The organism is Streptomyces sp. NPDC033174, from assembly GCF_055577795.1.
In genome coordinates this window covers 1,517-59,187 of record NZ_JBVIPQ010000009.1, presented here as the reverse complement: position 1 = coordinate 59,187, position 57,671 = coordinate 1,517, and the positions used below count along the sequence as shown (strand labels likewise).

Sequence of the window (57,671 nt, the reverse complement as noted above, 5' to 3'; positions counted from 1 at the left end):
ACGCCGCCGGGATGTCGCCGAGCACCAGCGCGGCGACGCCGGCCCGCAGCAGGCGGGTGGGGTCGTCGTCGCGGCGCGCACGGTCGAGCACCCGCCGCAGGGGCTGCGCGGCCTCGGCCAGGTGTCCGTCGAGCGCGGTGCGCAGTCCCGTTCTGTAGTCGCGCCTCGGATCGTGCGGGGGCGAGGGGGGCAGGGCCCGGGAATCCGACCGTACGGACGTCAGCCGGGCCAGGGCGTACGGGTCGGCCGGCGGCGCTGCGTCGGCAACGGCGGGGTCCTGGGGCGGAGCCGGGAGCGGGGCCTCGGCAAGGGCGGCAAGGCAGGCGCCGGCGTCGCCTGCGGCCCACGCCGCGTCCATCGCCTCCATTCTGGCTTCCAGGGCCGCTTCCGCGTCGGACGGGCCGAGCCGCTCCGCGGCCATGAGCAGCGCCTGGTAGGCGTCGCCGACCGGCCCGTCCCGGAGGGCGAGGCTGCCCCGGACGAGTTCCGTGCGGCCGTGCACCCTCTCGGGGGAGGTCCCCTCCCGGGTGGCCGCCAGCAGCCGGCGCGCCCTGTGGGGGTGTCCTGCCAGGCAGGCGTACTCCGCCGCGGCGGTCAGGCGTGCGGTACGGACATCCTCGTGGGCCGTGAGTTCGGCGGCCCTGGAGAGGGCGGCCGAGCGTTCCATCCCGGACGTCGGCGTGCCGGGAGCGGCCGCCGCGACGAGGTCGGCTGCGAGAGGGGTGTCGGGGCCCTGCGCGGCCAGGGCGAGGTGGAGCAGGTGGCGCAGACGATACCGGTCGGCGTCGATGACCGAGGCGAGCAGGGCGTGGGCGGCCCGGCGCTGTGATGACGGCGCGCCGGTGTAGACGGTCCGCCGGAGCAGGGAGCTGCCGAACGTGACGCGGTCGCCGTGGTGGTGCACCAGTCTCGCCGTCTCGGCGGGGTCCAGTGCGGCCGGGTCCAGTCCGGCCTCGCGGGCGGCGCGCAGGACCAGGGAGGCGTCCGCGCCGGCCGCGTCGGGGTCGGGTTCGTGCGCGGCCGCCGCCAGGAGCAGCAGCTGTCGCGCGGGCTCCGGCAGCGGGGCGAGGCGGCTGCCGAAAGTGGCCCACAGGGCGCCGTCCACGAGTGGGCGGGGGAGCGGGCGGTGGCCGCCGAGCTCATCCGGCGTCAGGCGCTGGGCGAGGGCCGCCAGGACGGCGGGGTTCCCTTCGGCCTCGGACAGCAACTCCGACCGTACGGAAGGGTCCACGCCCGCACCGGCAAGGTCGTGGAGCAGGGCGGTCGCCGCGCGGTCGTCGAGGGGGCCGAAGCGGACCACGGGCAGCCCCGTGAATTCGGGCTCGTCCGCCCGGTGCTCCGCCGTCGAGAGCAGGAGTCCGACCGGGCGCTCCGGGTCGGGGTGTCGCGCGGCCGAACCGAGGACGGCCCGCGAGGGCGCGTCCCACAGGTGCACGTCGTCCACGCAGACGAGCAACGGCCCTCCCCCGGGGACGTACTGCCGCAGCAGCTCGGGCAGGTCGGCCGCCGACAGGCCCGCTCCGAACGCGGATGGTGGCGACGCCGCGCCCCTCCCCTCGGCCGCCGCACACAGCAGCGCGTGCATGCCGCCGTAGGGGCGGGGGTTGCCGGGGAGAGGCCGGGGGCGCAGGACGGGCCCGAGGGTGAACTCGCGGGTGGCCCAAGCCAGAAGAGCGCTCCGGCCCAGTCCTGGCTCCGCCGCGAGCAGCAGTGCCCCGCCGCGCTGGGACCGGAGCCGGTCCGACAGCGCTTCCACAGCTGCCATTTCCGTCGTCCGGCCGTATATCCGGTGAGGACTTCCCACGGTCGTCTGTCCGGTCACGCCGGTGAGGTTACTGCGGTGTAAACAGTGGCGGAACCCTGGCCGCAGCCGGTGGAGGGCCCGAAGAGTGCTGCCTCCACCGGCCCGGGCGGTTCAGGAGGTGTGGGGGCAGTTCCCCCTGTATTCCTCGATGGTCAGGCTCGGGCGGGGCAGCGGGCAGAGGAACTGTTCGTAGCGGGTGTCGTTGTCGATGAATCGCTTCAGCCACGCAACGCTGTACTTGGCGATGGTGGTGTCCGAGGTGTTCGGAGTGAAGTGCGTGGCGTTGTTGAGTTCCAGGTACGCCTTGTCGAGCGATCCCGGAAGGCTCTCGTAGAAGGGCTCCGAGTGGGAGGCGACCGGTGCGATCGTGTCGCCGTCGGCGCCGACGACCAGGGTCGGCGTCTGGATCTCGGGCCAGGACTTGTCGAGGTTCCAGCCGGTGAGCGCGACGGCCGCCTGCAGCGAAGGCCGGGACTTGGCGGCCTCCAGCGTGCCGCCACCGCCCATGGAGTGGCCCATCACGCCCAGTCGGCCGCTGTCGATCCTGGTACGGACGGCACTGCGCTGCGTCAAGTAATCGAGCGCGGAAAGTAGTTGGCGCCCTCTGCTGTCGGGCTGATCGAGGGTGGTGAGCGTGTCGATGGTCAGGACGACGAAGCCCTGGGAGGCCAGTCGCGGGCCGAGCCAGGCGATGGACGACTGGGTGGCGGTGTAGCCGGGTGAGATCGCCACGGCGCCGAAGGTGCCGTCAGCGGTGGACGTCGGATAGTAGATGGTGCCGCCGCCGAAGCCCGTGACGCTCAGGGAGGAGACGCTGGTCTGCGACACCGCGTACGGGCCGCGGGCGGCCTCGATGCTCGACGTGGTCGGCGAGGGACCCCGCTCGTACGGGTTGGCGGCGGCCTGTGCTCCGGATGCCGTGAAGGTGGCGAGTCCGCCGATGGTCAGAAGTGCCGCCAGTGCGGCCACGAGCGAACGGAACCGCGTCCTCCCGGCACCGGTGCGGTCGGCGGATCGGCCCTTCGTACCGGCGTCGCGGCCGGGGTTGGCCCGGTGGTCGTTCTCGGTGTGTAACTGCTGCTGCACGACGAGTCGTCCTCTCGGTCGTGGCGGAGCCCGCCCGGCGGGCAGCCGGTACCGGGCTCCGCGCCGAGGTCCGAACTGCCTGCCGGTGGCTGCCGCCGCTTTCGCTGGCCGGACCACTGTCACGGCGTACCCGGGAGGCGCACATCGGTGGAATCACCGGTCTCGCCGACGGGTGCGGTCAGCCGCCCGACAGGCGGTACGCGGCCGGTGCCAGGGCCAGCCCGATCAGGTCCCGGGGGAGGGAGAGGAGTTCCGACCTCGAGTGCTCCAGTCGGCGCAGGCGGTCGAAGACCGTGTTGCGGTGTCAGTACAGGCGCCTCGTCGCGCGGCCCACCGAGCCTCTGCCGCCGGTCGGGCGTCGAGGGTCTCCAGCAGCTTCGCCGGGTCCGCCGGGTCCAGGCTCAGGCCCAGGTGCAGCAGGGGGCCGAGCACCGTCCGGACCAGTTCCGCCGGGAGTTCGGGCCGGCACACCCGCAGCGCCGTCGGCAGCCGGTCGGCCAGCTGAACCAGTACCCGCTGCGCCAGCAGCTCGGGGGCCGGGTGCGACGTTGGCGTTGGCGTTGGCGTTGGCGTTGGCGTTGGCCAAAGCGTAGGACCTCGGCTTGAACGCTGCGGTCGTACGCCGGGCGGCCGGACGTACCCCGCTGCCGCCCCGGCCGCTGCGACCGCGTCCTTGGCGATCCGACGGAGTGCGTCTCAGCCAATGCTGGCCGCGCCACCGACGGCAGGCGGAATGTTGTAGCGGAGGCGGAAGAAGTTCTTCGGGTCGGCGGGTGGCCTTGATCTCGCCCAGCCGCTTGAGCACCTCGGGTGTGCAGGTGCACGGACCTGGTCTCGACCGGCGCTCTCGCCATGTCCCACGAGTTCAGGCTCCTGCGGGTATTCCACGGCCGGCGCCTCGAAGAGATCCCCCGCCATACAGCCTGGCGACGGGGGAGAGGCCCCTTTCCAGCCGGGTCGCAATGCCGAAGGATCCGCTTTTTGTCTATGACGTCATCCGCGTGGTCGGCACGAGCCACGGGCGCCGCCTGTCCGAAAGTCGACAGCCGAGCAGGTCCAGCGGGTGTACATGGCGGACAGCCATGCCCAGACCTCACCGTCGGGGGTTCGGACCTCCTCGGTGACCTCGCGGCCTGGGAGCTGCGGCGCCACGGCACGAGAGTGAGGTCCCCGGTGAGCGAGGCGGCCCTCGGCAGACCCGTTGGCGAGGCGTCGATGACGGACATGGGTGAAGCGGGTACGGAAACGCTCTCGCCCCCCGCGCCACGCTGTGGACCCGGACACCGCGAGACGGCTCACCCGGGCTCATCCACGAGAGCCCAGAAAAAAGTCGGGCGGCGATGTCGAGAACCCGCGTCCGGCTCCGTCCCCGGGGTGAACGCGACCACAATGGGTCGCACGAGCAACGAGGAGAACCACGATGGCCAAGTATCTGCTGCTGAAGCACTACCGCGGCGCCCCGGCTTCGGTCAACGACGTGCCGATGGACCAGTGGAGCCCGGAGGAGATCTCGGCGCATGTGCAGTACATGAACGACTTCGCGGCCCGGCTGGAGAAGACTGGCGAATTCGTCGACGGTCAGGCGCTCGCTCCCGAGGGGGCGTGGGTCCGCCACGACGGTGAGGGGCGCCCGCCGGTCACCGACGGACCGTTCGCGGAGACCAAGGACCTCATCGCCGGCTGGATGATCATCGACGTCGACAGCTACGAGCGCGCCGTCGAGCTGGCCGGGGAGCTGTCGGCCGCCCCCGGGGCGGGCGGCAAGCCCATCCACGAGTGGCTGGAGGTGCGCCCGTTCCTGACCGCGCCGCCCACCATCACGGAGTGACGTCACCGATGGACGAGGCCCTGCTCAGAAGCCTCACGCCGAGCGTGCTCACCGTCCTCGTCCGCCGCGGAGCCGATTTCGCGGCGGCCGAGGACGCCGTGCAGGATGCTCTGGTCGAGGCGCTCCGGGTCTGGCCGGCCGACGCTTCCCCAGGCTCTCGGCCGCGCTCGAACGGGGGAGACCCCATCCGGGACGCCAAGGGCTGGCTGGTCACCGTGGCCTGGCGCAAGTTCCTCGACGCGACGCGCGCCGACGCCGCCCGCCGCCGGCGCGAGGACCGCGTCGAGGGGGAGCCGGCGCCCGGGCCCGCGCCCGCGGTGGACGACACGCTTCAGCTCTACTTCCTGTGCGCCCACCCGTCGCTGACCCCGGCATCGGCGGTCGCGCTCACACTGCGCGCCGTCGGCGGGCTGACCACCCGCCAGATCGCCGAGGCCTACCTGGTGCCCGAGGCGACCATGGCGCAGCGCATCAGCCGGGCCAAACGCACCGTCTCCGGTGTGCGGTTCGACCGGCCCGGCGACGTCGCCACCGTGCTGCGCGTCCTCTACCTCGTCTTCAACGAGGGCTACTCCGGTGACGTCGACCTCGCCGCCGAGGCCATCCGGCTCACCCGGCAGCTCGCGGCCCGCATCGACCACCCCGAGGTGGCCGGGCTGCTCGCCCTCATGCTGCTCCACCACGCCCGGCGTGCCGCCCGGACCGCGTCCGACGGCAGCCTGGTGCCGCTCGCCGAGCAGGACCGCGGCCGGTGGGACACCGCGTTGATCGCCGAGGGCGTCGGGATCCTGCAGGCGGCCCTCGCCCGCGACCGGCTGGGCGAGTTCCAGGCCCAGGCCGCCATCGCGGCACTCCACGCCGACGCGCCCAACGCCGAGGAGACCGACTGGGTTCAGATCGTCGAGTGGTACGACGAGCTCACGCGCCTGACCGACAGTCCGGTCGTCCGGCTCAACCGCGCGGTCGCCGTCGGGGAGGCCGACGGACCGCGCGCCGGCCTGGCGTCGCTCGCTGCGCTGGACGCCTCACTGCCCCGCCACGCCGCGGTGGCGGCGTACCTCCACGAGCGCGACGGTGACCTGGCGAGGGCGGCACTGCTGTACGCGGAGGCGGCCCACAAGGCCACCAACCTCGCCGAGCGCGACCACCTGACTCGCCAGGCCGCCCGGCTCAACGCCCGCCGATGTCGCTGACGGATCGCGTTCGTATCTCCCGCGGCACTGGGCCCCCCGTGGCCAGAGCGGTCGCCTCACAGCGAGTGGGCGGGTCAGGACCAGCTGCACAATGCTTTGCCGACGGGGCCAGTTCGGCTGGGACGGCGGTACCGGCACCACCGCCGACGCCGACCCGGACAACCAGCTCACCGGAGTCCTGCTCACCCAGGTCGGGATGTCCACCCCGGATTCGCCTCGGCTCATCCACGACTTCTGGTCCGCGCTCTACAGGCCATTGAGGCCTGACAACGGCTGCCGGAGACGTTCGCCACGGCAGCGGACGGCGGCAAGGACTGCCCCACCGTCACAATCGCCACCCGTTCGGCCAGGAGGCGGTACAGCCCGGGATCGACCTCCCGCTCACAGCGCAGATGAAGGATCGGCGAACCGGCCCCCACGGCAAGGTCCTGCTGCTTGTCCACGGCGACGCCTCCCGCCCACCGCACTAGAACAGGAATCAAACATGCATCGTCTTCCGTGATGCCTACGGCTGATGGAAGACGCGGTGCTCTGTGCCATGATGCGGACGCGTCCCAGGGGAGTGGGCGCGGTCTGCTGATGGCCAGGGGAGTGGGGATGGGCGCGGGTACGGAGCCGGACGGCTCGTCCAGGTCCGACGAGGAGTGGGAGCGGTTTCTGCGCGAGTCGGTGGCCGGTGCCGCCGACGCGCCCAAGGAGCCGTCGGCGCGGGCCCGCGACGTGGCAAAGCGGCTGCGCGCGGAGCCCGGCCGCGGCCCGGAGGGCTGGCGCAGCTACACGCCCGCGCGGCCCAAGCGGCGCACGGCCTGGTACGTGGTCGGGCTGCTGGCCTCGCTGGTGCTGCTGGTGGTGGCGCTCGCGCCGGGGCGGATCGTAGACCTGTTCGCCGGCGCTGACTCCCCGCCATCGGCGGCCGAGACCGCCCGCCCGACCCAGGCACCCCCGCCGGAGGCGGCCCAACGCCCCACCAGGGACGAGCCGTTCCGCGGTTCGCCGGCGGCGAGCTGGGCGAGCGGAGCGGCGGGGATCACCGTGCCGAAGGCCGGGGCGGTCGGCTGGATGAGCACGGCCCAGGTCGAACGGGCCCTCGCCCGCAGCCGGGACTTCCTCGTCGCGTCCGGCCTGGACCGCCGGGTGCTGCGGGGCGAGCGCCCCGAGAAGACGATTGCACTGATCAACCCGCACCAGAAGGACGTTCAAGACCTTCTGAAAACCGCTTTCCGAACCCCGAGCGAGAACAACGACCCCCTCCTGCTCTTCAGCCGCTTCCAGCCCTCCCGCACCCGCCTGGTCGGCGACGTCGTGAAGACCCGGGGCCGTCTCACCTACCGGGAGGGCGAGCGCGGCGCGCTGCAGGTGACCGCCGACGTCACCTTCGTCTACCCGGTCACCCGCGCGGAAGCGGGCGGCGACGACGACGAGATCGTGCGGACGATCGTCCGGCGCGAGCTGGTCCTGAGCTGGGACGACCCTGACAAGGTGATCACCGAGCCGGGCACGTTCTCGATCGTCTCGTACAAGTACGACATGACCAACGGCGGCTGCGGCGCCCCCACGGGCTATTTCACCCCGCCCTTCGGCACGGACCGCCGGGCGGACGAGGCCGGCACGGCGGTCGACCCGTACGACCGCAGCGCGCCGGTCGGGCGGGGCGGGACCTCCGGGGACGAGTGCGGGAGGGCGACGCGGTCCTAGCGGGCGTTACTCGGTGGCGGCCACCCCAGCCCCGAGGGCGACGAACATCCAGCGCGGGCTCTCGGGCCATGGAGCGCGGTCGCGGCCCTGACAGGTCGAGCGGGTCACGCCGGTGTTGGTGGCGGCGTTGAGGAACTGCGCGGGGCTGACGCCCGGACCGAGGAGCCCCGGCCGTTCGCGGCCGGGGCTCGGCCGTCCTACGGAGCCGGGCTGATGGCGCCGTTGGTGTTCATGTCGAAGACGCCCTGGGATTTGCCGTCGACCTTCAGGTGCTTGAGCCAGTGTTTCGAGAGGTGGTGCATGTTCTTGTGCTGCATCTCCCACGGCACCGAGTGTCCGGCGCAGGCCAGCTTGACCATCAGCTTGTGGGTCCCCGCGATGGCGTTGTACAGCGCGGGGACCGAGAAGTTGAGTTCCGGATTCAGGTTTGGCGGCGACGTGTTCGCCTGCGTGTCGTACTCCCCGTACACGATCAGCACGGGCACGCTGCCGCCCAGGACGCCGCCCTGCGCCGCGGTGGCCTCGTTCCAGCCCCACCGGGCGAAGTTCCTGATCCGATTGAGCCCCTCCGCCGGCCCCCAGGTGCTGCCGACCGGGTCGCTTTTCATGATCGCGTCCCACACCTCGCCGCGCATCTCGGGTGCGCGCTGGCCCTCGCAGTGCACCTCTTTGCCCCACCCCATCCAGAATCCTGATTCTGTGCCCAGGAACGTCGGGAAGCCGCCCAGCGGCAGTGAGCTGGGGGCATTCGACGTGGCCTTGGGCGGGAAGATCGGCGCCAGCAGGAACAGGCTCGACACCTTGCCTGGGTTCTTGACCGCGTACGGCCCCATCGTGAAGGCGGCCGCGGACCAGCCGATGAAGGCGACCTTCTTCACCTTGGTCTCGCGGATGATGTAGTCCACGACGGCGTTCAGCTCGTCGCGGTCGCTGTTCGAGTTGGTCAGCTGATGCGGATAGTTCGGCGGGCCCGGCGTGAAGTTCGGAGGTCTCGGCGTCAGGAGGCCCTGCTCGGTGGGGTTGACGTTGCGCGGGTCGTCCATCTTCGGCCGCGGTGACAGGCCCGAGCCTTGGAGGTCCATCATGAAGACGTCGTAGCCGGCCTTCGCCAGCGCTTCCGCCCAGCTGTACGACTTGTACTGGAGATCGAAGCCCGGAAGCACCGGAACGCTCCGGCCGTGGAGCATCAGGACGGCCGTGCGCTCGTCGAGGTGCCCCTCGGACGTGCCGTCGCGCTCCCGTACGAAGAGTTCGACATGCTGGCCCGCGCTCGCGGGGACGGTGGAGGTGTGGGGTACCGCGTGGTCGGTCAGGGTGACAGGCATGAGGGTCCGTTCTGTGTGCTCGCCCGGGGCGCCGTGCCCTGGCCATGTCAGGCTCGACGCGCGGGGCCGCCCTCGCCACAGCTGGAGGGCCGGCGGTGTGACGTACACCGCTCCGCCCGAAGGACTTGGGTGTTCGGGCGGCCCCCCTCGCCTCCGGGCCGGCGCGGGCTCAGGCCGCGGCGCTGCCCGCCGTCGCCATTACGTATGGGCCAGTCGCGCCGTCGGTGACGGCCGAGCCGGGGGACACCCCGCCACATGGAGGACGGCAGGGCGTTGTGGGGCTTCATCGAACGGCTGAGGAACGGCGCAGATGGCCCGCACGCCAGGTCCGGCGCACCGCGCGTGGGAGGCCGCGTTTCGAGTGCTGCGGCTGCGGCTGCGGGAGCGGTGCGTTCATCGCGGACAGTGAGGAGTACTGGAACGAGGAGTTCTGGGAGGACGACGAGCCCGGTGCTGCCGGTTGTCCGTGCGGCAGCGAGGAGTTCGAGGCTGCGGTCGCGTTCTCACTCACCGACGGCGGAACCGTCCGCTGGGCGACCGTGGGCATGCGGTGTATCAAGGACGGATTCTGCGGGGTCCATGCCGACTGGAAGTTCGACCCCCGCCCCACGGATCACCTGCTGACCATGGTCCGGGTCTGCGGAGCGACGGCCCGGACAGGCTGGTTCGTAGAAGGCTCCAGACGCCGCAGTCGTGGCCGGTGTACCACCACATCGCCCAGCTTCGCTCGGACATGACGGGCCGCCGGCTCCGGGCCGGCGGCCCATCTGCCCCGCGGGTGTCAGGCAGTCGGCTTGACCTTCTGCCAGACCAGCCAGCCCAGCGCCTCGTGACCGGCCGTGTTGGGGTGGAAGGAGTCCACGAGGGCCCGTGGCTTGATGCCGTTGACCCACTCGGGGTCGCCGCACACCTCGTGGCCCACGAACGAGGCCGTGGGGTTGACGAACTCGAAGCCCGCCCGGTCCGCCTCCCGCTTCAGCGTGGCGTTCAGCGTCGCGGCCGCCTCCGTCATCTTCTGATGGGTGGAGCGGTACATGAGGCCGTCCCAGAGGCAGGTCGGGGTCGAGTCGGGGGAGACGATCCTCGGGTAGCCGACCACGACCACCTTGGCGTTCTCGGCCTTGTCCTTGATCTTCGAGTAGAGCGCGCGCAGCCGGCCGGGCAGGGCGAGCTGGTACTGCACGTTGATCAGTTCGATCCTCATGTTGCACTCGGCGACGCTTCCGAAGACGCCCTCCACGCACTGCTGCAAGACGCCGGCGTATCCGAAGTCGTTCGCGCCGACCTGGACGGTGACGAGGTCGGTGGCCTTCGACAGCGTGCCCAACTGCCGGTTCTTGACGGCAGCTACCGTCGCGCCGCAGTAGGCCTTGAAGTCGAGGTCCGCCTTGAGCGCGGAGGCGATCCGGTTCGGGTACGCGGCGGCGTGGTTGGCGATCCGCCGCTTGGCGGCCTTGTCCGCCCAGCACCCGTCGGTCGAGTCCGTCGTCCGGCCGGCGCCGATCCCGCCGGCGACGGAGTCGCCCAGGGCGACGTACTTGAGCGCCGTGGGATCTCCGGCGGCGGAGGCCGGCGCGGTCATGCCCGCGAGCAGGCCCGCTGCGAGCACCGCTCCGGAGAGCCGGATCACGGAATTTCGGTGGGTGGTCCGCATGACGGGTTCCTCCAACGTCGTGGTGACAGAACGCCGTCAGAGTGCGATCCGGAGTTTGAACGAAGGCTTGGATGTTTCTTGAATCCCCGTTCTCTCCTGCGAAAACTGGTGCGCCGGGGAGCGGGAGGGGTCGTCATGGCAGAGGTGGAGTGCCGCGTACTGGGAGAGGTCGAAGTCCTCGTCCGCGGACGCCCGGTGGACCTGGGGCACGCGCGGCAGCGGCATGTGCTGGCCGTGCTGCTCGTCGAGGTCAACCAGCCCCTGTCCGTGGCGAAGCTGGTCGAGCGGGTGTGGGGCGAACGGGCGCCGCGCAGTGCCGTGAGCACGCTCTACAGCTATGTTTCCCGGCTGCGCGGAACACTGGCCGCGGCCGGGTTACGGCTGGTGCGCCACGCCGGTGGATACACGGCGCAGGCGCAGGCGGACGTCGTCGATCTGCACCGGTTCCGTTCCCTGGTGGCCCGCGCCCGTGGCGCGCGGGACCAGGAGGCGGGCGAACTGCTGCGGGAGGCGCTCGCGCTGTTCCCCGAGGGGGACGCGTTCCCGGCGCCGGACACCCCCTGGTTCACGCACCTGCGGGAGGTCCTGGCCACCGAACGGCATGCGGCCGAACTGGACTTGGGTGACGTACTCCTGCGCCAGGGCAGGGAGTCGGAGCTGCTGCCGCGCCTGGTTCCGGCCGTCGCGGCGCAGCCCTACGACGAACGGCTCGCCGGGCAGCTGATGCTGGCGCTGCACCGACAGGGACGCACCGTGCAGGCCCTGGAGCACTACCGGACCCTCCGGCGCAGCCTCGACGAGGAACTCGGCCTCACCCCCGGCGCGGCCGTCCAGCGGCTTCACCAGGAACTGCTCGGTGCGGAGACCGGTGCCGCCGAGGCGCCTGCCCCGCCCCTCACGCGCGACACCGCCGCGCCGGTCGCCGTTCCCCGGCAACTGCCCCTCGCGCCCGCGGGTTTCGTCGGCCGACAGCGGGAACGGGAGCGGCTTGCGCAGGGGGTCGGCCGGATCATCGTCGTCACCGGACCCGGGGGCGTCGGCAAGAGCTGGCTGGCGGCCCGCTGGGCCTACGAGGAGGCGGCCCGCTTTCCCGACGGTCAGCTCTACGTCGACCTGCGCGGCTACGACGCGGGCGCCGAGCCGTTGCCCGCGCCCACCGCTTTGCGCGGCTTCCTCGAAGCGCTCGGTGTTCCGGCCGACGCCGTGCCGGAGGACCCGGCCGCGCGGGAGGGCCTGTACCGCAGCCTGCTCGCGGACCGGCGCGTCCTGGTGGTCCTCGACGACGCGCACGACACCCGCCAGGTGCTCCCGCTTCTCCCCGGCACGCCCACCTGCACGGTCCTGATCACCAGCCGGAACCGGCTCTCCTCCCTGGCCGTCGGGCACGGCGCGGTCACCGTCTCGCCCGCCGTCTTCGACGACGGCCAGGCTCGCGAGCTGCTCGCCGACCGGCTGGGCGCCGAGCGGACCGGCGCCGAACCGGAGGCCGTCGCCTCGGTCGTGGAGTACTGCGCCGGACTGCCGCTGGCCCTGGGCCTGCTGGCCGCCCGCGCTGCCGCCAACCCCGGCTTCCCGCTCGCCGCGCTCGCCGGCGAGCTCGCGGACGCCACCGGCCGGCTCGATGCCCTGGACACCGGCGACCCGGCGGTGAGCCTGAACCTGCGGGCGGTGTTCGCGATGTCGCGCCGGGCGCTCGGCGCGCCGGCCCGCCGCCTCTTCGACCTCCTCGGTCTGGTCCCCGGCCCGGACGCCGGCCTGGAGGCGGTCGTGAGCCTGGCCGGCGTCCCGCGCGGCCGGGCGCGGGCGCTCCTCGCCGAGCTGGAGTCCGCGCACCTCGTCCACCAGCATCTGCCGGGACGGTACGTGCTGCACGACCTCGTCCGGCTGTACGCGCGCGAGCGCGCCGCCCGGGACGAGGCGGGGGAGCGGGCCGACGCGACGGCCCGGTTCGTCGACTTCCACGTGCACACCGCATTCGCGGCGAACGAGCTCCTGGACGGCGTCCACACCCCCTTCAAACCGGAGCGGGGCGACCCGCCGGCGCCGGGGTGCGCGCCGTGGACACCGGCGGACTTCACCGACGCGCACGACTGGTTCGCGAAGGAGCACGCCTGCCTCGTCGCGGCGCAGGAGCTGGCGCTCTCGGCCGGACTGCACGTCCAGGCCGTCCATCTGGCCTGGGCCCTGATCTCGTACCAGCTCGGCGCCCACCACCTCCCGGAGTACGCCCGAGTCTGGCAGACCGCCCTCATCGCGGCCGAGCGGCAGCCCGCCGCCGTTCCGCGCATCCTCGCCCACTGGCGGCTGGGCCACTTCCACGCGCTGAGCGGCCGTCACTCGGAGGGCCTGCACCACCTGCACCGGGCGCTCGATCTGGCGGAGGAGGCCGAGGACACGGCGGCGCGGGCGCACGTCCACCGGACGCTCGCCAGGATCTGGGAGCTGCACGGGGACGACCGGCGGGCCCTCGACCACGCCACCGGCGCACTGCGGCTGTACGAGGAGCTGGCGAACCCCTTCTGGCTGGCCAACCAGCTCAACGCGGTCGGCTGGATGCACGCCCGGCTCGGCGCGTACGAACAGGGGCGGGCGTACTGCGAGCAGGCCTACGCCCTGCACATCAAGCACGGCAGGCCGGGTGACGAGGCGTCGACCCTGGACAGCCTCGGCTACATCGCCCACCGGACCGGCGACCACGCCACCGCGCTGGCCCACTACCGGCAGGCGCTCGTCCAGCTCCGGGCGATCAGTGACGGCGCCAACGAGGCGGACACCCTCGCCCACATCGCCGAGACGCTCACCGCTCTCGGCCGGCCGGACGAGGCCCGTGCCGCCTGGACCGAGGCCCTCGACCTGTACCGGGCCCAGAAGCGGGCCGCGGACGGCGACCGCGCCGAGGGGGCGCTCGCCGCCCTCGCGCTCGGACAGCTCACAGCCAGCCGGAGCGCTGGGCCTGCAGGGCCATCTGGAAGCGGTTCGCGGCGCCGAGGCGGGCCATCAGGATCTGCAGGCGGCGGAACAGGGTGCGGCGGCTGATGCCCAGTTCGCGGGCGATCACATCGTCGCCCGCGCCGCCGGCGAGGAGCTGCAGCAGGCGGCGGTCGGCGGGCGGCAGGCCGGACGGGCGGGCGGTGCGGCCGTGGAAGGGCAGGGCGCTCTGCCAGGTCTGCTCGAACAGGGCCACCAGCGCGGAGAGCAGGCCGCACGGCTGCACGACCAGCATGGTGTTGTGCACGTCGGCCTCCTTGATCGACAACGACACCAGCGCGTACGCCTCGTCGATGATCACGAGCTTCACCGGCACCGACGGCAGCACCCGGGCCTGTTCGCCGGCCTCGATGGCGGGTTCGATGGCGTCCTTCAGGCGGCCCGGGTGCTCCAGCGACTCCCGCGAGTACACGACACGCTGCGTCACCCCGCGCGCGAGCGTGGCCAGCGCGTCGTCGATGGCGCCGACCAGGGGGAAGTACGGCGGCGACTCGAGCTGGCGGATCTGCTCGCGGGCGCTGGCCCACGCCTGGCGCATCCGCGGGCCGATCGCGTCGCCGGTGACGACCTCGACGAGGTTGTCGTTGTACGCGGCGAGCCGCTGGCGCCGGAACGACTCGAACGCGCCGCCGACGGTGATGCGGGACTCCTCCAGCTCGGCCGCCCGGTGCCGGGCGAGGATCTCCAGGCCCGCGGCGGGCGGCACCGGGGCCACCACGTCCCCGTCCTCGTCGGCGGCGCTGGCGAGGCCGGCGTCGACCAGAGCGCCGTACGCCGCGGCGAGCTCCGCCCCGCCCAGGCCGGCCGCGGCGCCGACCGCGGCCAGCGGGGTGGGCGCCAGCTCCAGCAGGGCGAGGTAGACCCGGCATGCGGCGTGATCGATGCCGAGAAGCCGCAGGGCCTCGCCGAGTCGTGCATTCGTCATAGGCCGCATTATTGACGACTTCCGCCCCCTGTCGTGGCCGATCTGTGCCACTGGCACTCCTCGGCCCCGACGGTCCCCGCGCGGCGATACCGTCCGGGAGCCGCCGCGCTTACCGGCGGCGAGGACCTCACCGGAAGAAGGAGCACGACGTGGCGAAGGGTCGCAAGAACGGCCTCTACTCGGGGATCTCCGAGGAACTGTCCGCTCTGATGCGGACGGGATGGGCGGACACCGAGCGGCACGACCTCCCGCTCGCCGAGCAGGCTCCGTACGCTGCCCGCCGCCGCGCGGCGCTCTCCGCGCGCTTCCCCGGCGAGCGCCTGGTCGTCCCCTCGGGAAACCTCAAGGTCCGCTCGAACGACGACACCTACCCGTTCCGGCCCTACTCCGGCTACGTGCACATGACCGGAGATCAGGCCCGGGACGGCGCGCTCGTCCTCGAACCGCGCGCGGACGGCGGCCACGACGCCTACTGCTACCAACTGCCGCGCGACAGCAGGGACGACGACGAGTTCTGGACGGGCCCGCACGCGGAGCTGTGGACGGGCCGGCGCCGCTCCCTCGCCGAGTCGGAGCGCGTGCTCGGGCTGCCCTGCCGCGACGTCCGCACGGCCGCCGCCGACCTGGCCGCCGGCTCCGGCGCGCCCACCCGGATCGTCCGCGGGGTCGACCCGGCCCTCGAGGCCGTCGTCACCAGCGACGAGGCGCGCGACGCCGAACTGGAGGACGCGCTCAGCGAGCTGCGACTCGTCAAGGACGTCTGGGAGCTGGCCGAGCTCCGCAAGGCCGTCGACTCCACCGTGCGCGGATTCACCGACGTCGTCGGCGAGCTCTCCCGAGCGGTCGCGTCTTCCGAGCGGTGGATCGAGGGCACGTTCTTCCGACGGGCGCGCCTGGAGGGCAACTCCGTCGGCTACGGCTCGATCTGCGCCGCGGGCGAGCACGCCACGATCATGCACTGGACGGACAACGACGGGCCGGTGCGCCCCGGCGAACTGCTCCTGCTCGACGCCGGCGTGGAGACGCACACCCTCTACACCGCCGACGTCACGCGCACCCTGCCGATCAGCGGGACCTTCACGCCGCTGCAGCGCAAGGTCTACGACGCGGTGTACGAGGCGCAGGAGGCGGGGATGGCCGCGGTCAAGCCGGGCGCGCACTACCGCGACTTCCACGAGGCGTCGCAGCGGTACCTGGCGGAGCGGCTGGTCGAGTGGGGCTTCATCGAGGGCCCGGCGGACCGGGCGTACGAGCTCGGCCTGCAGCGCCGGTTCACCATGGCCGGCACCGGTCACATGCTCGGCCTGGACGTCCACGACTGCGCGCAGGCCCGCAACGAGGAGTACGTCGACGGCGTGCTCGAGCCGGGCATGGTGCTGACCGTGGAACCGGGCCTGTACTTCCAGCCGGACGACCTCACGGTGCCCGAGGAGTGGCGCGGCATCGGCGTCCGGATCGAGGACGACCTGGTGGTGACCGACGACGGTCACGAGAACCTGTCGGCGGGCCTGCCGCGGTCGGCGGACGACGTCGAGGCGTGGATGGCCCGCTTCGCGGGCTGACCGCCCCGGCGGAAGAGGAGGCCCGGCGCCGGACACGGGGGATCGCCGACGCCGGGCGCCTCAGTTGAAGTCTGGACAAACCGTGGAGGGTGTTCCCGACATCCGCGTCGCCTGCCATGCACCTGGTCAAAACAGGGGCGCGTGCGAAAGGATCGCGCCCGCACCGCCGCCAGCCCCCTGTTTCGGCAACCCACCGCACCACATCCACATCGGGAGGATGTACATGGCTCGCCGCATACCCCGCGGTCTGCTCGCCGCGGCCACCGCCACCGTGGCTCTGATCGTTCCGGCCGGCTCGGCCTCGGCCACGGGGTCCGCCCCCGCCGCGACCGGGCCGCAGGCCCGGGTCTTCATGGTCAACCCCGTCCAGTCCTCGGGCGACCAGTCGCTCACCGACGGCAAGGACGCGGCCTCCGCCGTCCCCGCCTCGGCGTACACCACGGTCGCGCTGCGCAACCTGGACGCCGGCGGCGGACTCTCCGGGCGCTGGGTGTCCGTCAGGTCGGACACCGGCGCCTCCGCGAAGACCGCCGAGGCCACCGCGTACGACCGGCACGACGACCAGTTCGAGCAGGTCATGGCCTACTTCTGGGTCAACGAGGCGCAGGAGTACCTGCAGGGCCTCGGCTTCGGCAGCGAACTGCCCGGGGCCAACGACCGCGTCCAGCCCGTCCGCATCAACCAGTGGGGTGCGGACAACTCCTTCTTCACCGACAAGAAGTCCGAGATCCGCTTCGGCAAGGGCGGCGTCGACGACGCCGAGGACGCCGAGGTCGTCGTCCACGAGTACGGGCACGCCGTGCACAACGCCCAGGTGCCCGGCTTCGGCACGTCCGTGGAGGCCGGGTCGATCGGCGAGGCCTTCGGCGACTACCTGGCCGTCGAGGTCGGCGCGCACGCCGCCGCCCGGTACGGCTGGCCCCTGAAGGCCGACCTGGCCTGCGTCGCGGACTGGGACTCGGTCGGTTACAGCAGCGCCCCGCACTGCCTGCGCCGCATCGACGAGAACAAGACCTACGCGGACCGGGTCGGCGAGGTCCACGCCGACGGCGAGATCTGGTCCCGCGCGCTCCTGGACATCCGCACCGCCCTCGGCGCCCGGGTGGCCGACCGCATCATCGTCAACGCCCAGTTCGGCTTCGCGCCCGACACCAGCTTCTCGGCCGCGGCGAACACGACGATCGCGACGGCGCAGCGCATGTACGGCACGAGCGCGGCGGACGCGGTCCGCGCCGCGTTCAAGGCCCGCGAGATCCCCGGCATCGCGTAGCAGACGCCCCCGCCCGGTTCCGGAGACGGCGTCCGCCGCCGCCGGGACCGGGCGCAGGCCTGCCACGCCGGGTCAGTCGTGGTCGGGGGCGGCCATCAGGGCGGCGAGCAGGCCGGGGAACACGGCCTCGAACCCGTCGCGGCGCAGCGTGAGTGGGCTGGCTGGACCTGGTTGCTGATCCCTGCCCGGCTGTCGGGCCGTGGATTCCGGCTGCGGCTCGGGCCCCTGACCGCTGCACTCCGCGATCGCTACCGTCGTCACCGGCATCGACGCCGACGCCGGGATGCCAACCTTGGCCAGGCGGCGGCTCGATGTCGGCGCGGCCTGGGCGGTCCCTGCGTATCCAATCAAACGTTCGAATTCTGGTTCCAGGCGCCGGCACCGCATGTGAGGAGCACCGCCATGTGTCCTGCGCGCAGAACGAGCGGGAATGGCGGGCAGCCGATCCTGTCGTCAGAGCGCTATGTCCTTAATGCGCAGATATTCTGGGAAGCGTGATCGAGTCTGGACGGCCGCGGCTCCGTCGGCGCTACGGCCGGGGGAGGCTTGTGCGGCTGTCGCCGGTCATCCTGACCGTCGTGATCGCCGGCTTCGCCTACACCACTCCGCCGGAAATGGCCTTCAGCCGCCTGTTGCCCGCGGCGCCGGCCCTGGCCGCAGCCATGTGGCCGGTCCTCCCCACCGTCCTGCTCGGGACGGTCTGCCTCTTTCTGATGATCGGCCTCAGCCTCGTCTTCCCCGACCTGGGAACGTGGTGGACAGCCGCGGGGATCATCGCGGTCACCGTGGCCGCGGCGTACGGAAGCCATGTCCGGCTCCAGCGGGAGCGCACCCTCTTCCAGGTGCGGCTCGTCGCCGACGCGGCGCAACAGGTGGTGCTGAGCCCTATCCCACGCCGCTTCGGGAACATCGAGATCGAGTCCTTGTATCTCGCGGCCGCGGCGGAGGCCAGCATCGGCGGAGACTTCTACGAGGTGGTCGACACGCCATACGGGGTCAGGCTGCTCATCGGTGACGTGCGGGGAAAGGGCCTGCCGGCAGTGGGGGCGGCAGCGGCAATCGTCAACGCCTTCCGGGAGGCGGCCTACGGCGAGACCGACATGGTCAACGTCGCACGCCGGCTGGACGCCAGCAGCACCCGTTACAACGCAGCCTTTCCCCCCGAGGGGCCGATGGAGCGCTTCGCCACCGCCCTTCTCGTCGAGATCCCGCACGAGGGCAGACGTATCGACATCCTGAACTGCGGACACCCTCCGCCGCTGCTCCTGAACCGGAGGAAACTCCGTATCCTCGAGCCCGCCGCCCCCTCGCCACTGCTCAGCCTCGCGGAGCTGATCGGCGAGCACTACACGGTCGACACCTACGCCTTCGCCCCCGGCGACCTGCTGCTCCTCTATACCGACGGGATCGCCGAGGCACGCGCCCGCGACGGCGAGTTCTTCCCGCTGGCAGCTTGGATGCGTCGACAGCCCCCGACACCGCCCCGCGAACTGCTCACGGCTCTGCACCGCGACCTCCTCCGCTACAGCAGAGGACGCCTTGACGACGACATCGCCGCCCTCGCCGTACGCCTGTATGAACCACGGGGCACGGAGTCCCTGTGAGCGGCCCGCACCACTCGACCTCGATGGCACACATTCAATGCCATGGCCCTCAAGGCCGAGGCGGAAGCCCCACCGTCTCCGGCGTTGAACACCTGCGTCCCTGGTCTCGGGCGCCGCGTTTGTGGCGCGATGCCCGCAGCGCGTTGAGCCGTTCGGGAGCGAGCCGGTCCCTTCACGACGTGGTGTTCGAGACCCGTACGCCCAGCTTCACACCCACCGGCTCCCCCTCGCCCTCGACGACGATCTCCTCACTGCGCCCCCTCGGCGCAGGCCTGCGAGAGCCCTCCCGCTGCACCCGGTGCGCAAGGACCGCCAGACCCCCCGCTGGAACGCCTGCTGCGCCTTGTTCGGACCCTCGCCGCCGGAGCGCCAGGCGACGCCGGGAACGGCGGCGATGGGGGAGGAGGTCGCCCCTGCGGATCCCGGATTCTCGCTATTTCTGCTCGGCTATGTTCCGGGTCTGCTGGGCGATGTCCTCCAGCACGACCTTCGGGTCGGCGGACGGCGCGACGGCCTTGCCGATGTTCCGCTTGATGGTGTTGCTGACCTGCAGCCAGGACGGCTCGTTGACCGGGTAGAGCTGGGCAGTGCGCAGTGCGGTCAGGAACTGCGCGGCGCTGGGGTCCGCCGCCGCGTCCTTGGAGGCCTGGGTCGCGGACACCGTCGAGGGCAGCAGGTGGTAGCGCCCGGCGAACTCGCTGAGGTTCTTGTCTTCGTAGACGAAGTCCAGGAAAGAGCGCACCAGTTCGCGGTTGTCGTCGTGCTTGAAGGCCATCATCCAGTCGGCGACGCCCGCCGACGGCGGCGTCTCCCCGTCGCTCAGCGTGTCCGACACCGGCATGCTCAGGGTGCCGACCTTCATGCCCTTCGCCCTCGCCTCGTGGAGGAGGGAGGGGTAGCCGTTCACCATGCCGACTTTGCCGCGCAGGAAGGCGGCGAAGGCGTCCTGCCGGTTGAACTCGGCCGGCGGGACCGGGCCGGTCAGGCCGGGCGCGACCAGGTTGTCCTTGATCCAGCGGAACGTCTCGGTGTTCCGCGCGGACGCGATGCTGTAGCCGCCGCTGCTGTCGGTGTACCCCCCGCCGTTGCTCAGTTCCCAGATGAGGGCTTCGGCGTGCGCCTCCTCGGGACCGAGCGGCAGGGCGTACGGGTGGAGCACGCCCTCCTTCTTCAGCGCCAAGGCCGCGTCCTTGAGTTCCGACCAGGTCTTCGGCGGCTTCGCTCCGGCCTGGTCGAACAGCTCCTCGTTGTAGAAGAGCAGCCGGCTGCTGGCCACGAAGGGCAAGCCGTAGAGGGTGGTGCCGACCGAACCCGCCTCCGCGAGCGGCGGCAGGAAGTTCGCCTCCGCCCGGACCGACAGCAGCTCACTGGCGGCGTAGAGGCGGCCCTGTGCGGCGAAGTCGGAGTACGCGCCCATCAGGGCCACGTCCGGGGCATTGTCCTCCTTGACCATGCGGGTGACCTCGCGGTCGACGTCGGCCCACGGGTAGAGCGTCACCTCGACCTCCTTGCCGGGGTGGGCGGCGGTGAAGGCGGAGGTCACCTTGTCCCAGTAGGCCCTGGAGCTGGTCCCCGGGCTGTCGCCGTATTCGGCGGCCACCAGGCGCAGCGTCGTCCCGCCGCCGATCCCGGACGAGCCACAGGCGGTGACGAGGGAGCCCAGTAGCCCGAGTGCGGCCACAGAGGCGGTCGCGCCGAAGAGTCTTGGTCGCACGGATCTTTCCTCTTGATCTTCTTTTTTGGACAGTGCGTCCGGAATTCTCTCCTGGTCCGGTGCGTATTGCGCCCCCTGCCCAACAGTTGTGGCCATTGCTCCAACTGAGTCGGTTGGGACTGGTGTTTTCCGATATGGCGACGCGGATACCGACGCGCGTAGAACCCACCACGGTGTCCAAAGCGACTCCCGTACGGAGCATTGACGACAGGATGATCAATGGGGGCTACACCGCCCCGTGACCATCCGGCCCGGCGGGAGGTGCGCCGGCACCGCGACGGCGACCTGGACCGTGGACTGGTCCGCCCCGGGACCGGCGTTCCCGCCTCACGGGGCCACGATCCGTCGGCCTCAGCGGTTTTGGTGAGTCGGTGAGTGTGAGACCGCGGTCAGGGCGACTTCTCGGCGCCGTGACCGGAGCCGTACGCGGTGAGCAGCAGGGCGATGTCGTCGGCTCGGTACGAGGAGCCACGGGCATTGTGGAGAAGCCGGTCGGCGAGTTCGTCCAGTGAGACCGCAGGGGCGTGGGCCAGGGAGGCTCGCAGGCGGTCGATCCCCACGTCGATGTCGGCGTCGCGTTCCTCGACCAGTCCGTCGGTGTAGAGGGCGAGGACGGATCCCGGCGGAAGGTCGATCCGGGTTGCTGGATAGGCGCTTGCGCGATCCACACCGAGGAGTGGGCCGACATCCAGTTCAAGGGCGTCGGTCGTCCCGTCGGGACGGCGGAGCAGGGGCGGCGGGTGGCCGGCAGTAACAGCGTAGGCGTGGTGGCCGTGTGGTTCGAGGCGGATGAAGCAGCAGCTGGCCAGCAGCCCGGGGTCGAGGTCGATGAGGGTTTGGTTGACGCCCGCCATCACATCGCCAGGCGAATGGCCTACGGCCGCGAAGGCTCGTACGGCGCTACGCAACTGGGCCATGGTGGCCGCTGCGGCAATGCTGTGCCCCTCCACGTCACCGATGACGAGCGAGACCCCACTGCCGGTTGGGATGACGTCGTACCAGTCGCCACCGATGTCCAATCCGCTGGTGCCGGGCAGATAGCGCGCGACGGTGCGGAGGCCGGGGGCTATTGGCAACTTGTGCGGCAGGAGCGCCTGCTGCAGGCCGCGCGCGAGCGCGAACTCCGAGTCGTAGAGCCGCGCTCGTTCCAGGGCCTGGGCGATCAGCCCGGCGAGTGCGGTGAGGACGCCGCGGTCCTTCTCCGTGAACCGGTGGATCTCGTCGAAGCCGAGGACGCAGGTGCCGACAGGGCGGCTGGAGGCGATCAGCGGCAGGTACGCCCACGAGCTCACCTCGCCCGTGGGGATGCCCGGGTAGCCCCGGGAAAGGTCCTGCTGCGATTCGATGAAGAGCGGAGCGCCGGAGGTCAGGGCCTCGGTACCGGGCAGGTTCGCATGCAGCGGCATGCCCTCCAGCCAGTCGAGGAAGTCTTCGTGGTGGCCGGCGTGGAAGAGCAGGTGCATGGTTCCGTCCCGGACCACGTAGATGGCCAGCTGCTGGCCCCCGAAGGCCGGCAGGAGTTGGTCGGAGACGGCTTCGCAGACTTCGCGGGCGGTGACCGCCTCGGTCAGCGCGCTGCCCAGCTGCAGGACGTGGTACATGACGCCCAGGCGCGCCGGTGTGGCTGCGTCGGCCGAGGAGGAGGGGGATGGTGTCGGGGTCGAGGGTGGATCACCGAAGGGGACCACCCGGCCGGTTACTCCGTCCGCTTTCGGATGGAGGGAGAACGCGAGCCACCGGTCGGGCGGTCGGCAGGCCAGGAAGGAGACCGGCGCCTGCGAGATCATCGCGGAACGGTGCCGGTACTCGACGTCGGGATCGGACAGCCACGGCAGCACGTCCGAGAGGAACTGGCCCAGCAACTCGTCGCCACGCACACCCAGGAGCTGCAGGGCGCTGTGGTTGGCGTAGGTGATCCGCCCGTCGGGGGCGAGGGACAACAACCCGTCCCGCAGTCGTTCGACGGCGGCGACCGCCGCGCTGCCGGCCTGCGCGTCGACGACGGTGCCGACCAGGCGGCTACGTGCCCGCGCGTCATCGCCGTCCGGAACGCTGCCCCACAACTCGACCGTGCGATACCCCTCGCCGCCGTCTGCGCGATCCCGTATGCGCAGGCGCCGCGCGTTGATCCGTCCCTCGGCGGCTGCTGCACCGGCGACAGTCCGAAGGGCGGCGCGGTCGCCGGGGTGCAAGTAGGAAGCAAGCGTTTCCGCTCGTCCGTCGAAGGCGTGGGGGTCGATCCCGAAGATCGCGCAGAGTTCGTCGTCGACGCTGATGGTGCCTGTGACGAGGTCCCAGTCGAACATCCCGGCCCGCACGGCCGGTGGAGAGGGAGCCGGAGTCTCGACAGGAATCGTCCGGGGATCGCACTCGACAGGATCGCCGGTACGGGCGCGGAGGACGGCGAGCGAGTTCCCGAGCCGGTTGGCGACGGTCCGCACGTGGCGGCGCTGAGCCTTGGACAGCCCTTCGCTGCCGGGTGACGCCGCCCAGACGATCGCCAGCGCCCCGAAGACCTCCCCGCCCGCGGCCACCGGCACGGAGCACGAGCCAAAGGCGTACGGCAGAGCCACCGCGAGCTGCGGGTACCGGCGCATCGTCTCCTCTGCGTCAACCAGGTGGACCGTGCGCCCGGAGCTGTACGCCACGGCGACCGGGATGGGGCTGCTCACCGGAATGAGGCGCCAGCCACCGAGCTGCGAGGGCGGCACCCCGCACGTCGCGGCGAGAACGATCGACCGGCGGTCGCGGGAGCGGAGAAAGACGCTCCCCGCGTAGGCGCCGGTTCCTTCCACGGCTTCGACGACGGCTGCCGCAAGGAGATCCTCACGCTCCGTCCCGCCGGCGATCATTTCGCCCATAGTTCCAGTGTGCGCACGTCGCGCCTCCGGCCCCACCGCGGCAACCCAGTGAGACGCGCCGATCACAGACCGCAGGACCCGATCGCGGGCTGCGGCGCGCTCAGCCCGCGCTCGTCCTCGCCGCCCTTCCCCGTCCTTGCACCGCCGCTGCCGGCCTGAGGCCGATGTTCCGTCCGCGCAGCAGACATCCGCTGGACTGCCGATTCCGGAAGCCCGAACAAAAACCCCTTGCCCAATGGTCAAGAAGTGTTGACCATTGGGGGCATGCCTACCGATGATCTTCCCGAGACGTTCCACGTCACCACTGACGAGCAGCTACGCGCCGTTTCCAACCTCACGCGTCACCGGATCATGGCCGTGCTCCGCTTCGAGCCCGCGACGATTACGCAGATCGCCGAGCGAGTGGGCCTTGCGAAGGGGAGTTCCAGCTACCACGTACGGCTGCTCGAGCGGGCGGGCCTGGTGAAGGTGGTACGAACGCGGAAGGTCCGGGGGGTCACCGAGCGGTACTACGCAATGGCCGCGCGGGCGATCGTGCTGCCGGATCCGGGCGAGGGAGGGCCGGATGTGCTGATGCGGCATGCGGTGGCGGACCTGGAGGCAGCGCCGGTGGATGCCGAGCGGCACGTACGGATGGCGCATCTGCGGCTCACCGAGGAGCAGTTCGCGGAGCTGGGGGCGCGGCTGCAGGCACTGGCGGACGAGTACCGGGAGCAGTCCGATCCTTCGCTGCCGGACGCGTCACTCGTCTTCGCACTGTTCCGCCCGACACCGCGCGAGCAGGCCGAAGGGGACGCCAAGTGACCTCAGACGTTCGCAAGTTGCCGACCGGATTCGGACGGCTGTGGACCGCACAGACGGTGTCCTCGCTCGGTGACGGGGTGTCGCATGCCGCGCTGCCGCTGCTCGCGTTGACGTTGACCCGGGATCCGATGGCGCTCGCCGTCGTCACGGCCGCCGGAACGCTGCCGTGGCTGCTCTTCGGGGTGCTCGGCGGTGCGCTGGTGGACCGCTGGGACCGTCGGCGCACGATGTGGGTCATGGACGCGGCGCGTGCGGTGCTGCTCGCGATACCGGCGGCAGCGGCCGCGCTCGACGTGCTGAGCATTCCACTGCTCGCGGCCGTCGCCTTCCTGCTCGGCCTCGGCGGACTCTTCTTCGACACGGCCGCCACGGCCTATCTGCCGGATCTACTCGGCCGCGATCCCGCGCTCCTGGAGCGCGCCAACTCCCGCCTGCGCGGCACCCAGACCGCCGCGTCCGGCTTCGCGGGGCCGCCTGCGGGCAGTGCCCTGCTCGCGCTCGGGCGGGCGGTTCCGCTGCTCGCCGACGCGGTGTCGTTCGCGCTCTCCGCACTGCTCGTACGGTCGCTGCCCGCCACGCCCCCGCCCGTACCGCAGGCCCGTGAGTCGCTGCTGCGGCAGGCGCGGGCCGGCGCCTCGTACGTATTCCGGGATCAGTTGCTGCTCGGGCTCGCGCTGCGTCCGGCGGTCGGGAACATCGCCTTCCTCGCCGTGGAGACCGTACTCGCCCTCTTCGCGCGCGATCGTCTCGGCATCGACACCTTCGGCTTCGGCCTGCTCCTCACGGCGGAGGCCACCGGTGGTCTGCTCGGCGCGGGCATCGCCTCCTTCCTCGGCCGACGACTCGGCACCGGCACCGCGCTCACCTGCACGGCCGCAGTCGAGGGACTCGCCATCCTGGGCCTTGCCGTCGCCCCGAACCCGTACGTCGCCGGCCTCGCGCTCGCCGTCTGCGGAGCGGGCATGGGCGCCACGATGGTGCTCGGCCCCTCCCTCCGACAGGCGATCGTCCCCGCCCACCTGATGGGCCGGGTCGCCTCCACCTCCCGCATGCTCGCCATGTGCGCCGCCCCGTTCGGCGCCTTCCTCGGCGGCTGGCTGGCCACCACCTACGACGTACGCACCCCGCTCTACACCGCCGCCGGCCTCCTCCTCACCATGACCGCCGTCACGTCGACCATGACCAGCAACCGCCAGGTCGAGGCGGCGCTGCGTGCCGCCGCCCAGGCGGATGATCCAGATCACCCGAAATCCTGGGATCCCGTTCAGGAGAGTGCCGTGTCCCCAGGGACGTCAGTCGATCAGGCTTGAGGTTTCGGCGACTGCGGGAATGTCGCACGCTTCAAATGACGCGCCCCACCAGCTGAGCAGACCCCTTGAGTCCGGCCCGGCGCGAGGTGTACGCGAAAGACCAGCACAGCCGCGGCACCCTGATCACCGCCACCGCCACCGCCGCCACCGTCGCCGCGTCCAACCGGTCCAAGAGCGACAAGGACCCGGCCGAGTGGCTCCCCCGGACACCACCCACCACTGCGCCTGCGCCGCGCTTGGCTCGGCACGAAGCCGCGCTGGGACCTCGCCACCGATGACGCCGAGCGCCCAGCCCTTCTCGGCCCCGCCGAGGACGCTCACACCTCGCTGCGATGGAGCGACCAGCCGTGACCGGAAGGCTCAGGGACGAGGGGTGGCTGCGCAGGCACAGCTCAACAGTCAGGGCGCCGCTTCGATCGCGTCGAGTTCGTCGAGAACCTCCTTGTTGTGCTGGTTCAGTTCGGGCGCGGGACTGCGGAGGGTGTCCACGCCGGCTTCGAAGGTCACCGGAAAGCGGGCCTGGGGGCCGGCGCCGGGTCGAGCGGGCGTGGTGAAGAGGTCGCGGGCGACGGCTTGCGAGTCGTCGAGGAGTTCACAGGGGCAGGTGAACACGGGCGCCCAGGGCGCCGCCGGCGATCGTTGTGACGAGCTCGCCGTTGTCCATGCCGCCGAGGGCCGTCGCCCGTACCGCACCCCCAGGGAGCCCGCGCTGCGCTCCGGCTCCCGGACCGGCACACCGCGGCGGCCTCACCGGTTCGGCGGCCCCACCGGTCCATCACTGCGTCGGCCCGTACACAGCCCTCAGTAGCAGCCACTCAAGGGCCGGCTCGCTGCGTTGATGTACGTCTTGATGGCGTCGCTGATGAAGTCGCGGCTGCTGTCCGTGCTGAGGGCTTGGGTCTGTAGGTGGGCGTACATCGCGCTGTACTGCTGTACCTCGGATGGTTTCTCGAGGTAGAGGTCGCTGGTGAACCTCGCCAGGTAGACGACTGCTTCGCGGCTGTCGGGGAACTGCAGGAGGGAGAACTGTCCTGACAGGCCCGGGTGGGCGCCCGCTGTGTGGGGGATGACCTGAACGGTGATGTGCGGTTCGGTGCTCAGTTCGTGCAGGTGCTCCAGTTGTTCGCGCATGATCTCCCGGCCGCCGACGACGCGCCGCAGGGCTGATTCGTCCAGGACGACCCACAGCCGCAACCTGCGGGCCGGGTTGTAGATCCGGTGCTGACGGCGAAGCCGCACCTTCAGACGCGCGGCGGCCTGTTCGACCGTGAGCAGGGGGATCGCTTCCTCGATGACGGCGGCCGCGTAGGCCGGGGTCTGCAGAAGGCCGGGGATCACCATGGACTCGTAGGTATGGATGGAGGCGGCCTCGGTCTCCAGGCCGACATAGACGCTGTGGGGGATGTCGCCGTAGGCATGCCACCAGCCCTGCCGGCTCGACTCCCTGGCCAGCTCCATCAGGGAGTCGACAACATGCTGGTCGGCTACCCCGTAGAGCCCGCACAGGTCGCGCACATCGCGGGGGCTGACGGCACGGCGCCCGGTCTCCATGTGACTGACCTTGGCCTGGGAAACCAGCAGATGCGCCGCCACCTGCGTGCCGGTCAGGCCGCTGGCCATGCGGAGCCGGCGCAGCTCCGCTCCCAGTCGTCGTCCCCTGACGGTGGGGTCGTTGTTCGCCGCCACGGGCGGTGTACCTCCAGCTCCAAGTCGCTTTCCTGGACCGAAGGTTGCCATGGGCAATGACTGTTGATCGCGTGCCATGCCGCCGGTGTCGGCGAGAGGAAAAAAGGATTGTGACGATGTAACTTGCCGTTCGGCGATGCCCCCAACAGGCGAGTGCTCCACGCGGCAAGTGATGGGGCGATGACGGGAGAGGTAGGGGCGACCAGGTCGAGGGCGTTCCGCGCCTGAGGCCGTGTTCGAGGGAACCGGCGCCGCCCTGCGTCCTCTGGCCCACTACGGGGAGACAGCCCAGCAGAAGGCGAGCCGCGAAGCCCGAGCAGCCTGCGTACCAAAGCCACAAGCGGCACTCCGGGCGCCCCCTCCGGGCGGGTCCGCCCCGCCCCGCAATCCTGCTTCGGAGCCGCGATCCGCTCGTCAGGTGCGGAGGTACGAGGCGCCGTTCAGGTCCAGGACCGCCCCCGACGTCCACTCCGCCTGCGGCGATGCCAGCCAAAGGACCGCCGCTGCGATCTCGTCGGCCTCAGCCACCCGGCCGAACGGGCTCTGCGCCCGGATCGCCTCGCCCTCCGCTCCGCTCAGCCGGGACGCCACCCGCTCGGTGTCGAAGAAACCAGGAGCGACGGACGCGACACCGATGCCGTACGGCGCGAGCGAGACGGCGAGCGACTGACCGAGCGCGTGTACCGCCGCCTTCGTCGCACCGTACGCGGGGTGATCCGGCTCGCCCTTGAACGCGCCGCGCGAACCGATGTTGACGATCCGTCCGCCCGTCCCCTGCTCGATCATGCGGCGGCCGGCCAGGTAGCTGAGATGAGACGTCGCCAGCAGATTCACCGTGACGTGCCGCTGCCAGACGTCCACCCACTCGTCGTACGAGGTCTCGGGGAGCGGATGGCGCAGATTCACGGCCGCGTTGTTCACCAGCACATCCACACCGCCGAGGAGTTGGGCCGCCGCCGACTCCACCGCCGCGGCTCCGGCCGGATCAGAAAGATCGCCCCCGACGAGCCCGTGTCCCTCACCTTCCAGGGACTCCAGGGTCAGCCGCGCTTCATCCTCGCGCGACCCGTAATGAACGGCGACACGGTCGCCGTTCGCGGCGAACGCCCTGGAGACGGCGCGGCCAAGCCCCCGGGAGGCCCCGCTGACCAGAACGCGGCGGCCGGTGGCCGATGGATTCATGAAGGGAGCCCTCTCTCGCGGTACATCCTGATCGGTCTCCTACTCAAATCTTCTCTACATGGAGCGGATATGAGCGGCTGACCACTGTCGCACTCCACGATAGGAGAGGATCCCGGGGTGATGATCAGCGCGTACGCGCTCAACCGCTCCACACTGGCACGCCGGTTGCTGCTCGGCCGCGCCTCGCTCGGCGTGGCGGACGCGCGGTGAAATGAGGTCGCCCAGGCACAGCAGGCCGCCTCACCGCACTTCACACAGAAGTTGTGGGTACCGACGAGGTCGTCGACGAGTTCGGGACAGCGCCTTGGTTACGGGCCTGGCGTGCCTGCCATATGGCGGCGATCGGGCGGCGGACCGGGACGGGACGGGACATGAGGGTCACGGCTGGCCGTCGCCCTGCGCGGCGGGCTTGGGGACGGTGAAGATCCGGTCCAAGTGGTGGTGGAGCACGGCGATGGCCGATTCGGGCTTCCGCTGGCCCACGAGGATGCTGGTGCCCATGGTCGCCGTCATGGCGAGCAGGCTGATCGCCTCGATCCGTGCGTCGACGCCGGGGTCGGCCAGGCCGGCTTCCTGTGCCTGCCGCAGCAGGCCGGTCAAGACGTCTTCCGCGGCGTCGGGATTGTCGATGAAGGGCTGGGCGGCCAGTCCCTTGTCGGTGACGGACAGCAGGGAGTACGAGGTGTAGAGGAGGTGGAAGGTGCGGCCTTCATCGTCCGTCGGCAGGGAGGCCAGCAGCAGCGCCTCGATGGTCGCGCGCGGGCCCGGCTCGGAGCCGGCGGCGAGGCGGGCGCCCACACGAGCGGTGAACCGGTCGGTCAGGTGCTGGAGCCCGTGGAAGAGCAGCTTCTCCTTGGTCTGGAAGTAGTACTGCACGAGGCGGAGCGAGACCCCTGCCTCGGCCGCCACGTCGCGCATCCCGACCGCGTGCAGTCCGCGCCGTCCGGCAACCCGGATGAGCGCCTCGGCGATCTGGGCCCGCCGTTCCTCGTGGTCCACCCGCTTGGGCATGGGCTGTATCTCCGTCCGTCGGTGGTGAGTCCGCGGGCCGCGCGGCCCGCATCTTTTCATGGTACCGCCGTATCATTGTTGTGGTACGGTCGTATTACGAAGAACGGATCTTCCCCGGAGGTGCCCCGTGCCCGAGAACGCCGCACGAACCCGCGCACGGCGCGACATCGGCCGCTACGTGAACGACGAGCTGCGCGACCGGTACTTCGCCGCCTGCGACGCCGTTTACGCAATGGGTGCGCCCGCCCACTCCGAGACGGACGTCGAGACCAGCTTCGGCACCACGCACGTCTACCGCTACGGCCCCGCGGACCCTGCAGCCGGGTCCCGCACGCCGGTCGTCCTCATCCACGGTGCCGGTGGCTGCTCCGCCCAGTGGTACCCCAACACCCCCGCACTGAGCGACGAGCGCCCTGCGTACGCGCTCGACACCCCCGGCGACCCCGGCCGCAGCGTCCACCGCGAACCCATGTGGCAGCCCGAGCGCGCCGCCCAGTGGCTCGACGAGGCGCTCGACGCACTCGGCCTCGACCAGGTCCACCTCGTCGGCTCCTCCTACGGCGGCTGGCTGGTGCTGAACCAGGCACACCGCCGACCCGAACGGCTCGCGTCAGTCACCCTCCTCGATCCGGGCGGCCTGGAGAAGGTGGGCCTGCGCTTCTTCGCCTGGGTCTTCGTCAGCCTCTTCGCCAGCTTCGCCCCCAAGGCACTGCGCCCCCGCCTTGCCGCCTGGCTGGAACAACCCGTACTCGTCGTCCCTGAGCTGCGCGCAATGGTTCAGACCGGCGTCCGGGCCTTCCGGATCCGCCGCCCCGCGCCGCTGCCGCTGGCCGAGGACGTGCTGCGCTCCATCCGTACCCCGCTCTACCTCGTCCTCGGCAAGCGCAGCCTGCTCGTGCACCCGCAGCGCCAGCTGGAGCGAGTACCGCGCCTCATCCCCGGAGCCCGCGCCGAGATCATCGCCGCGACGGGCCACGGCCCGCAGATCGACCACCCCGACATGGTCAACTCCCGGATGCTGAGGTTCATGGAGGACGTCGACTCCCTCGACCCGGCCGCGAACCGCAGGACCATCGACGCGTAGTCGTGAGTGTCACCGAAGCCGCTCGCGGCCTCACCGCGCACTGGTCCTGGACCGATCACATCACCACAGCGATCCAGCGGCTCGAAACCCTCCCGAACCCCGGCTGACCAGCAGCGCTGCCCTGTCCCTTGGCGAGCCTGCACCACCCGGAGCCGTGGAACCGGCCCGCCCGACGCGACAGCCTGGGCACCAGCCCGCCTCCGCGCAGAGGAGCCCACCTCAAACGAACGGAAAGGGTCCGTCAGGATGCTGACGGACCATCATGCAAGATCGAGTCTAACGGGAGTTCGTATCCCTGAAGTCTGAGCGCCGCGATAAATGTGCTTGTCACAGGCCGCGAGACCCATGGGGTGCTGCGGGTGACAGTCGAATGATCCGGTCGTTACCTTGGCAACATCCCCTCGTCTCGTTGAGGCCCGTCCTTTACGCAGAGCCCGTGGACATGGGGCGCTCTGCCCGGGCTCAACGCGTGATCGTGCATTGTTACGACCTCGGAGATCTGGTGGCCGGCCCGCAGTGTCGGGCGCCTGCTGCGCGGAGCTGGCCGCTGGATCGTGCATCAGCGGGTTTGGGAGCAGCATGGAAGAGAGCCCTCAAATGGCGCGGTCCCAGTGCCGCGCTGCGGAGGGAGACTTTGAGATGGCTGCACACGAGCCGCCCTCGGGAGAGGAGCGGGACCGCCGCGCGGGGCCGTCTCCGCCGGGAGGGCTGCTCGATCTGCTCAGTGTGGCCGCGGTCGTGCTGGACACGCGTGGGCGGATCGTGTTCTGGAGCCCGCAGGCCGATGAAGTGTTCGGTTACACCGCTGAGGAGGCCCTGGGCCAGTACGCGGCGCACCTACTGGTTCGCGAAGAACACCAGGACCTGGTGGTCAAGCTGTTCGCCGAGGTGATGAGCACCGGGGCGAGCTGGGCCGGTGCGTTCCCGATCCGGCACAAGGACGGCGGCACGCGCCTGGTGGAGTTCCGCAACATGCGGCTGCTGGACGACCTCGGCGACGTCTACGCCCTGGGCATCGCCGCAGACCAGAGCACGCTTCAGCGAGTGGAGACCGACCTGGCCCTGTCCGAGCGCCTGGTCTCGCAGGCGCCCATCGGCATTGCCATGCTGGACCCCGACCTGCGCTACCTGCTGGTCAACCCGGCTCTCGAGCGCATCAACGGAATTCCGGCCGCCGATCACATAGGTCGGCACCCCCGCGACATCCTGACCTTCCTCGACGTGGAGACCATCGAGTCCGCGCTGCGCCAGGTGCTGCTCACCGGCACTCCGCTGATCGACCAGTACACCGTCGGCCGTACCCCTGCGGACCCTGATCATGATCATGCCTGGTCGGTGTCGTACTACCGGCTCGAGGGGGCCAGTGGTCGGGTGATCGGGGTGGCGAACTCGGTGGTGGATGTCAGCGAACGCCATCGGGCCGCAACTGAGGCGGACCTGGCCCGGCGCCGCCTGGCGCTGATCGCCGACGCCTCCGCCCGCGTCGGCACCACTCTGGAGGTGGAGACGACCGCCCGGGAGCTGGTCGAGGTCGCCGTGCCCGACCTCGCGGATGTCGCCGCGGTCGATGTCCTCGACGACGTCCTGGCCTTTCGTCGCACGACGCCCTCCCACGAGCCGGGCCCGGAGCTGTTCCGGGCGCTGGCTGTGGCCGCCGCTTACCCCACCCACGCGACCGCCGCCCTGAAGGTCGGCGACCTCGCGGCGTACGGCGCGGACCGGTTGATCACCCGATGCGTCCACACCGGACAGCCCATCGTCGTCGCCCACGCCAGCGGCGACGATCTCCGGCACATCGCCTCCGACCCCCACGGCGCGGCCGCCTTCGCCGAGGCCGGCGTGCACTCCTACCTCGCGGTGCCCCTGATCGCCCGCAACGAGGTCCTCGGCGCCCTCGACCTGCTGCGCGCCCGCAACCCGCTCCCCTTCGACGAGGACGATGCACTCCTCGCCGTGGAGCTGGCCACCCGCGCCGCCTTCGCCATCGACAACGCCCGCTGGCACCAGAGCGTCCGCAACACCGCCGAAACCCTCCAGCGCAGCCTCCTGCCCAGCCACCCGCCCGCGCTCGCAGGCCTGGAGGTCGCCTCGCTCTACCAGCCCGCCCAGGCATCCCACGAGATCGGAGGCGACTGGTACGACGTCGTCCCGCTCGCTGACGAGAAGACCGCCCTGGTGGTCGGTGACGTCATGGGCAATGGCATCGACGCCGCCGCCACCATGGGACGACTGCGCACCGCCACATGCGCCTTCGCCGACCTCGACCTGGCGCCCCACGAGATCCTCCAACACCTCGACAAGATCACCCACGGACTCGAGCACTACATCGCCACCTGCATCTACGCCGTCTACGACCCGCTCAACCACCAATGCCGCATCGCCAGCGCCGGACACCTCCCACCCGTCCTCGCCGCGGCCGGCCGCCACCCCCAACTGCTCGACCTGCCCACCGGCGTGCCCCTCGGCGTCGGCGGCGTCCCCTTCCACACCACCACCTTCGACCTCAACCCCGGCGACCGGCTCATCCTCTACACCGACGGACTAGTTGAAACCCGCCACCACCCCATCGATGAACGCCTCAACACCCTCCTGCACACCCTCGACGAACCACCCCGGCCTCTGAACGCCACCTGCCACTGGCTCCTGCACGCCCTGCGGCACCCTGACGACCACGACGACGTCGCGATCCTCATCGCGCAAGTCCCGCCCGCACGTTGACGCACCCCCCGTCCATCCGCGCCTCCCCTGACCGCGGCAGCCGCTAGACCCTGTGTCCACGCCCGGACAGCCTGTCTGAGGCGCGCTCGGCTTCCGGCCGGCCGGTGGGTATGCGTGAGGGACCTGAGCGGATGGCGTTCAGGCCCCTCTTCGCGGATCCGTGGGGGAACTGGACGTAACCGTGGGCCGTCGACCGCATCATGCTGGAAACCGGCCTGGCCCACCTGTCCGCACCAGGCCTCCTCCGGCGGATCATGGGCCGACCAGGGCCGGACCGAGGCGAGGGCCGGCCAGTGCCCCAATCGTGTTGACCGCCCCCGGCAGGCAGTGCTGGAGTCGGCACGTGGACAGCATCCCCGCCAACCGGCGGCTCTGGAACCAGATCAGCAGCGCCTACCAGCACAAGCACGACCCGCAAATCGGCGCCACACCCCGGCTGTGGGGCATGTACTCCATCCCCGACGCGCACCTGCGCGCCCTGGGCGACGTCACCGGCAAGCGCGTCCTCGAACTCGGCTGCGGCGCCGGCCAGTGGTCCAGGGCGCTCGCCGCCGAGGGCGCCACCGTGGTCGGGCTCGACCTGTCCGAAGCCCAACTCGCCGCAGCGGCCCGCGCGATGGGAGCGGCCCGCTACCCGCTCGTGCAAGGCGCCGCCGAACAACTCCCCTTCGCTGCCGACAGCTTCGACCTGGTGTTCTGCGACTTCGGTGGGCTCAGCTGGGCGCCCCCGCACCTGGCCGTCCCGCAGGCCGCACGCGTCTTGGGCCGAGGTGGGCGCCTGGTGTTCAACGTCGCCAGCCCATGGTTCGAAGCTTGCTACGACGAAGCCGCCAGCCGCGTGACCACGACGCTGCAGCAGGACTACTTCGGGCTGAACACCATCGCCGAAGACGACGGCGCGACCAGCTATCAGCTCACCTACGGCGACTGGGTCAAGGTCCTGCGCGGCGCGGGTCTCATCATCGACGACCTCATCGAGCCGCGGCCCGAACTCGGAACACCCAACGGCTACAACGAAACCGACCCACCCGACTGGGCACACCGCTGGCCGGCGGAACTGCTCTGGGTAACCCACAAACCGTAAGTTCCGCCGCGCCGAGACGTGAAGGCATCCCCTCGCCGGACAGGACCTGGACCGCTGACCGGCCTTCCTGGGGCGACTGCCCCCGACGATGGTCATGCCGCGAGCTCACCGAGCTGGCTGCCGTACGGCGAAGCTCTGGTCAGCCGGTGGTCGCCCATAGAAGGCCGCGCGCGTCCAGCTCACGAAGAACGACGTCAAGAGCACCGGCGTCAAGTTCCAGTCGGACGACTACAAGTTCAAGGCCACCTGCACGTGTGCACCGGGTCTGGTACGCGGTGATTGAGTCCTTCGACACAGAGCTGCCCAGCTGACGTCGAGGCGGCTCAAAGCCCCGGGCATCCTTGCCCGGGGCTTCGCAGTGCTCCGTTTGCCCGGCTGGCTCAACGACTGGCCGAGTACCGGTGGGCTCGCGTCATCAACTGTCGCCAGATGTCGGTCTGCTGAGCGTGGAGTGGCGCTCCGTGATCTCCATCGGGTTTGTCCCGCAGTCCCGCTGCTCCTGTGTCAGCCTGTGGTGCCGCCGTAGTTCCGCAGGACGTTCAGAGCCCTGTCGAAGGCCGAGTCCCTCTTCTTGTCGAACTCCTCTTTGGTGAAGACCGGCTCAGTGAGGTGCGGCGGAATGCCCGTGCCGTCGAAGGTCCTGCCCGAGCGGGTCAGGAACTCCTCGTTCGGCAGCCAGGCCGCCATGCCGTTGGGGAGCTTGCGCAGCATGACGTCCGAGAAGACGCCCTGTGTGGGCTGCCCGATCCGGACCGTCTTGCCGGGCCGGTCCATGAGGGCCTGGGTGAAGGTCTCCCCGGCGCTGACGGTCGAGCCGCCGGTCAGCACGGCGACCGGCCCGGTGTAACGGGGGCCCTGGACGGGCGTGACATACACAGGCTGGGGGCGAGTGTGCCGGGTGGGGTCGGCGGGATCGTTGCGGGCCCGCTTGGAGTAGGCGAGGTAGGGGGTGTCGGTGAGACGCTCGGCGATGTGGACTCCCAGGGCGTCGGAGCCGCCGCCATTGATTCGCAGGTCGATGACCAGGCCCTTCAGGCGCTGGGTGCGCTCCTGGCTGAGGACCGTGTCCAGCGCCCTGTCCAGCTCGGCCAGTTGGGCGGCGTAGGGGGCTCCCTTGCCCGCGTACCCGCCGAACCCGGAGATCCGCAAATACCCCTGCCCGCCGGGGAGGTCGGCGTAGGTGATCCGCCCGTTTGCGAAGTCCTGGACGTTTCGGGCGTCCTTCAGGTCGTGCGCCACGATGAACTTTTTGACCTTGGTGTCCAACTTCTCAGTGGGCGGGACGGTGCCGGGGCGAACCTGTGCGAAGACGCGGTCGCCGTCCTGAACGGCAACGTGGGAGTCGTAGAGCGGCTTGACCATCTCGCTGAAGACGGCGTAGAGCTCGTCCTTGGTCGTCTTCGCATGCACCTTGGGCCGGTATTGGTCGCGTACGGCGTGCCAGTCGATGCCCTTGGCGGAAAAGAAGGGGTAGTTCTCCTCGAAGGACTGCCAGAAGACGTCAAAGGCGGCGAGCGGACCCTTCGGGGCCGGACGCGTGCAGGCCTCGGGGAACTTCGGGATCCGGCGCAGGTTCCGGTCGCCGACGGAGCCGTCCACCCGCATGGACACGCGGTCGCGGCCTTGTTGGGTGCGCACGGTGAGGACAGTGCCGTCGGGCGTGGTGTAGGTGCCGGGGCCGGTCCGCTGCGCGGAGTCGCCCTTGAGGCAGCTGACGGCGGTGGTCTGGTACTCCTGGAAGGTTCCGTTCCGGATGGAAAGCACTGTGCCGTAACCGTCCATGCGCCAGGTTCCGTCGGTGGTCGGCTGGTGGGCGGTGGCGGCCGGCGCGGTTCCGCCGGCGAGGGCCAGTGCGACGGCGGTGGCCGTGACAATGTGCACGATCTTGTCTTCTCTGTAGGCGACTTGCTCGGTACAGCCCCACGGTCGCCGACACGCCGTTCTCCCGGCCATCCGGCTGTCCGGTTGATCGGGGGTGGGGCCAGCCCCCCGCTACCCGGTTGATCGGGGGTGGGGCCAGGCCCCCCGCTACCGGCAGTACCTGGGGGCCGTCGCGTCGAGGGACCGACCAGCGCGGACCATTCCGCGCTACTGGTGGGCTCTCGTATGCACCTGTCACCAGTTCCCCGTGGAAGCCAACCTGCTGGTGCGCTTGTGTGGTTTCCAGCGGCGTATCGGCTCCACGTCCGCCGGTCTCGTTGAGCAGGCGGGTGGTGGTCTTGTCGTGGTAGCCGTCGCCAAAGCGCGTGGAGACACCCGCTGCGCTTCGTACGGCTGCGCCTGGACGTCAGCGTGGCCGACAGTGCCGGGGTTCGGAGAAAGGCGTACCGTCCTCCGGCGGATGACCCTGCTGCAAGCTGTAAGTCCGCAGAACGCTGTTCGGCGTGTGAGCCAGCCCCGCGGTCCTCGCGGCACGGTTCCACTCGCCCCCGAACGTCGGATGGCGGGGCCTGGGCGGGGTACCACCGTCGTCGGGAGATGGCTTCTGGCTGCCAGAGCTCACGCTGTGGGGGACCCGGTCGTGATCCAGACGTCGCCGCCAGGGGAGTAGTGATTCCAGATCGGTACCGTCCAGCGGGGCGGTCACCGCCCGCGCTCACGTCGAGGGCGGCGATATGGGGTTCGGCGAGGAGTGGGCGCAGCCGGCCTGTGGTGTCGCGGGCCGCACGGTCCCGCTGCGTCCCCGGGCAACGCATCTGCTCGGTGGGAACCTGACCACGGCCGACCCCGGGCATCCCTGGACGGGCCTGGGGTTCGCCTCCGCGTGGGGGTCACACGACGTCCTGCATACGACCTTGGTCCGAGCTGGTCGCAGAGATCAGCGCCGACACGTCCGTTGACCTCGGCGGAGTCTTCCGCCACCCGCTGCGGTTCAAGCGGCTCCGCCTGGACCTGAGCGTGGGGGGTGTGCCCCGGTTCAGCGCGTGCCCGGGCGCAGCCGCCGGCTGAATGGGGGGCAGGCAGGGGCAGCGCCGCGAGCGCCCCGCCGCTGCAACGGACACGTGAGGTGCGCAGGTATGCGTAAGCCGGCCGGTTGCAGCGAGTCCGAAATGGCGCGAGTGTGCTCACACACGGCGTCGGCCGAGGGAGCGGGAATGCGCATGCGGCGCAGCAGGTCGCGTGTGGTGCGCAGTGTCAGGGGGCTGCGCCAGGTGATGCCCGGGTGGCGGGATGCCAGGTGCGACAGGGCCCGGGTGCCGAGCCCGCTGGAGAGGAAGTGCCCGTCGATGTCGACGCCGGTGATCACACCCTCACCGCAGAGGGTGCAGATCCGGTAGTCGATCTGGCCGACGACCTTGCGGACGTGGACCAAGAGCAAGCACTCCTGCCCGGGAGCGGGGTAGCCGGGGATGCGGGTGGAGAGAAACTCGATGTCGCGGTACGCGAGGATCCTGCGGCGCAGTCGCCTGCCGAGCCCTTCGCGACGCCCGTGCCTCGCTCCGTGCAGGGGCGTCTGGGGGTCGGGGGCGGAACGGAAGAGGCGGTTCGGGGGACGTGCGTGGTCTCCGGACATGGACCTCGTATGCCCAGGTGCTCGCCTCCAACGCTCCCGCGCTCGCCCCAGTCCCGTCAGCGCGATCCAGAGCAATTCACGGGAATGCGCTGTGCTGGTCGGTGCGCTGTCTGGTGCCATGGTGGGAGGAGCCGCTGTGATCGGGCGCCATCTGTCGATCTCGACGTAACGACTATTACGCCGAGCCGGAGATGGCCACGGCTGACGCCGTTTCCCTGGGCCTGGCGCTGGCCGGGAACCCGGCCGAACTCGGTGTGCTCCGGCGTCAACTTCCGCACCGCGAATCCGGACGCCCTCGCGGCCTTCCTCGCTGACGGCACCGACGAGGAGTTCTGACCTTCTGAACACCTTCCAGCCCGACGAAAACCTGGACGTCGACAGCTCCGCAGACCGTCACAGGCCGAGACCTGGGGCCATATCCCGAAGACCGACGTCCGCTTGGCCGACGACACGACCCTGCCGCTCGCCCTACAAGACCGGCTGATCCGCGAGGGCAACGCCCTGAGGCCGGACGACCCGTATGTCGTCCGCACCCTTGAGGGCAGCCACCTGAAGTGGCTGGTCGCCCCGGCACCGGCGGCCCGAGCCCTGGGTGAACTCGCAGCACCAGGGCGTGTTTTGGAAGTCCCGCCTGCCCCACCCTTCGGGCGGACGACGCTACTTCTAGCACCAGCCCTAGCAGGACTTCGGCGGGGCCAGGGCGCTCGCTCGCGCGTGCGAAGCTAAGGCTACGCTCGTCGGCATGCTGAACCGTGTTCCGTTCAATGAGGCGCTGCTTTCCACCGTGGGCACCCCCAAGCAGGCCAAACTCCTGGACAGCAGTCCGCGGTCACTGGTGTGGCGGGTGCGGCTGGCCGACCGGCGGCTGGTGATCGTCAAGCAGATCACCGACGGTGGGGACACGGGCGCTGACGCGAACACGCGCTTCGCGCGGGAGGTGGCCGGGCTGCGCCTGGCGGGGCGGGCCTCCGGGCCCGCCGTGGCCCCTACGGTGCTCGCCACGGACCTGCCCTCGCGGGTGATGGTCCTTGAGTACTTGGACGACCTCGGCAAGACGGACGACTGGATGCCGGGGTACGCCGAGTCGCTCGCCCGGCTGCACGCACTGACCGGGCCCGCCGACGCCGGCGCACTACCGGTCTGGTCGGGTCCCACGGCGACCGACGCGGAGTCCTTCCTCACCCTGGCCAGGGCGCTGGACGTGCCCATACCGTCCACGGTTCCCGATGAACTCGCCGGTCTCCTGGAGCGGTTGGACCCCACCCCGCACCATGCGCTGCTGCACGGTGACCCCTGCCCCGGTAATGATCTGCGCACAGCCGACGGCGTCCGCTTCGTCGACTTCGAGCGGGCCTCGCTCGGCAACGGCCTGATCGAACTCGCTTACTTCCGAATCGGCTTCCCCACCTGCTGGTGTGCCATGTCGGTCACCGCGGCCCCGCTCACGGAGGTCGAGGACGTCTACCGAACCACCTGGCGCGGCCTCACTGGGAAGGACGTGCCGGGTGACCTCGCCGACGCGTGTGCAGGCTGGCTGATCCAGGGCGACGCGCTCGTCGAGAGGGCCCACCGCGGGACGGTCGACCAGCTCGCCCGGGTGCCCGCCGAGGACTTCGAGTGGGGCTACGTCTCCGCCCGTGAGCGGCTTGTCCACCGCTTGGGCGTGGTCGCCGACATGACCCGCGACCACGATCACCTGCACGCCGTCGGCCGCCTCAGCTCCGCCCTGGCCGGCCGCCTGCTCGAACGCTGGTCGAAACTGCGTCCGCTGCCCACGCATGACGCCCGCCCTTGGTACTAGGCCGTGTGTCGAAAGTGGATCTTGGGCTGTGAATGATCACAGGTCATGGGTCGGGGAGATCTCACGGACGAGCAGTGGGCAGTGCTGGAGCCGTTGTTACCGAAGGGGAAGAAGTCGGGGCGGCCGCCCGTCTGGCCTCGGCGGCGGTTGATTGACGGCATACGGTTCCGGGTCCGGACCGGTGTGCCGTGGCGGGACGTCCCGGTCGAGTACGGGCCGTGGAACCTGGTCTATGACCTGTTTCCGCCGGTGGCAGCGGAACGGCACCTGGCACCGGATCCTCAGCCGACTCCAGGCCCTGGCAGAGGCGAAGGGGGCGATCACGTGGGACCTGATCTCGACTCCACGGTCTGCCGCGCCCACCAGCATGCGGCCGGGGCCCGCAAGGAGGGCGCCCTGCAGAAGGAACCGACGGGCGGCATCTTTGCAGTAGATCCCAACGCCGCGCGGCAGCGCACCTCACGTCCCCGACGGCCGCGGCTGCTCCGGAGGAACCGAGCTCTCGGCAACCGCCATCCACTGGTCCAGGTCGGCCTGGGTGAACTCCGCCCACGGTGGGACTTCGGGGAGTTGGCGCAGAAGGTCGTAGGCCTCGGGGATCTGGGCGCCTCGGAGGACCGGGCAGTGGCAGCCGGCGATGACCTCGGCGTTCAGGTGTTGGAAGTCGGTGACGACCGTCCCGAACTTTCGGGGGTCCAGCAGGGCGACCCAGGGGGAGACCAGGCTGCCGCCGAAGAACTGGCCGTCGCGGAATTCGTCTGGCGACAGCGCTGCCATCTCGGGCATGGGGGTCGGCACGTTCGTGGCGAAGGTGTCGACGGCCCACAGGACGTTGGTCTTCGGGTCGAAGAGGGCTCGGGTTGTGGGGTTGTCGTACAGGGGTGGTCGTTTGGCGACCAGGGTGCGGTCGCCCGCGTCGATCGTGTCGCCGTCGGTCATGAAGCGGCACCGGTTGATGGGGGTCTCCCACTCCTCGGCCATGCGGCCGATGGAGAACCATGTCGTCAGCAGGGTCGCGTTCGGGCATTCGGCGAGGACCGCCAGGAGGTTGCCGGCGTGGTCGCGGTCGTCGTGGGTGAGGAAGATCCACCGTACGTCCAGGGGGTCCACGACGGACCATGCTGCCTCCAGCCACTGGGAGCGGACTGCGGGCGCCCCGGTGTCCACGAGGATCGGTTCGGCTCCCCGGATCACCATCGAGTTCATCGGGAAGTGGCCGACCGGCGGGGCCTCGAGGGCCCACGGGATGACGAACGTCTCCTCGGCGATCTCGTACGGCTGCAGAAGGTTGAACGTATCCATGGCCGTCATCGCTGCTCTCCCTAGGACGGACTCGCCGCAGCGTCCATGAATCCAGTGCAGCCCCGTGCCGGGCTGTCGTCAAACGCAGAACTCGTGACGTTCGGCTTCGGTGAGCGACAAGGGGTGCGCGGTCGGCGCCGACAGCCCCGTGCCGGGTTTGAACACCAGGATCAGGCGCAAATTCCGTGAGAACGATCAATGGGGTTTCGTCTCGGCGCCCATCCTGACGTTGATGCCGGTAGCTGGCGTCTGGACCGGAGCCAGGATCCTGATCGAGGTCCGGCGACGGCAGTACCTTCTCGACCGCCGGCCACCTCGCCGCCTATGCGGGTCTCGCCCCGGCGATCCGGAGCTCGGGCTCCTCCGTCCGCGGCGAACAGCCGTCGCGGCGGAGAAACAAGCAGCTCAAACGAGCCTTCTTCCTCTCCGCGTTCGCCGCTTTGAGCGACCCGGCATCGTGGACGTACTACGACAAGAAGATCGCGCAGGGCAAGCAACACTCCAGGCCCTGCTGTGTCTCGCCAGACGCCGGGCTTTTTTCGCGATGCTTCGAACGGAACCTTTCTACGAACCGAAGCCGTCGGCCTCAGTCACCTGACCTGAGGCTCTGCGAGGAGAATGACTCGATCGGCCTCGACATTGACGCCGGGCCCTGCGGTCAGTCGAGGAATACCGCACCGTCGCCCCAGAGGAATGGGACGAGTTTCTCAGAAATTTCGAGCGCCGCAAGCTCGCCCTGGGCGACCGCGCATACGAAGCGACTGTGCTCATGAACACGCCTGTCCGTTGTCCCGTCCTCATCGTTCACGCGATGGAAGGTCCGCGGCTCGTTGAGGTCCACGACAACCTGCTCGCGCGCATCTTGGAAACCGAAAGGGGAAGGTTGGCTCGGCGGGCTCGAAGGCTTGCAGAGCGGCCTGGCCCACGCCGAGGAGAAGCTCGCCCAACTCGACGCGCAGATCTCTCGGCAGCAGGAGTCTGTCGACCTGGGAAATCCCACCTTCCGGGAGAACGTTGCTCGCACCACTGCGGTGGCCGCACCGCCGGAGCCTTCGTGACCCGGACGGTTGTCACCTCCGGCGATGCTCAGTGGACGCCGGCACCGATCGAAACCGATCGGCCAGGATGCGGCGCTCAGGAGTTGTCCGGCCGATCATGAAACTTTGACATTCAAGTGCTGAGGGGGAACTCTCAACCGTCAGGGCGTGCCGGATCAGGCAGGTTGGTACCGGCTCGGCCTTGGGTGTGTTGGAAACGCGTGACGCCCCGGTCAGCAGGTGACCGGGGCGTCAGGGTTTTGAGGCCTCAGCGGCGGTGGTGAGCGTCGCTGGCCGTGGGCGGCGCGGTGTGCATGGCCACGACGTTGAAGGAAGCGCGGTCCTGCCCTGCGTGCATACGGGCCTGCTCCTCGATGCGGAGTCCCTCGGCCGTCTCCGTCTGCTTCCCGTTGCGGCGCAGGAGCGTGACGATCAGCAGCAGAGCCAGGCCGCCCAGAACACCGAAAAGCACTACGAATGCCCGGAGAAACCGACAGCCAGGCCGCCCGGCCTGCGCAAAGGCTCACTCGGCGGGCGTCCACCCGGCTTCGACAAGGCCCGCTACAAGAAACGCAACACCGTCGAACGAGCGATCAACCGCCTGAAACAGCACCGGTCCGTCGCCACACGCTATGACAAGCGCGGCGCGTCTACCTCGGCACCGCGACCGCGGCAGCTCTCACCATCTGGCTACGAACTTGATCGCCCGGACAGGTCCTGGACGAGCTCCATCCACGCGGATGATCTACGCCACCCCCGACCCAGGCCACGGGCCACGCTCTACGGGCGGCGGGCCAGCAAGTGGGTGTCGAGGAAGCCTCGCTCGGACGCTGGGTCGTGGAGCAACCGAGCCACCGTGACGAGACCGGCCCCGGCCAGCAACTCGGCAAACTGCTCCGCCGGCCAGCTGTAGGCGGGCGCCACCTTGTGGTCGAAGCGTACCGGCTCCGGCCCCTCGGTCCCGAAGAAGGACACCAGGAGCAGGCCCCCTGGTGCCAGGACACGCACCTGCTCAGCGAGCAGCGCGGGCAATTCTCCAGGTGGGGTATGGATCACCGAGTAGTGGGCGAGCATTCCGCCCAGCGCGCCGTCCTCGATCGGCAGGTCCTCCATTCGCGCTTCGTCGAACCGCAGCGCCGGATGGGCCCGCCGAGCGTGGTCGACCATGGCCGGGGAAAGGTCGAGCCCGAAGGCGTCCAGCCCCAAGTCGTGCAGCATGGCCGTCAGGTGACCGGGGCCGCACCCGACGTCGGCTGTCCGCAGGTTCCCCGTGCCACGCACGAGCTCGGCGAAGGTGCCGATCATGTTCCGCGCGAACGGCTGCGTCTCCAACCGATTAGCGAACATCGACGCATACAGGTCGACGACCCCGTTGTAGGCCGCCCTGGTCTCGTCCTGGTGTTCCAACACGGAAAGGAAACTAACAGCCGCGCCGTTCGCAGCCGTTCTCCGGCCCCATTCCCTGGTTTATCTCGGGGGCGAAGGGATCCTGTGCAGCGCAGGCGCATACTCGGTGGGGCAGGCAAGTTGGCAGGAGGTTTGTGTGAAACGTCTCCTGGGGGAGGTCGAGAACGCCGGCAGTTCCCCGTGTCCCTGACGGAGCGCTGCCCCTTGCCGACATTTCCGTCTGTCAGTTGAAGATGTCCAGGAGGTCCAGCCAGGAGCCTGCGTCGCCGGCGGAGCGGGGCCGCATCGGGAGCGGATCCGGGTAGGTCTCCGCTGCGGCCCTCGCGCGGACGATGTCGGGCCCGCCACACGCCGCGACCGCGAAGGCGCCGAAAACCTTGGCGAACGCGGCCGGGTCGCGGAACTCCACGCCGAACGCTCGGCCGTCCCGCAGCGGCACCCACACCACCCGGTCGAACCGTCTCCATTCCATCACCGGTTGGTCGTCCGCGGTTGACCGCCCCTCCAGCCACAGCCGCGCCACGTGCAACAGGTTCACCTTCTCCATCGGCAGCCGTTTGCGCCGCACCCGCAGTTCACGCGTCGTGAGCTCGACGCGCTGGTCCTTCTTCGGGTACCAGACGACGCCGATCCCGAACGGCACCCACAGCAGGATCCCGATCATCGGCCAGACCAGAGCGTCGCCCCACGACCGGAGCAGCCCGCCGTCCAACAGGTACAGGGCCCCGAAGAGCAGAACCCACTTCGCCGTCATCCGCCAGAACCCGCTGCCCTGCCGGTACAGGACCCGTCGCTTCCCCGTCATCACCATGCCCGCACGCTATCCGCCGCCCCGCAGCTCACCGTAGGCGCCCTTCGCCATCGCGGGGAGCGTCACCGACGCCACCCGTCGATACGCCTCGCCCTGGTCCGCCGGGCATCGTGGCAGCCGAGCCGGAGGAGTGAGCTCAGGAGCGGGACAGTCCCCTTCACACCAGCACCCCGACTCACGCTCGCGTCAACGCCGCGTCCACGGCAGACACGACTTCCGCAAGAGCAGGTAGGTGGAGAACGTCAGGGGCCCGGATTCAAACCATCCGGCAACGCCGCAGGTCAAACGCTTTCACGTTCACATGCGCTGCGACAGGACACCTGCCGTCGCCGAGCCCCGTCGTGGCGGGTCGGCGCTACCGGCGGTGGATGACGGCGCTCTGCGCCGCCTCGAAGGCGACCGGCAGCAGCTCCGCCAGGTGGCGGTGGAGCGCCGCGAGCAGGGGTTCGGCGCTGACCGACTCCTCCTCGACGTTTGACGCCACCTGCTCCATCGCACCGACCGCGCGGCCAAAGCCGAGCAGGTGAGCCTCTGGGTCCCGGCAGACCAGTCGGCTCCAGATCTCGAGCGCCGTCATCGCGGGTTCCAGTGCGGTCTCCCAGAGGCCGTATCCGGTAAGCCGGGTCACCGTGTGGGTGAGGAGGGAGGCGACGGCGGGCTCGTACTCCGGCGCCGCCGCGTCGAGCTGGTGCCAGACATCCAGTGCACGTCGCAGAGCGGCCAGGAACTCCGAAGCGGATCCGGCCTCGACCTGCCAGAGGACGAGCTGAAGCGTGTGGAAGACGATGCCGGTGTCCGTCTCGCTGTTGCCAAGCCCGATCCGTCGCCTGTGCTCCCCGAGGGCGATCGCCTGATGCATCGTGTGGCACGCCTCGGCCGAACGCCCCACGGTGTGCAGGAGATTGCCGAGGTTCGTGAGCGCAGAGATCAGCATCGGCTCGTAGCGATGCGGGTCGCGACGGGCGAGTCGGCGGTGGTTGTCCACCGAGCCCGTCATGACTAGCAGGGCTTCGTCGTAACGGCCCGACTGGACCAAAAGCGTTCCGAGGTTGGAGCACCGGAGGGCTAGCACGAATTCGTACGTGGGATCGGTCCTGGCCAGCTGTCGGCTGAGTTCCACGGCCCGGCGCAGTGCGCGCGTGGCCTCGTCGTGGTAGCCCAGGTTTCGGAGGAAGTCGGTGAGGTGCTGCAGCTCGAGGGCGAGCGTCTCCCGAAAATCTGGGTCTGTCCTCGCTAGCCGCTCCATCAGGTCCACGCCGTGTTCGAGGGAGCGCAGCGCCTCCTCGTCGCGCCCGACGGCGCGCAAGTGGAAGCTCAGCCCGCTTAGTGCGAGGGCGTACTGGAAGTCATGGGTGCCGTGGGTTCTGTGCAGGTCCTGCCAGATTTGCACTCGCTCCTGCGCTGTGTGCAGGGCCTCCTCATGGCGACCTGCGCGGCTTAGTGCGGAACCCAGGCCGTTCAGCGCGACCGCGAGGGCGGGCTGCGCGGACGTCGGACCGTCCTTGGCCTGGCGGCGGGCGGCAGCCACGTGGTCTTCGGCGAGCCGCAGGTCGAGGCTGTCCAGGCCATTGGTCCCGTAGGGCACGGCGATCTGGAGTTGTTGGAGCACCTCGATGTCGGGGGCGGTGGCTTCCCATGCGTTCAGCAGCGCCTGCTGGATGCCGGCCGTCTGGGCTTTGCGGCCCGCTTGGTGGTGCGCGACGGCGGCCCGCACGAGCACGGTCACCAGCTGCACCTGCTGGTCGGTGGAGGAGCACGCCAGCAGGGCGGCCAGCGGGAGTGGCGGATCGAGGTCGAGGAGGGCACGGGAGGCGTGGTACTCGCCGATGCGGTCGGGCTGGAGCGGGCCCCAGAACTGGTCGGGACCGGGCGGGTAGAGGGTGCGGAGCCATGCCGCCACCCCCGCCGCCCGAGCGGGCGGGATGTCGGGGAGCGCGCCGACGGCCGTGAGAGCCTGGGCCTGGTCCGCCGCCCCGCACAGCACGGCGACGGCGACGGCCTGCTGCAGGGTCGTCGGATCGAGCGGCCCGAGCTGTTCGGCGGACCGCACCCAGTACCGCTGCTCATGCCGGAGGAGGGTCGCCTCGGCGGGTCCCTCAGGCACGGCCTCGACCGGCGCTGAGCCGTGCTGCAGGAGGGTGGCGAGGGCGGTCACCTGCACGGTGAGCACGGACTCGTACAAGGGCTCGTCCAGATCCTGCGGGGCACGCAGGGCGCTGGCGAGTGCCGGCCACCCGGCGGGCGGCCGGCCGGGCAGGCCCGGAAGTTCCTCCAGCAGATGGGCGAGGTCGCCGAGGGCGTCGGTGAACAGCGCGGTACGGGTCTCGGGCGGACCATCCTCGGGTGCCAATGGTGCAAGTTCGGTTGCCGGCGCCCTGGCCAGGATCTCGTCCGCGTGGGAGGCGGTGAGGCCGTCGGTCTGCCAGGTGCCGCCGGTGCGGGCGAGGAGCAGGAGCCGGGTGCGGTGCCGACAGCTCCGAAGCTGGCCGATGACGCGGCGCACCAGGCGTGGCCGGGCATCCGCGTAGTCGACGACCAAGAGGAAGGGGAGCGCGGTCTCCAGGGACCTGAGCTCGGGTAGGGCGAGGTCGCTGTCACGCAGTTCCGCCCGGAGGTGCCCGGTGACCCACCCCTCCTCGCGCAGGATGTCGCACAGCCGGCGGGCGAGGCGGGACTTGCCCTGCCCACCGGGCCCGGTGACCACTCGTACCGAGAAGCCCTCGGCATCGCGTTGGCACCAGTCCCGCAGCGCCTGCAGCTCGTCCTCCCGTCCGCGGAACGTCACGGCCTCGGCGTCGGCGCGCAGCAGCATGGCCGGCGACCGCAGGTCCCGCTCGCGGGACGCCGGTTCGAGCAGGTCCACTGGTTCGGCGGCTTCCAGCAGGAGTTGCCACCCACCGTGGTCGGCGACCAGCGCCGAAAAGCGTTCGTCCGCCAGGAGTGCCGACGTCGGGGTAGCTGTCAGCCGGGTGCCGCCCACGGCCCTTCGGTCCTCGCGGACCACCCCGCACAGCAGGCCGCTCTGGCGGCTCTCGGCAAGCAGGGCGGCGCCGGACATCCCGGACCAGCCGGAGCCGTTCCCCTCCCGCACCGGGATGGTCGCGTCCTTGCTGAAGACCTCGTAGCGTCCGGCGAGCGAGCCGGTCCCCGGCATGATCTCCCCGCTGATCTGGCCGTCGAAGCGGTCGAGGGTGCGTGGGTCCTTCTCCATGCGGGGGAACCCGGCGATGGTGACCGCGTGGGGCCGGGTGCCGATGATTCGGCCCCACCGCTGTGGAGGCCGGGTGCGCACGTCAATCAGCGACTCGGGCGGCTCCCAGCACAGGCCGTCGCCGCCCGGTACGGGCCCTTCATCGACCTCGACCAGCGCCGCGTCGATTTGATCGCCGATGCGCCACCACCGGACAGCTGCCGGAAACTGGTCCTTCCCCGCGTCGGGCCGGCAAACAGTCACCCGCGTCGGGTCCGGCCCCATGGCCGGCTCGATGACATGGCCTGCCGTCAGCACCAGCCGGGGAGCGACCAGATAGCCGGATCCGAACGTCGTGCCGTTCGGCCGATGGACCCTGATCTGCACCCGCCGGTCAAATTCCACCCGTCCCCCTACCGCTGTCCCCGACCGCTGTTCCGCGTCGCCCTCCCGTGCCGGCTACTCCTCGTCGAAGACGTTGACCGGCCGGAGATCCCCACCGTGCGGCTCCAGCCGCACAGTGACCTTGTGGGTGGCCCTGCTTGCCCTCTCCGCCTTGCCGCCCACGCTGACGACCGCGAACCGCAGCCCCGCGTCCACGTTCCGGCTGCCAGTCAACTCGAGTCCGAGCTCCAGCGTGATCTCCCCAAGGGAGAAGAGGACACCCTTGTCCCCCTCGGCCGAGACCCGCCGCTGCGCCTCGGCGACCTGGTCCCGCAAGAGCGTGACCGCGTCGGCCAGATCCAGCCAGTCTTCCCCGCCACCGTTGCCCACTGATCCCCCAAGATCGCGTTTTCTTCGGCGTGTTCGGGACGACGATCGCACAATCGCAGGACGTAGGAGACCGTTCCCGGGGAAGCCACTCCCGCCACCCACCTGTCACCTTCCGCAGCGTGCTGCACGTCATCGAGGTGGCCCGGCGGTGAGGGCGTCCGGCCGGCCCCCCCGGCCGGACGGTTGACGAATGGACGCTCGTCGCCCGCCACTCCGCCTGGTCCGACCGCTGACCGCGCACTGGGGGTAGGCCCCCCGCCACCCCACACCGCGCCCCAGGCGGCCCGCGCGTGTTGGCGCCGTGTTCCGGCTGCCGGACCGGCGCACCGCGGCGGCCCACCGGTTCGGCGGCCCCACCGGTCCATCACCGTGTCGGCCCGTACACAGCCCGCAGTAGCAGGCGATCAAGGCGCGGCTCGCTGCGTTGATGTACGTCTTGATGTACGTCTTGACGGCGTCGCTGATGAAGTCGAGGCTGCTGTCTGTGCTGCGGGCTTGGGTCTGTAGGTGGTGGCGGCCGGGTCCACCGAGTCAGGAAGCTTGTCGGCTCCCCTTGGCGGACGAGGTGCGGGCGAACCAGGTCCGCGTCTCGTCTGCGGTCAGGACGCGGGTCAGCTCGGCCGTACCCGGGAGATGGGGAAGGAATCGGTCGGCGTTCCAGCTGCGCTGGTACAGCGGCTCGTCCAGCACGAGCAGGCGGTGTCCCTCCACCACCGGGATGTCGTCGGGCAGTCCCTCGTTCCAGATCCGCTCGCCGTCGGCGGCGAGGAGTTCGAAGGCTCCGGTCGCGACGGCCCCGGTCCGTTCTCGGGCGGGCTCGGGGTCCGAGGCCAGGCGGACGCTCTCAGCCGAAGGGGCGGTGCCGGGCACGTGGCCGCCACCGACGAGGACGTGGGCGAGCAGCGTGTGCAACTGGAAGTTGTCCCCGATGCCGCCGATGCGCAGCTCGAACCCGGTCCCGGTGGGCCGGTGCAGCACCACCAGGGGCTCGTTGTCCAGAACCGCCAGCGCGTAGGCCAGGCACTTGAGGTCATGCCGCTCCAGGGCTGCCAGGTCGCGGCAGGCGGGGAGGAGCATGGATGCGTGCCGACGGCGCACCTCTGCGCTGCGGCACAGGACGGCCAGCGCGGGCGGCTGCCACTCCTGGACCGAGCACCAGGCCAGCGCCAACCGCGTGGCCTCGGACACGTCGCCGCCCAAGCGGGCCAGCAGCGCATCATCGATGATCTTCTCGTCCGGCTCCGGCAGCTCATCCTCGGCTCCGCCGGCAGCGGTCCAGCGGCGGGCGAACTCCAGGGCGTCGAGCAGGTCTCGGTGGACACCGTCGAGGACTGGGCCCGCGCAGGCCGCCGGATCAGCGCCGCTCTCGACGCAGTACCCGGCCGCCGACGCCAGAAGCGGGCGCGGGCCGGTGGGCGGGAAGGCGGGGAGCAGGGCGGCCAACCGGGGCCCCGCCAGGACGCGCTCGGTGTCCGTCGCCTGCTGAAGACCCTTCAGCACGGCGGTGAAGGCACGTTCGGTGCCGACACTGTCGCGAGCGTCAACGGCCTGCTCAAGCTCGGACACGGCGACGCCGAGGTCCGCGGCCTTCTGCTTTCTCCTGAAGATCACCGGCACACCTTAGGCCCGAGGGCTGACAAGCGTCACTGTTCGAACCTTCCGGACCGCTCTGCGCTGTCGAAACCCGGGTTCTGGCTCAGATGGTGTGAACCGTGCACTGTGAGTGACTGCTGAGGTCCCCGGACGCGCTTGGAAAGTTGCCTGTGAACGTGCCGCGGTAGGAGCGACGGGCGCTGACAGTTCGGGGCGGTGAAAAGAGGTCTTGCTCCGGTTGGAGGAGTTGCTGTTCCCGGGCAATCCCGGACGTCGCGGTGCTGTGCACGGTGCCGTGCTGTACGAAGCCAGCACGGCACCGTGCGTCGGCGACTGGGCAGACATGGATCACGGCCGACGCCCGTCTGTGGATACTGGTCAGGGGGGCGGGGCCCGGTCCCACCGATCGCCGGCCCTTCGACCCGAGGGCTCGATGTCCTAGTCGTTCGAGGGCGATGTCCACGGGACGGGGGTGCATGGATGCGGCGTTGATTGGTGCGATCTGCGGTCTTTTGGGTGCGGCCGGGGGCGGTGGGGTGGGCTACTTCGGCCCCCTTCAGGTGGAGCGTCGACGACAGCTACGCGCAGGCCATCAGGACGGAAGACCGGTGTACGCCGGACCTCGACCGGTAGATCCGAGCCCGTGTCGCTGCTGACGCGTGGCTGGACCAGCTTCGAAGCGCCGAGGATGCGGTAGAGCAAGAGTGCCTTGACCTCGCACGGTTCGAAGAGGAGGCCGAGGAGCATGCAAAGGAGTCTCGCCTACGACTCGCTGAGCTTGCTCACCTTGGTCTTACCCTACGGGGACAGGCAGCCTACGACGTCGACCAGGACAGTCCCGTAGTGACGCCCTAGTGACGCCCTTTGCGGGTCGCGTACGCATCGACGCCTACCACCCGCGGGGGCCGGACCTTCGGGGTCTGGCTGGATCGGCTCCTCGCAGGCGCGGGTGGTCGAGCGCGGCGACGCCGGGCGATCGCCTGGACGCCGCGCCGCTGCGGGTGAGCGGTCGGGACGCCCCCCGAACACCCGGACGTCCTCCCGGAAAAACGTGCGAGGTGGGGCAACCCTGCCCCCGCCTCACGAGTCACACAGGCGTCTGATGTTTCATCTGATCCGCCTTGGTCCGGAAAGGGGCCCCTTTCTCTGTGATGACTCGTACCCGGCTGAGCACGCTGGCCGTGACGGCCGCCCTCGCCACCGCCGGCGGCCTGATCACCGCCGCCCCGGCCTCCGCGGCCGTGACCTGCACCTCTCCGGTCTGGACGGCGCAGTACTTCGCCAACACCTCGTTCAGCGGCACCCCGAAGCTGACAGCCTGCGACTCGGCCATCGCCGAGAACATGGGCTCCGGCGACCCGGCCGGCGTCACGCTGCCGAACGACAACTTCTCGATCCGCTGGTCCCTCACCCGGGACTTCGGCTCCGGCGGCCCGTTCCGGCTCTCCGCGGCCACCCAGGACGGCATGCGTGTCTACGTCGACGGCGTGCGCAGGATCGACCTGTGGAAGAACGTCTCCACGACCGCCCGCAAGACCCTCGACCTGAGCATCCCGGCCGGCAAGCACACGATCCGCGTCGACTACGTCGCCTGGACCGGCTACGCCTACGCCGGGTTCACGTACGCCCCGCGCACCGAGGCGAGCGTCGACACGGTCAAGCCGCTGTACCCCACCGGCCTCACCGCCGCGTACAACCGCGACACCGCCAAGACCACCCTCCGCTGGACGGCCAACAAGGAGATGGACCTCGCCGGGTACCGCGTGTACCGCCGGCTGAGCACCACCCAGTGGGCGAACGTCAGCGGCAGCTCGCTGCTCACCTCCCCGTCCTTCGTCGACGCGGCGCCCGCAACCGGCCAGGCCTTCCTGTACGAAGTCCGCGCCGTTGACAAGGCCGGCCGCGAGTCCACCGGCAGCCTCGACGTCACCGCCACGACCGTCGACCGCACGGGCCCGGCGGCGCCGACGGGGATCACGGTCCAGGGCGACTCGTACATCAACACCCTGCGCTGGCAGGACGTCGCCGACGCCGACCGTTACGAGGTCCACGCGGCCGATGCGGCCACTGGGCCGTTCACGCTGCTCGGCAGCACCAGCGGGGCGATGTACGAGGACCGGACCGCGCCGGTGAACAAGAACCGGTACTACCGGATCCGCGCCTTCGACGACGCGGGCAATGCGGGCGCGTTCTCCGCCACGGCGGTGGGCGACGGCGTTGACCGGACGCCGCCGGAGGCCCCGACCCACATCACGGCGAGTGCCGACAGGGGCGCGAACCGGATCTACTGGAACATGCCGGGCGAGTTCTTCGAGGACCTCGACAACGGCGGGCGCTTCCGCGTCTACCGCTCGCCGGGCACCACGTTCGATCCGGCCCAGAAGACCCTCGTGACGTGCACGGAGTACAACGTCCAGGGCTCCGACCCGATCGAGGGCCAGTGCGCGGACACCGACATGACCCTGGGCGCGTACTACACCTACGTGGTCACCGCGGTCGACATGAACCGCAACGAGTCCGATTTCTCCGGCCCGGTCACCCTCCGCACCGCCGACCGCGTCGCGCCCGCCCCGGTCACCGGCCTGAAGGCCACCCCGCGCAAGGACGGCGTACTGGTGAGCTGGGCCGCATCGACCGAGGACGACGTCGAAAGGTATTACGTCTGGACCGGCGTCCGGCAGGACGACGACACGATCAAGTGGATCGGCAACGGCAGCTGCCGGGACGGCCAGAGCGACCCGCTCGCCATGCTCTGCGGCGACCTGCCGGACGGCGAGACGTACGAGTACGCGGTAGTCGCCAAGGACCGCTGGGGCAACGTGCTGCAGCCGTCCGCCTCGGGGGTCGACCTGGTGTCCGCCGTCGAACTCGACGTCCGGCCGTCCGTGCCGGTCCTGCCGGACTGGCCGCTCGGCTCCGTGGCTCACGACACGGTGATCGGTTCCCCTGGGCCCTCGGTCAACTGGAAGTGCGACAACACCACGCTGTGCGGCACGGTCTCGGGCTACCGGATCAGCCGGTGGAACCCGGCGACCGAGGCGTACGAGCCCATGCCCGGCGGGCTGCTGTCCGCGGAGACGCGCAGTTACGCGGACTCCACCGCGACCAGGGGCGACACGTACTTCTACACGCTGGAGGCCGTGCGGGCCGACGGCAGCGTGGCGGGCGTCTACCCGTGGTACACCGTCGTCCAGGACCGTATCTGAGGGACTGGGACAGGCCCTCAGCGGGACGCGGGCACCCCCGGTTCCGACGCGTGACCCAAGCGGCCGCCTCCTCCATGGAGGTGGCCGCGCGGGGTGGACTGGGGGACCGACCACGACTACGGGGATCCCCGCCTCGGGCCGCTCGGAACTTCGGGGCGGTCGCGGCAGCCTCGCTGTCCTTGGTGACGAGGATTTCGATCCGTTGCCGGGCCAGTAGCGCGCGCTCGCCGTCGAGGTGGAAGAGCGCCGGTCGAGGAGGACTTCGGTCCGGGCCGGCATCAGCGGCTCCTGGGGCGTCCACGGACCGTACGAGGAACCACTGCGGGCGGTCCGCGAAGACGCGAGGCCCGGACGCGCCGGTGGTCAGGAACACCCGCTCGCCGAGGCCGTCCAGCGGCCGCGGCCTTTGGCGACGCAATCACCACCCTGTTTCACCGCTCGCAAGGGCAGGGATGGGGCACGGGCCGGCTTGCACGGTTCGAGCAGCAGCATCCCGGTAACCGTCCTGGGCCGGGGCCGTCTCTCAGTGTGGTCCCAGGCCGCCGTCGGAGGCCGACACGACTCCGGACTCGTACGCCGCGATCACCAGTTGGGCGCGGTCGCGGGCGTCCAGTTTGGCCAGGAGGCGGCCGATGTGGGTTTTGACCGTTCCCATGCTCAGGTGCAGACGTGCCGTGATCTCGTTGTTCGACAGGCCCCGCGCGATCAGCTCCAATACTTCACGCTCCCGCTCCGTCACCCCTGTCAGCGGGGCCGGACCCCGGCTGGGGGAGGGGGCGGGGCGGCGGGTGAAGTCCTCGATCAGGCGGCGGGTCACCGCCGGCGCCAGCCGGGAGTCGCCCGTGGCGACGACCCGGATCGCGGCCAGCACTTCCGCCGGCGGGGCGTCCTTGAGGAGGAAGCCCGCCGCACCGGCCCGTAGGGCTGCGTAGACGTACTCGTCGAGGTCGAACGTGGTCAGGATCAGCACCCGTACGCCGGCGGTCTCCGGGGAGCCGCAGATCTGTCGGGCTGCCTCGATGCCGTCCATGACGGGCATTCTGACGTCCATCAGGACCACGTCCGGTCGGTGCATGTGGGCCAGTTCCACGGCTTCGGCCCCGTCGCCCGCCTCCCGGACGGCGGTGAGACCGGGCTCGTTCTCGACGAGGATCCGGAACGAGCCCCGGAGCAACACCTGGTCGTCGACGATCGCAGGCAACCGTTCGCCCTACGATCTTGCCCATGCCGAACACATCTTCCATACCCGTCCTGCACGGACGCGGCGCCACCGTTCTGAGCTCGGAGCAGGATGAGCTGGTCCTGGAACGCCCCGGTGAGAAAGTGACGATCCCCACCAGGGCGATCGCCCGGGTCCACGCCGAGGCCCGGAGCGTCACCGTCGAGCTCAGGGCCCTGGCCGGGACGACACCGTCCCTCCACCGGATCGAGGATGTGAGCGCGGCCGCGGCCGTCGCCTTCGCCGACGCCGTAAACGCACTGCTGCCGCAACCGGTCGAGGACGTCGACGGCGACGCCCTCGTCAACCAGCGCAGCTTCACCAAGACCTGGCTCGAGACGTACCGGCGCAGACTCAGACGGGTCGTGCTCGGCTATCTGGGCGGGGTCCTCGCCCTGGCAGTGACCACCGCCATCGCGGGGGACGAACGCACCGCCATGGCCGGCGCGGTCTTCATCGTGACGTTCGGCGTCATGGCTGCCTGGCCCTTGTGGCTCGGCGCGATGTGTCTAGGGTCGTGGTTCCACGAGACTCGCCTGCGCAGGCACGGTGTGACCGTTGCCGCGGTGCAGGCGGATGCCCCAAGGACGTACCAGTACACGGACAGCAGCGGCACCACGCGTGTCGTCTCCTACCCGAGCATTTCCCCGTCCGTCCAGGTCGCTTACGACCCGCGGGAGCTATCGGACGTGGTCGTACTTCAAGATCCGTCCCCGCGGCTCTTTGAAATTGCACTGGGGCCCTGCTTCATCCTCCTCGGGCTCGGTGGGACCGCGGGCGTGATCTGGCTGGCCGTCATGACGATCCTCGGCAAACAGCTGCCCTAGTCGGCCCGACACGCCCAACGGCTCTCGGAACTCGCCAACGATTCAGGCATCCGCAACAGACCGGTGCTCTGCGAACCCGGAGACAAACGCTCTCCGTTCGGGCTGGGTTCGGTCGTCTGCTGGGGATTCAGGCTCTGCCGTGTGGTCGAGTTGTTGCTGATCGCGGCGGCCGCGGAACTGATGCCCGGGGGATCCGGGGAGGTCTTCCCCGAGCACCGGGGCGTTTTCCGTTACCCGCTGCGCTTCGAGCGCTTGCGCTTGTACGTGAGTGTGGAGGACGTTCCGCGGTTCGGGGCGGGGCGGGGCCGGCCGCGGCTGCTGGCTAAGGGCTGTCCCGTAACTGATCTTTGGCACGAGAGTGGTCGGCTGAGATCGGATCTGGGTCTCACCCTTTGGAAGAGGCGCCGACCTCGGTTCACCCCTGTGAACGCACGACACAGCAGCGGATGGCAGGGGCCGTCCTCCCGGCAACGTGTGGATCCACCCGCCCGGGGAGATGAGCAGGGCCCCTGTTATCGTGCGCCGATGTCAACGATCAAGCCGTTCCAAGTGACCTTCGACTGCGCGGAACCTGCGCGCCTCGCCGCCTTCTGGTGCGAGGTGCTGGGGTACGTCGTACCGACAGTCCCGGAGGGCTTTGCCACGTGGGAGGAGTACCACCACTCGCTGCCGCCTGAGGACGAGGTCTACTTCGCGTGCGCTGATCCCTCGGGTGGGGGCCCGCGCGTACTCTTCCAGCGAGTTCCCGAAGGCAAGGTCGTCAAGAACCGGGTGCATCTTGATGTGCGGGTCGGCACAGGGCTCGTGGGTGACGAGCGCCTGGCCACACTCGAGGCCGAATGCGCACGGCTGATGGCGCTCGGCGCGAAACACGTGTTGACGCAGCGCGCCGATGGCGTCAACGAGTCGTGCATCACGATGCAGGACATCGAGGGCAACGAGTTCTGCCTCGCCTGATTCTCCTCCGAGACTGCGAGGGGGGAGCCGTCTCCCGGGACCTCTCAGGTCTCGTATGCGGCAGAAGCTATCCCGTGAGAGCGAGGTTGTGCAGTCGGGCGATGCCGAGCATGGCGTGTCGGACCCCGTCGCCCTTGAGACGGCAGTCGCGGAGGATCTTCCAGGTCTTCATGCGGGCGAAGACGTGCTCGACGCGGGCCCGGACCTGTTTGTGCGAGCGATTGTGCTCGCGCTTCCAGCCCGGCAACCCTTCGCCCGGGATGCGGCGGTGGGGCATGAGGAGGCCGGTGCCCGGATAGCCGCCGTCGGCCATCGTGAGGGTCCTGCCCACGGCGGCCTTCGCGCCAGACTCCTCCCATGCCCGGCAGTCGTTGCGATTGCCGGGCAAAGGCTCACCGACCACAACGACCAGGCGGGTATCCGCGTCAATGACGACCTGGTGGTTGGTGGAGTACCGGTAGTTCTTTGACTGTTCAGCGATGCTGTGGTCCCGGGTAGGCACCAGGGTGCCGTCGACTACGAGCACGGTGTCCTTGGCGAACCGGCGCCGAGGCTGGAATGCGATGAGCGGGCCGAGCTGGTCGATGATGCGGTCGGCCGCCGACTTCGAGATGCCAAACAATGGGGCGAGTTGGCGCATCGTCAGGTTCGTGCGCCAGTAAGCGACTACCAACAGCACCCGGTCCTCCAGCGGCAGACCCCACGGCCGCCCCGGGCCCGGGGAGCTGACGCCCTCGTGGCGAAGCGCGGTCACCAACTTGCCGAAGACGCGCGGGCTCAGCCCGGTAAACGGGGCTATCCATGACGGTTCCGACGCCGTGATCACACCTGACACGATCAAGATCATTGCAGGGCGAGATCACTTACGGGACGACCCTTAAGCACCCCGCCGGAGCACCGCGGGACACCCGGTGGCGCCCTGGAAGGAAAACTCCCGAGCGTCCAAACGGTGGTGAGGTTCCTCGGGCATGATCGTTTTTGAGCGCATGAAGCCCGTGCCGCGCATCCTTACTGTCGCCCTGTCGCCCTGTCGCCCTGTTGGCCGCTGTCCCGCTTCCTGTTGCCGTTCCCGCCTTCGCCGACGGCCCCAATGGCCTTGGCGACATCACCGCCGACAAGGTGCCCGAAGCTGCGCTAGCCGGCCGCTGGGCAGGACAAGCCCAATGTTCCGTTCGGGGTGGCCAAATTCGCCCAGGATCGTGCAGGGGAGGCCTTCGCCAAGCCGCAGGGCAAGAAGGAAGGGGCATCAACTCATAGCGCGGCTGTCGGCCCGGGGTAACGACGGGAACATCACAGCGACCACGGGGAAAGGGGTCCAGGAGATCCCGGTGCAATGTCGAGGTGCCTATGGGCCCCAGAAGCTGCGGGGCCGGTGGAGGTCGCATCACCATCCGGCTGCCTAGAGCCGGGCGGGCTGGCTGAACGTGAGGTTGCCGGTGTCGCAGGAACCTCGGTGGAGGGGCGAAGCAGCTGGCGCTGTATGAGCCGCAGGCTCGGCGGTCCCGTCATGTTCCCGGGGGGGGGGGGGGGGGGGGGCCCCAGTGGCCTGTGGGTCCCCAACAGTTTCGGCCAGGTTGCGGTGGAGGGGCCCCGGTTTCCTCTCCCGTTCCTCAGGGGTGGCAACACCTTGATGGAAAGCGGGGTC

General features: G+C 70.3%; 42 protein-coding genes and 6 pseudogenes (1 of these 48 cut by a window edge). 21 read left to right on the top strand and 27 right to left on the bottom strand.

Annotated elements, in window-relative coordinates; genetic code table 11:
- Both ACZ5VC_RS26380 and bdeA read right to left on the bottom strand, forming a co-directional pair.
- On the bottom strand, positions 1–1,804 hold the 5' portion of the coding sequence (locus tag ACZ5VC_RS26380; RefSeq protein WP_469122719.1) for a helix-turn-helix transcriptional regulator. The gene continues 1,040 nt to the left of window position 1, outside the view; the window shows 1,804 of its 2,844 coding nt (coding positions 1–1,804); it begins with the start codon at positions 1,802–1,804; its stop codon lies beyond the left edge, outside the window.
- A 111-nt stretch (positions 1,805–1,915) separates the two neighbouring features.
- Positions 1,916–2,773 (bottom strand): bis(hydroxyethyl) terephthalate hydrolase, encoded by an 858-nt coding sequence (gene bdeA, locus ACZ5VC_RS26375; protein ID WP_469122718.1) that lies wholly within the window; start codon positions 2,771–2,773, stop codon positions 1,916–1,918.
- A 1,537-nt stretch (positions 2,774–4,310) separates the two neighbouring features.
- Here bdeA and ACZ5VC_RS26370 point away from each other — a divergent pair.
- Together ACZ5VC_RS26370 and ACZ5VC_RS26365 are read left to right on the top strand one after the other, a co-directional pair.
- Entirely contained in the window at positions 4,311–4,718 is a 408-nt protein-coding gene (locus ACZ5VC_RS26370; RefSeq protein ID WP_469122485.1) for a YciI family protein, read from the top strand.
- A gap of 8 nt (positions 4,719–4,726) precedes the next feature.
- Positions 4,727–5,911 carry an RNA polymerase sigma factor gene (locus ACZ5VC_RS26365; protein WP_469122717.1) on the top strand — a complete coding sequence of 395 codons (1,185 nt, stop codon included), beginning with the start codon at positions 4,727–4,729 and terminating at the stop codon, positions 5,909–5,911.
- Positions 5,912–6,132: 221 nt separating this feature from the next.
- Here ACZ5VC_RS26365 and ACZ5VC_RS26360 read toward each other — a convergent pair whose 3' ends face one another.
- The gene (locus ACZ5VC_RS26360) at positions 6,133–6,354 is read right to left on the bottom strand and encodes a hypothetical protein (protein ID WP_469122484.1); all 222 of its coding nucleotides are present in this window, start codon (positions 6,352–6,354) and stop codon (positions 6,133–6,135) included.
- A gap of 154 nt (positions 6,355–6,508) precedes the next feature.
- Here ACZ5VC_RS26360 and ACZ5VC_RS26355 point away from each other — a divergent pair, with 154 nt between their 5' ends.
- Complete coding sequence (locus ACZ5VC_RS26355) at positions 6,509–7,606, top strand: hypothetical protein (RefSeq protein WP_469122483.1); 1,098 nt, start codon at positions 6,509–6,511, stop codon at positions 7,604–7,606.
- A 197-nt stretch (positions 7,607–7,803) separates the two neighbouring features.
- On the opposite strand, the gene ACZ5VC_RS26350 is transcribed toward ACZ5VC_RS26355, so the two are convergent.
- Complete coding sequence (locus ACZ5VC_RS26350) at positions 7,804–8,931, bottom strand: alpha/beta fold hydrolase (RefSeq protein WP_469122482.1); 1,128 nt, start codon at positions 8,929–8,931, stop codon at positions 7,804–7,806.
- 781 nt (positions 8,932–9,712) lie between these two features.
- Entirely contained in the window at positions 9,713–10,585 is an 873-nt protein-coding gene (locus ACZ5VC_RS26345; RefSeq protein WP_469122481.1) for an SGNH/GDSL hydrolase family protein, read from the bottom strand.
- Positions 10,586–10,720: 135 nt separating this feature from the next.
- On the opposite strand from ACZ5VC_RS26345, the gene ACZ5VC_RS26340 reads away from it, so the two are divergent.
- On the top strand, positions 10,721–13,621 hold the full coding sequence (locus ACZ5VC_RS26340; protein WP_469122480.1) for an AfsR/SARP family transcriptional regulator: 2,901 nt from the start codon (positions 10,721–10,723) through the stop codon (positions 13,619–13,621).
- On the opposite strand, the gene ACZ5VC_RS26335 is transcribed toward ACZ5VC_RS26340, so the two are convergent.
- Entirely contained in the window at positions 13,515–14,498 is a 984-nt protein-coding gene (locus ACZ5VC_RS26335; protein ID WP_469122479.1) for a LuxR family transcriptional regulator, read from the bottom strand. The two genes, ACZ5VC_RS26340 and ACZ5VC_RS26335, sit on opposite strands and share 107 nt — an antisense overlap.
- A 149-nt stretch (positions 14,499–14,647) precedes the next feature.
- On the opposite strand from ACZ5VC_RS26335, the gene ACZ5VC_RS26330 reads away from it, so the two are divergent.
- A complete protein-coding gene (locus ACZ5VC_RS26330) occupies positions 14,648–16,060 on the top strand; it encodes an aminopeptidase P family protein (RefSeq protein ID WP_469122478.1) in 1,413 nt (470 codons plus the stop codon).
- 223 nt (positions 16,061–16,283) lie between these two features.
- On the top strand, positions 16,284–17,330 hold the full coding sequence (locus ACZ5VC_RS26325; RefSeq protein WP_469122477.1) for a M4 family metallopeptidase: 1,047 nt from the start codon (positions 16,284–16,286) through the stop codon (positions 17,328–17,330).
- A gap of 72 nt (positions 17,331–17,402) precedes the next feature.
- Here ACZ5VC_RS26325 and ACZ5VC_RS26320 read toward each other — a convergent pair whose 3' ends face one another.
- Entirely contained in the window at positions 17,403–17,681 is a 279-nt protein-coding gene (locus ACZ5VC_RS26320; RefSeq protein ID WP_469122476.1) for a hypothetical protein, read from the bottom strand.
- Positions 17,682–17,824: 143 nt separating this feature from the next.
- On the opposite strand from ACZ5VC_RS26320, the gene ACZ5VC_RS26315 reads away from it, so the two are divergent.
- Positions 17,825–18,934 carry a PP2C family protein-serine/threonine phosphatase gene (locus ACZ5VC_RS26315; protein WP_469122475.1) on the top strand — a complete coding sequence of 370 codons (1,110 nt, stop codon included), beginning with the start codon at positions 17,825–17,827 and terminating at the stop codon, positions 18,932–18,934.
- Between the two features lie 433 nt (positions 18,935–19,367).
- On the opposite strand, the gene ACZ5VC_RS26310 is transcribed toward ACZ5VC_RS26315, so the two are convergent.
- Positions 19,368–20,648, bottom strand: coding sequence for an extracellular solute-binding protein (locus ACZ5VC_RS26310; RefSeq protein WP_469122474.1), 1,281 nt, complete (start codon positions 20,646–20,648; stop codon positions 19,368–19,370).
- A 389-nt stretch (positions 20,649–21,037) separates the two neighbouring features.
- Complete coding sequence (locus ACZ5VC_RS26305; RefSeq protein WP_469122473.1) at positions 21,038–23,509, bottom strand: SpoIIE family protein phosphatase; 2,472 nt, start codon at positions 23,507–23,509, stop codon at positions 21,038–21,040.
- A 264-nt stretch (positions 23,510–23,773) separates the two neighbouring features.
- On the opposite strand from ACZ5VC_RS26305, the gene ACZ5VC_RS26300 reads away from it, so the two are divergent.
- From ACZ5VC_RS26300 to ACZ5VC_RS26290, 3 genes are all read left to right on the top strand, one after another.
- Positions 23,774–24,313 (top strand): ArsR/SmtB family transcription factor, encoded by a 540-nt coding sequence (locus ACZ5VC_RS26300; RefSeq protein WP_469122472.1) that lies wholly within the window; start codon positions 23,774–23,776, stop codon positions 24,311–24,313.
- On the top strand, positions 24,310–25,623 hold the full coding sequence (locus ACZ5VC_RS26295) for an MFS transporter (protein WP_469122471.1): 1,314 nt from the start codon (positions 24,310–24,312) through the stop codon (positions 25,621–25,623). Before ACZ5VC_RS26300 ends, ACZ5VC_RS26295 begins: the two co-directional genes overlap by 4 nt.
- Before the next feature lie 65 nt (positions 25,624–25,688).
- Positions 25,689–25,901, top strand: coding sequence for a hypothetical protein (locus tag ACZ5VC_RS26290; RefSeq protein ID WP_469122470.1), 213 nt, complete (start codon positions 25,689–25,691; stop codon positions 25,899–25,901).
- 121 nt (positions 25,902–26,022) lie between these two features.
- Here the strand turns inward: ACZ5VC_RS26290 and ACZ5VC_RS26285 are convergent, their stop codons facing one another.
- From ACZ5VC_RS26285 to ACZ5VC_RS26270, 4 genes are all read right to left on the bottom strand, one after another.
- On the bottom strand, positions 26,023–26,235 hold the full coding sequence (locus ACZ5VC_RS26285) for a hypothetical protein (RefSeq protein ID WP_469122469.1): 213 nt from the start codon (positions 26,233–26,235) through the stop codon (positions 26,023–26,025).
- Between the two features lie 189 nt (positions 26,236–26,424).
- Complete coding sequence (locus ACZ5VC_RS26280) at positions 26,425–27,309, bottom strand: helix-turn-helix domain-containing protein (RefSeq protein ID WP_469122468.1); 885 nt, start codon at positions 27,307–27,309, stop codon at positions 26,425–26,427.
- Positions 27,310–27,723: 414 nt separating this feature from the next.
- Entirely contained in the window at positions 27,724–28,491 is a 768-nt protein-coding gene (locus ACZ5VC_RS26275) for an SDR family NAD(P)-dependent oxidoreductase (protein WP_469122467.1), read from the bottom strand.
- 378 nt (positions 28,492–28,869) lie between these two features.
- Positions 28,870–29,502 carry a TetR/AcrR family transcriptional regulator gene (locus ACZ5VC_RS26270; RefSeq protein WP_469122466.1) on the bottom strand — a complete coding sequence of 211 codons (633 nt, stop codon included), beginning with the start codon at positions 29,500–29,502 and terminating at the stop codon, positions 28,870–28,872.
- 127 nt (positions 29,503–29,629) lie between these two features.
- Between ACZ5VC_RS26270 and ACZ5VC_RS26265 the strand changes: the two genes are divergently transcribed.
- The 3 genes from ACZ5VC_RS26265 (at position 29,630) to ACZ5VC_RS26255 (ending at position 34,388) form a co-directional block, all read left to right on the top strand.
- Positions 29,630–30,586: an alpha/beta fold hydrolase gene (locus ACZ5VC_RS26265; RefSeq protein WP_469122465.1), complete on the top strand. Its 957-nt coding sequence runs from the start codon at positions 29,630–29,632 to the stop codon at positions 30,584–30,586.
- 639 nt (positions 30,587–31,225) lie between these two features.
- Positions 31,226–33,304: a SpoIIE family protein phosphatase gene (locus ACZ5VC_RS26260; protein WP_469122464.1), complete on the top strand. Its 2,079-nt coding sequence runs from the start codon at positions 31,226–31,228 to the stop codon at positions 33,302–33,304.
- 343 nt (positions 33,305–33,647) lie between these two features.
- Positions 33,648–34,388 carry a class I SAM-dependent methyltransferase gene (locus tag ACZ5VC_RS26255; RefSeq protein WP_469122463.1) on the top strand — a complete coding sequence of 247 codons (741 nt, stop codon included), beginning with the start codon at positions 33,648–33,650 and terminating at the stop codon, positions 34,386–34,388.
- Between the two features lie 504 nt (positions 34,389–34,892).
- On the opposite strand, the gene ACZ5VC_RS26250 is transcribed toward ACZ5VC_RS26255, so the two are convergent.
- From ACZ5VC_RS26250 to ACZ5VC_RS26240, 3 genes and pseudogenes are all read right to left on the bottom strand, one after another.
- Positions 34,893–36,269 carry a S41 family peptidase gene (locus tag ACZ5VC_RS26250; RefSeq protein WP_469122462.1) on the bottom strand — a complete coding sequence of 459 codons (1,377 nt, stop codon included), beginning with the start codon at positions 36,267–36,269 and terminating at the stop codon, positions 34,893–34,895.
- 633 nt (positions 36,270–36,902) lie between these two features.
- Positions 36,903–37,030: pseudogene (locus ACZ5VC_RS26245) on the bottom strand (pyridoxamine 5'-phosphate oxidase family protein); the annotation flags it as partial.
- Positions 37,031–37,305: 275 nt separating this feature from the next.
- Positions 37,306–37,902, bottom strand: coding sequence for a hypothetical protein (locus ACZ5VC_RS26240; RefSeq protein WP_469122461.1), 597 nt, complete (start codon positions 37,900–37,902; stop codon positions 37,306–37,308).
- A 167-nt stretch (positions 37,903–38,069) separates the two neighbouring features.
- On the opposite strand from ACZ5VC_RS26240, the pseudogene ACZ5VC_RS26235 reads away from it, so the two are divergent.
- From ACZ5VC_RS26235 to ACZ5VC_RS26225, 3 genes and pseudogenes are all read left to right on the top strand, one after another.
- Positions 38,070–38,508, top strand: a pseudogene (locus ACZ5VC_RS26235) (alpha/beta hydrolase); the annotation flags it as partial.
- A gap of 136 nt (positions 38,509–38,644) precedes the next feature.
- A complete protein-coding gene (locus ACZ5VC_RS26230) occupies positions 38,645–39,703 on the top strand; it encodes a phosphotransferase family protein (RefSeq protein WP_469122460.1) in 1,059 nt (352 codons plus the stop codon).
- Positions 39,704–39,748: 45 nt separating this feature from the next.
- Positions 39,749–40,124, top strand: a pseudogene (locus tag ACZ5VC_RS26225) (IS5 family transposase); the annotation flags it as partial.
- A 38-nt stretch (positions 40,125–40,162) separates the two neighbouring features.
- On the opposite strand, the gene ACZ5VC_RS26220 reads toward ACZ5VC_RS26225, so the two are convergent.
- Positions 40,163–41,014, bottom strand: coding sequence for an MBL fold metallo-hydrolase (locus ACZ5VC_RS26220; protein ID WP_469122459.1), 852 nt, complete (start codon positions 41,012–41,014; stop codon positions 40,163–40,165).
- Between the two features lie 208 nt (positions 41,015–41,222).
- On the opposite strand from ACZ5VC_RS26220, the pseudogene ACZ5VC_RS26215 reads away from it, so the two are divergent.
- Positions 41,223–41,603, top strand: a pseudogene (locus ACZ5VC_RS26215) (transposase); the annotation flags it as partial.
- 60 nt (positions 41,604–41,663) lie between these two features.
- Here the strand turns inward: ACZ5VC_RS26215 and ACZ5VC_RS26210 are convergent.
- A complete protein-coding gene (locus ACZ5VC_RS26210; protein ID WP_469122458.1) occupies positions 41,664–41,846 on the bottom strand; it encodes a hypothetical protein in 183 nt (60 codons plus the stop codon).
- Between the two features lie 464 nt (positions 41,847–42,310).
- Positions 42,311–42,514: a hypothetical protein gene (locus ACZ5VC_RS26205; protein ID WP_469122457.1), complete on the bottom strand. Its 204-nt coding sequence runs from the start codon at positions 42,512–42,514 to the stop codon at positions 42,311–42,313.
- Between the two features lie 6 nt (positions 42,515–42,520).
- On the opposite strand from ACZ5VC_RS26205, the pseudogene ACZ5VC_RS26200 reads away from it, so the two are divergent.
- A pseudogene (locus tag ACZ5VC_RS26200) lies at positions 42,521–42,688 on the top strand (IS5-like element ISDge16 family transposase); the annotation flags it as partial.
- A gap of 134 nt (positions 42,689–42,822) precedes the next feature.
- On the opposite strand, the gene ACZ5VC_RS26195 reads toward ACZ5VC_RS26200, so the two are convergent.
- From ACZ5VC_RS26195 to ACZ5VC_RS26175, 5 genes are all read right to left on the bottom strand, one after another.
- The gene (locus tag ACZ5VC_RS26195) at positions 42,823–43,452 is read right to left on the bottom strand and encodes a class I SAM-dependent methyltransferase (protein ID WP_469122456.1); all 630 of its coding nucleotides are present in this window, start codon (positions 43,450–43,452) and stop codon (positions 42,823–42,825) included.
- Between the two features lie 220 nt (positions 43,453–43,672).
- Positions 43,673–44,260, bottom strand: coding sequence for a hypothetical protein (locus ACZ5VC_RS26190; RefSeq protein WP_469122455.1), 588 nt, complete (start codon positions 44,258–44,260; stop codon positions 43,673–43,675).
- 355 nt (positions 44,261–44,615) lie between these two features.
- Positions 44,616–47,855, bottom strand: coding sequence for a hypothetical protein (locus ACZ5VC_RS26185; protein WP_469122454.1), 3,240 nt, complete (start codon positions 47,853–47,855; stop codon positions 44,616–44,618).
- Between the two features lie 54 nt (positions 47,856–47,909).
- Entirely contained in the window at positions 47,910–48,224 is a 315-nt protein-coding gene (locus tag ACZ5VC_RS26180) for a trypco2 family protein (protein WP_469122453.1), read from the bottom strand.
- Positions 48,225–48,755: 531 nt separating this feature from the next.
- Positions 48,756–49,835 (bottom strand): hypothetical protein, encoded by a 1,080-nt coding sequence (locus ACZ5VC_RS26175; protein ID WP_469122452.1) that lies wholly within the window; start codon positions 49,833–49,835, stop codon positions 48,756–48,758.
- 1,133 nt (positions 49,836–50,968) lie between these two features.
- Here ACZ5VC_RS26175 and ACZ5VC_RS26170 point away from each other — a divergent pair.
- Positions 50,969–53,023 carry a fibronectin type III domain-containing protein gene (locus ACZ5VC_RS26170; protein ID WP_469122451.1) on the top strand — a complete coding sequence of 685 codons (2,055 nt, stop codon included), beginning with the start codon at positions 50,969–50,971 and terminating at the stop codon, positions 53,021–53,023.
- 190 nt (positions 53,024–53,213) lie between these two features.
- Here the strand turns inward: ACZ5VC_RS26170 and ACZ5VC_RS26165 are convergent.
- Positions 53,214–53,396: pseudogene (locus tag ACZ5VC_RS26165) on the bottom strand (cobalt-precorrin-6A reductase); the annotation flags it as partial.
- 150 nt (positions 53,397–53,546) lie between these two features.
- Entirely contained in the window at positions 53,547–54,224 is a 678-nt protein-coding gene (locus ACZ5VC_RS26160; protein ID WP_469122450.1) for a response regulator, read from the bottom strand.
- A gap of 23 nt (positions 54,225–54,247) precedes the next feature.
- Here ACZ5VC_RS26160 and ACZ5VC_RS26155 point away from each other — a divergent pair, with 23 nt between their 5' ends.
- Together ACZ5VC_RS26155 and ACZ5VC_RS26150 are read left to right on the top strand one after the other, a co-directional pair.
- Entirely contained in the window at positions 54,248–55,069 is an 822-nt protein-coding gene (locus tag ACZ5VC_RS26155; protein ID WP_469122449.1) for a hypothetical protein, read from the top strand.
- Positions 55,070–55,594: 525 nt separating this feature from the next.
- A complete protein-coding gene (locus tag ACZ5VC_RS26150) occupies positions 55,595–56,026 on the top strand; it encodes a VOC family protein (RefSeq protein ID WP_469122448.1) in 432 nt (143 codons plus the stop codon).
- Between the two features lie 67 nt (positions 56,027–56,093).
- Here ACZ5VC_RS26150 and ACZ5VC_RS26145 read toward each other — a convergent pair whose 3' ends face one another.
- The gene (locus ACZ5VC_RS26145; RefSeq protein ID WP_469122716.1) at positions 56,094–56,861 is read right to left on the bottom strand and encodes a transposase; all 768 of its coding nucleotides are present in this window, start codon (positions 56,859–56,861) and stop codon (positions 56,094–56,096) included.
- Positions 56,862–57,671 lie beyond the last annotated feature (810 nt).

Bases quoted from the DNA above. Each gene is read 5' to 3' on its own strand.
- ACZ5VC_RS26370 (WP_469122485.1), top strand. From the start codon at position 4,311: ATGGCCAAGTATCTGCTGCTGAAGCACTACCGCGGCGCCCCGGCTTCG.
- ACZ5VC_RS26365 (WP_469122717.1), top strand. From the start codon at position 4,727: ATGGACGAGGCCCTGCTCAGAAGCCTCACGCCGAGCGTGCTCACCGTC.
- ACZ5VC_RS26355 (WP_469122483.1), top strand. From the start codon at position 6,509: ATGGGCGCGGGTACGGAGCCGGACGGCTCGTCCAGGTCCGACGAGGAG.
- ACZ5VC_RS26350 (WP_469122482.1), bottom strand. From the start codon at position 8,931: ATGCCTGTCACCCTGACCGACCACGCGGTACCCCACACCTCCACCGTC.
- ACZ5VC_RS26345 (WP_469122481.1), bottom strand. From the start codon at position 10,585: ATGCGGACCACCCACCGAAATTCCGTGATCCGGCTCTCCGGAGCGGTG.
- ACZ5VC_RS26340 (WP_469122480.1), top strand. From the start codon at position 10,721: ATGGCAGAGGTGGAGTGCCGCGTACTGGGAGAGGTCGAAGTCCTCGTC.
- ACZ5VC_RS26335 (WP_469122479.1), bottom strand. From the start codon at position 14,498: ATGACGAATGCACGACTCGGCGAGGCCCTGCGGCTTCTCGGCATCGAT.
- ACZ5VC_RS26325 (WP_469122477.1), top strand. From the start codon at position 16,284: ATGGCTCGCCGCATACCCCGCGGTCTGCTCGCCGCGGCCACCGCCACC.
- ACZ5VC_RS26305 (WP_469122473.1), bottom strand. From the start codon at position 23,509: ATGGGCGAAATGATCGCCGGCGGGACGGAGCGTGAGGATCTCCTTGCG.
- ACZ5VC_RS26300 (WP_469122472.1), top strand. From the start codon at position 23,774: ATGCCTACCGATGATCTTCCCGAGACGTTCCACGTCACCACTGACGAG.
- ACZ5VC_RS26275 (WP_469122467.1), bottom strand. From the start codon at position 28,491: ATGAATCCATCGGCCACCGGCCGCCGCGTTCTGGTCAGCGGGGCCTCC.
- ACZ5VC_RS26270 (WP_469122466.1), bottom strand. From the start codon at position 29,502: ATGCCCAAGCGGGTGGACCACGAGGAACGGCGGGCCCAGATCGCCGAG.
- ACZ5VC_RS26260 (WP_469122464.1), top strand. From the start codon at position 31,226: ATGGCTGCACACGAGCCGCCCTCGGGAGAGGAGCGGGACCGCCGCGCG.
- ACZ5VC_RS26240 (WP_469122461.1), bottom strand. From the start codon at position 37,902: ATGTCCGGAGACCACGCACGTCCCCCGAACCGCCTCTTCCGTTCCGCC.
- ACZ5VC_RS26230 (WP_469122460.1), top strand. From the start codon at position 38,645: ATGCTGAACCGTGTTCCGTTCAATGAGGCGCTGCTTTCCACCGTGGGC.
- ACZ5VC_RS26220 (WP_469122459.1), bottom strand. From the start codon at position 41,014: ATGACGGCCATGGATACGTTCAACCTTCTGCAGCCGTACGAGATCGCC.
- ACZ5VC_RS26190 (WP_469122455.1), bottom strand. From the start codon at position 44,260: ATGGTGATGACGGGGAAGCGACGGGTCCTGTACCGGCAGGGCAGCGGG.
- ACZ5VC_RS26170 (WP_469122451.1), top strand. From the start codon at position 50,969: ATGACTCGTACCCGGCTGAGCACGCTGGCCGTGACGGCCGCCCTCGCC.
- ACZ5VC_RS26155 (WP_469122449.1), top strand. From the start codon at position 54,248: ATGCCGAACACATCTTCCATACCCGTCCTGCACGGACGCGGCGCCACC.
- ACZ5VC_RS26150 (WP_469122448.1), top strand. From the start codon at position 55,595: ATGTCAACGATCAAGCCGTTCCAAGTGACCTTCGACTGCGCGGAACCT.